This window comes from Citrobacter cronae (assembly GCF_016893685.1).
Lineage (GTDB): Bacteria > Pseudomonadota > Gammaproteobacteria > Enterobacterales > Enterobacteriaceae > Citrobacter > Citrobacter werkmanii.
Genome location: NZ_CP069763.1, coordinates 2258915 through 2301377 on the forward strand (window position 1 = coordinate 2258915; position 42463 = coordinate 2301377).

Below are 42463 nucleotides of genomic sequence, written 5' to 3' on the forward strand. Positions count from 1 at the left end.
CGTTATGCCGCTTCGACTTTACGCACTTTCTCTGGCAGCTTTACCGGCTGCGTCGCCAGCTCCTCGGGTTCGAAGTCATCCACGTTAATGCTGCGCAGACGGCTCGCTTCGGCTTTCACCAGAATCGCGGCTTCGTCTTTATCAATCAACCCTTTGGCCAGCGCGTTATGCGCCAGTTCGTCCAGGCGGGTAAACGGCAGATTTTTACCCAATTCTTTGCAGATCCGCTGGTGGATAGGGTCGGCTGCAATCACGTCCAGCAGAGCCTCTTCCAGCAAACCGACCGGGTTATGCTCGCTTGGCGTCAGGTATTGACCGCGACCAAGGCGAGAACGGGTGGCGCTCGGAACCTGCAAAATCTTCGCGACCTTATGATCCAGCTTGTCGGACGGTGCATGATAGTGGCGACCGGTCGGGAAGATAACCACACTCAGCAACCCGGCAACCAAACGGTTCGGGAAGTTTTTCAGCAGATCGTCCATCGCCTGTTCGGCTTTGTACAACGCATCCTGGACGCCCCAGTGAACCAACGGCAGGTCGGCTTCATTACGGCCTTCATCGTCATAACGCTTCAGCACCGCGGAGGCCAGGTACAGCTGACTTAACACATCCCCCAGTCGCGCCGAGATACGCTCACGACGCTTCAGGCTACCCCCCAGAACGGCCATGGACACATCCGAAAGCAGTGCCAGGTTGGCGCTCAGACGGTTCAGGTGCTGATAGTAACGTTTGGTCGCATCGGCGGTTGGCGTGCTGCTGGTTAAGCCACGCGTCAGGCCCAGCCAGAAACTGCGTACTTTATTGCTGCCAACGTGACCGATATGTTTGAACAGCAACTTATCGAACGCATTCACATCGTTATTCTGCGCTGCAGCCATCTCTTCCAGCACATACGGATGGCAGCGAATCGCACCCTGACCGAAGATCATCATGCTACGGGTCAGAATGTTAGCGCCTTCAACGGTAATGGCGATAGGCGCCCCCTGATAAGCACGGGCGAGGAAGTTGCTTTCGCCAAGCATGATGCCTTTACCGCCAGTAATATCCATGGCATCGATGATTGATTGCTGTCCACGGTGAGTACAGTGATACTTCACGATAGCCGACAGTACCGCCGGTTTTTCACCCAGCATAATGCCGTAGGTAATCAGCGACGCCGCAGCATCCATCACGTAGGCGTTACCGGCAATACGCGCCAACGGCTCTTCAATACCTTCCATCTTGCCGATAGAGATTTTGAACTGGCGACGAATATGCGCATACGCGCCGGTTGCCATTGCGACCGATTTCACGCCGCCCGTGGAGTTAGACGGCAGGGTAATACCGCGCCCCACAGACAAACATTCCACCAGCATACGCCAGCCCTGACCGGCCATTTTTGGGCCACCGATAATGTAATCAATCGGCACGAAGACATCTTTGCCCAGCGTCGGACCGTTCTGGAATGGCACGTTAAGCGGGAAGTGGCGACGGCCAATCTGTACGCCCGGCGTTGAGGTTGGGATCAGCGCACAGGTAATACCAAGATCTTCTTCCCCACCCAGCAGTTTTTCCGGGTCGGAGAGTTTAAATGCCAGACCCAGTACGGTAGCGATAGGCGCCAGCGTGATATAACGTTTGTTCCAGGTCAGGCGCATCCCCAGCACCTGCTGGCCCTGCCAGTCGCCCATACAAACCACGCCGGTATCAGGGATCGCGCCTGCGTCGGAGCCTGCTTCCGGGCTGGTCAGAGCGAAACATGGGATCTCCTGACCGCGTGCCAGACGCGGCAGGTAATGATTCTTTTGCTCTTCGGTGCCGTAATGCTGCAGCAGTTCGCCTGGGCCTAATGAGTTAGGTACGCCGACGGTGATCGCGAGGATCCCGGAGACGCCGGAGAGTTTCTGCAATACGCGAGCCTGAGCATACGCGGAGAATTCCAGCCCGCCGTACTCTTTCTTAATGATCATCGCAAAGAAGCGGTGTTCTTTCAGATACGCCCACAGTTCCGGCGGCAGGTCCGCGAGTTCGTGGGTGATCTGGAAGTCATTCGCCATGCGGCATGCTTCTTCCACCGGACCATCAATAAACGCTTGTTCTTCAGCTGTCAGATGCGGCTGAGGATAGTTATGCAGTTTTTTCCAGTCTGGTTTCCCCTGGAACAGGTCGCCTTCCCACCAGGTTGTACCGGCATCAATCGCCTCTTTCTCTGTACGCGACATGGGCGGCATGACTTTACGGAAACCGCGGAACACCGGCGCAGAGATCATGGATTTGCGCATCGGCGTCAAGTTAAACGGTACGAGAATAATGGCCAGAGGAACCAGCAGCCAGACTGACCACAGACCAGCCACGCCAAGCGCAGCCGTCCAGGCGAGCAAAATTAAGCTGCTGAGGAATAAGCTCACGCGGTGATAGAACAATACGCCGAGCAGAACAACCGTAGCGATAATACTCAAAATCATCATAACGAAAAGCTCCCTTGCTTGTAGGAGGTCTGACCACTTGTGATGATATGGTTGTAGTGGATGTAAATTCTTTTAGCAATGTGTTTACAAAATAATTACAACAAAGCTCACATTGTTGGTGTTTTAACCGGCACAAAAAATCAAAAGCCGCGGCCATTCCTGTGGCTTGTACTTCTCGCTGGTAGCGCTATCCGGTACACTGCATCCTGTCATTTACATTCATGCTGAAGGATATCCTCATGTACCAGGATCTTATTCGTAACGAACTGAGCGAAGCGGCGGAAACGCTGGCTAATTTTCTTAAAGATGACGCCAATATTCACGCCATTCAGCGCGCGGCGGTCCTGTTGGCAGACAGCTTTAAAGCCGGTGGTAAGGTACTTTCTTGCGGTAACGGCGGTTCCCATTGCGATGCGATGCACTTCGCCGAAGAGCTGACCGGGCGCTATCGTGAAAACCGCCCAGGTTATCCGGCTATCGCTATCTCTGACGTTAGCCACATCTCCTGCGTCAGCAACGATTTCGGTTACGATTATGTGTTCTCCCGTTACGTTGAAGCCGTGGGACGCGAGGGCGATGTCCTGTTAGGCATCTCTACTTCGGGTAACTCTGGTAACGTGATTAAAGCGATTGCCGCAGCGCGTGAGAAGGGGATGAAAGTCATCACCCTGACCGGTAAAGATGGCGGCAAGATGGCGGGCAGCGCGGATATCGAAATTCGTGTGCCGCACTTTGGCTACGCTGATCGTATTCAGGAAATTCATATCAAAGTGATCCATATCCTGATTCAACTGATCGAAAAAGAGATGGTTAAATCATAAGAAGGCGATTGCCGGATGGCGGCTGAAGCCTTATCCGGCCTACATGAGCTCCACGTAGGCCTGATAAGCGCAGCGCCATCAGGCAGTTCACGGTTTTAAGGTAGGTGATGTATGTGCGAACTGCTCGGGATGAGCGCCAATGTGCCAACCGATATCTGCTTTAGCTTCACTGGGCTGGTCCAGCGCGGCGGAGGGACCGGGCCGCACAAAGACGGCTGGGGTATTACGTTTTATGAGGGTAAGGGTTGCCGTACGTTTAAAGATCCGCAACCCAGCTTTAATTCGCCTATCGCCAAACTGGTACAAGACTATCCCATCAAATCCTGTTCCGTGATTGCCCACATTCGTCAGGCGAATCGTGGGGAAGTGGCGCTGGAAAATACCCATCCATTTACCCGTGAACTATGGGGACGTAACTGGACGTATGCCCATAACGGGCAGCTCAGCGGTTATAAATCGCTGGAGACCGGTAATTTCCGCCCGGTCGGTGAAACCGACAGCGAAAAAGCCTTCTGCTGGCTGCTGCACAAGCTGACAGAGCGTTATCCACGCACGCCAGGTAATATGACAGCGGTGTTTAAATATATCGCGGTGCTGGCAGGAGAACTGCGGGAGAAGGGCGTCTTCAACATGCTGTTGTCTGACGGTCGTTATGTGATGGCTTTCTGCTCGACCAACCTGTTTTGGATCACCCGTCGAGCGCCATTTGGCGTAGCGACGCTGCTGGATCAGGATGTGGAAATTGATTTTAGCTCAGAGACCACACCCAATGATGTGGTCACCGTGATTGCCACTCAGCCGTTAACCGGCAATGAAACCTGGCAAAAGATTATGCCAGGCGAATGGGCATTATTTTGTCTCGGGGAGCGAGTAGTTTGATGCCAGCTGCGGTTGAACGACTTCGTGACTCAACGGCTTGCTGATAACGTAACGGCCATCGACGACGGAAACGGTCGGTGGCTTACGCGTTTGTTCAAAGTAATCGTATCCTGGCTTTAACTGGGCCCAGAAATCTTTGTAATACGAAAACTTATGGCGCTGCATATTGGCATCGGTCATGCGGAACGGGTAAATGCTAACCTGTACGCTGGATTGCCCGAACACCAGAGCGCCGGTGACAAACTGGAAAATCTCATCAATACCGTTGTCGGTCATCGCATAGCAGCCGACGGAAACGCAGGCGCCGTGGATCATCAGGTATTTACCTTCATAACCGTGTGCACGGTCGTAGGCGTTAGGGAAACCGATGTTAATCGCTTTATAGAAGCGGCTATCCGGTTTGAGCTGTCCGCGTTGTACGCTGTAAAAACCTTCCGGGCTTTTGAAATCACCCTGACGCTGTTTCGGCCCTAAGCCGCCGGAATAATTGCAGATCTTATAACTGTCGAGCAATTGATACTGTTCGCCCATCTTGACGTACAGATCAAGCGTTCGCTCTTCTTTGAAGATCTGGATATAGACAGGGGAGCCCATTAACTGCTGCTTATATTCTTTGCTGACAGGCGTGGTCGGGCTGCTGCTGCTCAACAAACCAGCAAATGAAACGCACGGCAATAAAAGCATCGCAAGAAAAAATGCGATTTTACGCATACTGCTTATTCCTTGATAAAACGATTACACACGCCAGGACGGCAAAAAGAGTCCCCAAATCGGATAAATCTGGATCTGGAGCGCTCACATTAGCACCAAGAGAGTTTTTCGCAAGTCTCTCGTGCGGCGTTTACACTTTAGTTTTTCTTTATACGAAAAATTGCGCTTAAAGGCTGTCAGACGCGGGCCTATTTTGCTGACTATCCCTCTGCATTTCGTCTTATTAATAAAGAATCCCTAATGTATTGAATTTAAAAAATTAATTATTTAATAATCGAATATTAAACAGGAATGACGGGCAATAGCGCTAGACTGCGGCGAACGTGTTTGACCAGGTATTCTTCTTTTCATGCTTTTTGTCTCTGCACCCCGTTGCTTCTTGCCGGGCCTGCTGTCTTTGTGTGTTGTGCTGTCATTACCGTCTGTCGCCAAAGTTCAGCCCCACTTATCTGACGCCCAGTTAAGCTATGCGGCGCAACTGCGTATGCGTAACCGCGCCCGGCTACTGAAACTGTATCACGCACAGGTAAAAAAACAGGCAAGCTACGTCGTGGAAGGCAACGCAGAAAGTAAACGCGCGCTGCGCCAGCAGAACCGGGCGCTGATTAAGCAGCACCCTGAGTGGTTCCCGGGCCCGCTAAAAGCCAGCGACCATCGCTGGCAAGAACTGGCTGAGAATGACCATTTTCTCAGTAGCGATCATCTGCACAATATCACCGAAGTGGCTATCCACCGACTTGAGCAGCAGTTAGGCAAACCTTATTTGTGGGGCGGTACCAGTCCGGATGAAGGGTTTGACTGTAGCGGGCTGATTTTTTATGCCTACAACAAAATCCTGGCGGCAAAATTGCCCCGTACGGCGAATGAAATGTATCACTACCGACGGGCAACGATTGTCTCTAACCGCGATCTTCGCCGTGGTGATTTAGTGTTCTTTCATATTCACAGCCGGGATATTGCCGATCATATGGGCGTCTATTTGGGGCAGGGGCAATTTATTGAATCACCGCGGACGGGAGAAACCATTCGGGTGAGCAATTTATCCGATGACTTCTGGCAGGATCATTATCTTGGCGCCCGTCGTATTCTTACGGAAAATACGATTCTGTAATCAAAAAGGCGGTGCAATCACACCGCCTCGCCAGGCGTTAACTCAACGCCCCCATGATCTTTAATTCCAGCTCATCCGGAACTTCGTTATAAGACAACACCTGTAGGCCCGGGGCAAACAGGCGCGCATAGCGCGCGAGCAGAGGACGTAACTGCGGCGCGACCAACAGCACTGGCTCTTTCCCCGCCGCTTTCATCTGCTCTTTTATCTGCGGCATACTGGTCTGAAACTGATTCAGCATATTGGGATCGACCGGCACGCTATCCAGCACCACTTTTCCACTTTGCTGAGCCTGGTTCACCACATTCGCCAGCAGATTCTCCAGGTCACTATTCAGCGTATATACCGCCAGCTCATCTTTACGCACAAACGGATGGGTAATGCTGCGACGTAGCGCCAGACGCACATCCGCCGTTAACAGAATATGATCTTTGGTCACAGCGCTACTGGCGACCAGTACGGTGGCTATGGTGACGATATCGCGCAATGACACGCCTTCGATAAGCAGCGCCCGGTATACTTTCAACAGTTGGCTGTAATTCAGCGCTGCGCTCAAATCTTCCGCCAGACGCGGCGCCATAGAAGAAAGACGGTTATGCAACTGCGTAATGTCATCGTAATTAAACAGCTCTGGAATATAGTTGCGAATGATCTTATTCACATGCGTCGCAATAACGCTGGCGCTATCGATAACCTGATACCCCATATTTAACGCTTTAGCTTTTTGCGCCGGAACAATCCAGGTGACCGGCATACCGTAGGCCGGATCGTGGCCTAAAACACCGTCGATCTCGCCATAGGTTTCACTGGAGGGCAGCGCCATCAGCTTATCTGCGGGAATGTCGGCCTCATCGGCCTTGATCCCATTGATAAAAATCGCGTACTGGGTCGGTTTGAGGCGGAAGTTTTCGCGAATGCGAATTTCCGGTAACAACACGCCGTTGCTGTCTGAGATCACCTGCCGGACACCGCGAATACGCTGAGTGAGCGGATTCCCTTTGGATTTATCGACCAACGACACCAGCTTGTATCCCAGACTCAGGCTGATAGGTTCAATTAAAGGGATGGTTTCCCAACTGACCTGCTGCTCGGTGGTTTCTGCGATGGTTTTGGTCAGCGTTTCGAGATTTTTCTCTTCGGTCTCTGCAACCTTGGGGCGCTTGCTCATGCGCCAGGCGGTGAATCCCAGCAGGGCGCTGAAAATCAGGAAGGGGAAATGCGGCATCCCCGGTACCACTGCCAGCACAAACATAATGCTGGTGGCGGTATACAGCACCGAGGGGCTGGCCAGTAGTTGGCTACGCACGTCTGTGGCAATATCGCCGCTGTCGCTTACGCGGGTGACGATGATCGCTGCCGCTGTCGACAACAGCAGAGAAGGGATCTGGGCGACCAGACCGTCACCGATGGTCATCAGTACGTATTGCTGGAATGCGGCTTCGGCGCTTAAATCGTATTTAAAGATCCCGATACAGACGCCGCCGATCAGGTTGATAGCCAGGATCATCATCCCGGCGATGGCATCGCCGCGCACAAACTTTGACGCACCATCCATCGCGCCATAGAAATCCGCTTCGCCCGCCACGTCTTTACGTCGCGCTTGCGCCTGCGCCTGATTAATCAGTCCTGCATTCAGATCGGCGTCGATCGCCATCTGCTTACCGGGCATGGCGTCAAGCGTAAAACGAGCAGAAACTTCGGAGATACGCTCCGCGCCTTTGGTAACCACGATAAAGTTAATGATCATCAGAATGATGAACACCACGAAACCAACGACAAAGTTACCGCCGATCACCACCTGACCGAAGGACTCAATCACCTTACCGGCAGCGCCTGCGCCCATGTGACCGTGCAGTAATACCACGCGCGTTGACGCCACGTTCAGCGTCAATCGCATCAGGGTGGTGATCAGCAGAATGGTCGGGAACAAGCTGAATTCGAGCGGGCGTTTTGCAGAAACGGCCACTAACAGCACCATCACCGCCAGCACGATGTTAAAGGTGAACAGAATATCCAGCAGGGCCGGTGGTAACGGCAGGATCACCATGGCCAGGATACACAGTATAACCAGCGGAATGCCGATGTTACCGTTACGCAGCAGCGCCAGGAATTGTTTAGTTGTTTTCGGCATCCAGTTTAAGAACCTCTTTTGGAATGGAAATATGTCTGTTCAGCGAAGGACGTGCTTGTGAACCGTCACGCCAGTGCTTCATTTGCAGTACATAGGTCAGGACGTGTGCAATCGCCCGATACAGTTGAAATGGGATCTGTTGATTCACCTGGGTGGTGTAATAAACGGAGCGTGCCAGCTTAGGAAACTCAACGACTTCAATATTGCTTTCTGCCGCTACCTGCCGGATATACAGCGCGATTTCATCGGTGCCTTTGGCAACCACGAAAGGTGCGGCGGCGCGTGACTGGTCGTATTGTAGCGCCACGGCATAGTGGGTTGGGTTGGTGATTACCACATCGGCTTTTGGCACAACTTTACGAATTTGCCCCATCGCCATTTGCCGTTGCAAGCGACGTATTCTGGCCTTAACCTCGGGTTTACCTTCCTGATTTTTATACTCTTCCTTCACTTCCTGTTTCGTCATTTTCAGCCCTTTGGTGAACATTTTTTTCGCCAGAGGGACGTCGATTAACGCAAAGAAAACAAACAGGATGACAAAGTTGCGCATGATGCTGCTGTACAGCGCCAGACCATCGCTGACGGCCTGTTTGAAATGAAGCTCTTGTAAGCCGAGAAATGCGGCAACGTTATTGCGTACGCTGATCCATAGCATCACCAGCAGCACTATCGCTTTGAGCGTCATCTTGCCGGTATCCACCAGATGGTCGGTGGAAAACAGGCGACCAATCCCTTTGAGCGGGCTTAATTTACTAAAGTCCGGCAATATTTTTTTCGGCAGGAATAGCCAGCCTCCCGGAACCAGTGAGGCAAACAGCGCGGCAACCGGCATGGGTAACAGCGTCAGGATGAATTTCCCCAGAATCAGCAGATGGTGTTCAAGGAACTGACCGATGATGTCCGGGTCATTAATGTTCTGCGCGTACTGATGCACGCTGGTAAAGCTTTCGCGCACGAAATCTTCGTACCAGGGAAAGCTGCTGGAGATCACCATAAATGCGGCAAACAGACTGGCGGCAAGCCCCATATCTTTTGAACGCGGTATTTGTCCCTCTTGTCTGGCCTTGCGAAGTTTTTGCGCCGAGGGTTTTTCTGTTTTTTCTTCGCTACTGCTATCCGCCATAGTGTCCCTTCAACGCGTCAAGCTGCTGTAAGACGAAATTCGCCAGGTGCAAATAGTGGTCGGGCAGGTTGTAAAGCAGGGTTGCAAAGCAGAACAGACCCGCCAGCATGTTGATGGGAAAACCTAATGAGTACAGGTTGAGCGGTGGTGCAATACGGTTTAGCAAACCAAAGCAGCCCTGAACAATCAGCATGATAAAGGTCGTCGGCAGCGCCAGCAGCGTGGCGGCGGCGAATACCCAGCCCAGCGCCAGAGAAATCGTGCGCAGAGATTGCGGATGCAACGCATTGCCAATCGGCCAGTAAGTAAAGCCTTTAAATAAAATACTCACCAGCAGCAGATGCCCGTCCATGGCAAAAAACAGTATCACCGCGTAGATGTTGATCATTTCCGCCAGCACCGTCGTTGACGCGCCGCTGCTGGGGTCGTTCATCACCGCCATGCTCATCCCCATATTAAAAGAGAGGATTTGGCCCGCCAGTTGTAGCGCTAAAAATAAAAACTGCAGCATCAGGCCGAAAAGCATTCCCCACAGAAACTGCTCTGCGGTCAAAATAATGCTGTTGATCGACAGCAGGCTGGTGGGTACCGGGTGGGGGATAAGCGGCGTAATGATAAAGGCCAACGCCAGGGACAAAATAATGCGTATACGTATGGTCAGCGCGGCATTATCCAGTACCGGCGCGTAGTGAATAAACGCCATAATGCGCACGAAGGGAAACCACATGCCCAGTATCAGATTACTTAACTGTGTAATATCTGTTTCGCGCATGTCAGTGCACCAGAATGGCGGCCTGAGAGAACAGATGCACGCAGAGATCGCTCAACTGGACGATCATCCATTTTCCGCAAATACCTAATACCGCGAGGGTGACGATCAGCCTGGGTAAAAAACTTAGCGTTTGTTCGTTAATCTGCGTCACAGCCTGAAAAATGCTGACCAACATACCGACCAGCAGGCTGGGAACGACTAACACGCAGACTAAAATGATCACGACTTTTATACCGCTGGCGACGATGTCTGCGGCTACATCAATGGTTAGCATGTCAGCTCTCCGTTAGCCCAATCCCAGACCGCGAATGCTGGAGGTCAGCGTACCAACGGTCAGCGCCCAGCCATCAATAAGCACAAACAGCATCAGCTTAAAGGGCAGCGAAACGATCAGCGGTGACAGCATCATCATCCCCATCGCCATCAGTACGCTGGCGACGATCAGATCGATCACGAGGAACGGAATGTAAATCATAAAACCTATCTGGAAGGCGGTTTTGAGTTCGCTTAGCACATAGGCGGGAACGATAATAGAAAGATCCTGATCGACTGCATTCCCTTTCGCGTTGGCGATCGTCATTATCTGCGCAATCGCTTTTTTATTGGTTTGCGCCAACATAAAACGTTTCAATGGCGAAGCGGCTGTACTCAGGGCGTCGGGGAGCGTGATTTGATCGTTTTCAAAAGGGACTACGGCATGATCGTAAATGTTGATCCAGATTGGGCGCATCACCAGCATGGTTAACGACAGGGCAATGCCAATCAGTATGCGGTTCGGCGGCGTTTGCTGCAGCCCTAATGCCTGACGCAGCAGGGAAAGAACAATAATAAAACGGGTAAAACAGGTCATCATCAGCACCAGGGTAGGCAGAATGCCCACCAGGGTCATCAGGATCAGGACCTGGATTTTTACGCTGTATTCCTGGCTATTTCCGTGTGAAACCACATTCAGCAACGGGATATCTCCCCCTTGCGCGCAGGCAAAGGGAGAAAGGATGAGTAACGAGATACCCAGTAAGAGCGTGAGTGTTGGCGCGCGTTTCATGGTGCCAGGTCGTTAATTTCATGCGTGTTGAATTCAAGGACGCGCAGGCCATATTTTTCGTTGACCACAACCACTTCAGCCTTACCTAGCAGGATATTATTGACCTTAATATCCAGCGGTTCACCGGCGAGTTTATCCATCTCGATGACGGTGTCATCATCAATGTTTAGCAGATCGGCCAGCATCACCTCCACGGAGGAGACTTCCAGCGTTAGCGTGACTGGAATACGTTTGAGTAATGACATCGACTCGGAAAAACGGTCTTCTAAACGCGCTACCAGCTTTTCAGTGACAGACGGCGCGGGTGGCGTAGTTGCTTCGGGGGCTAACTCGAAGCCTTGCTCTAAAATATCTTCTGGCTTACTCATAGGATTTCTCCGTCTTGCTCGTTAATTCGGACAAAAACAGTTTGTCTTTATCCTCTACGATCAGGGCATTAAATAATTCGGATTTCCCGATATAAACAGGGAAAGTATCAGGCATCGCAATCGGTAAAATATCGCCGGGTTTAATCGTCGTCAGGTCGGCAACATTCAGAGGAATTTCTGCAATCTTCACGTTCATGGTTAGCGGCAGCGTATGAATGATTTCTTTGATCAGCGTTTTTTTACGCGTTTCAGCGCTGGCTTTATCAATCTGCTTTTTTTTCTCTCCATGCTCGCTACGGCGAATCAAATTCAGAATATAATCGGTATGCGAATCGTCCAGTAAGATGCGGAAACTGCAATTCTCATCATCACCTAATACAAATGTAAGCTGATAAGCCCAGTGGGTTTGTATGGTGCTGCTGTCGGGTTTGAGCGTCAGTGGAATACCAGATATATTTTTATTAAAAATGATATTGCAAATATCTAGCGCCAGTCTGCTTCGCAAGCGGATTTCCGTTTTGGTTGGTAAATCATCCTGCGACTTCTCGTCGGCGAGAGATGATGCCAGACCATAAAAGTTACCTAATAACATTAACAATAATGCGCGGTCGATATCAAAGGCCAGATGCCCAACCTGAGAAACTAATAACTCCGCACTTTTATTGATAACATCCATCTCACACTGTATTTTTTTTAGTGTTATATTTGTGCGGTGTTTTTTCAGGAAATAGTTTCCAAGATGTGATTCAATTGTATCAAAACTTCCCGTAAACATAGTCGGCAGACGATGATATGGACGTCCAAGCCGGTTTCCTTCAAGTTTAAAGATTCCGGGCGTTTGACTATATTTCAGCATGGTACGCTTTCTCAGCTGTAATTTCTGGGGCGGATGAGTTGATATCAAATCCCGCGGTTATCAAAGAAAATACAAATCCATTTAATTTATTACTCATCCTTGACGCTATTCTCATAGTGTTGAAGTCCATTAGATATGAAATGCAGTACCTGGGCTCTTCACTGATCCAGGGCTGGATATTAGATATTTTACCCCTCCCTTCTGCAAGTTATTAATGGTGATGAACTATAATTAAAAAATAATTAATTACATATCCGTGATGTTGCCCGCCTACAGTCTGTTGCTGCGTAGGGTTATCTTGTTGTCTGTTTTTCATGCGGATTTTCTTGTAGTTGATTGTTTTTCAAGGAATAATATTTTTATTATCTTTTAATTTAAGATTGTTAATGATACCGGTGATAGTATTTTTTTAGGAAAAACCCTATTTGAAAATAGTCTCCGATAGGGCTGCCCTGTGAAAGGGCGGTAAAACATGAGCAAGGATGGGATTAAGACATGGCACGGGTGATATCTATTATTCGATGATTGTGCTTTGGAATGATTTGTATATTTCTCGTAACGGATGTTAACTTTACTTCTAAGTGTAAATAATCATGTTTGAACTTATTGCCGAAGCAGCCTCCAGCATTAACGTTTTTTCAATGGCAAGACGTATTGCTGCTTTTAATGTTCCAGTACTTATCCATGGCGAAACCGGTACGGGTAAAGAATGTATCGCCAAATTTATCCACTCGATTGCATTTGCGCAGGAGGCGTCGGCGCCTTATATCGGTGTGAATTGCGCTGCTATTCCTGAAAATATGCTGGAAGCCACGCTCTTTGGTTATGATAAAGGGGCGTTTACCGGGGCAGTGGCCACCGTACCGGGAAAGATGGAATTAGCTAATAACGGTACATTGTTATTGGATGAAATCGGTGATATGCCGTTGGCGCTACAGGCCAAGATACTGCGCGTATTACAGGAACAACAGGTTGAGCGTTTAGGCAGTAACCGTCTCATCAAATTAAATTTTCGTTTAATTGCCTGCACCAATAAAAACCTTGAAGAAGAGGTTGCGGCAGGACGCTTCAGAGAAGATCTCTATTATCGCATGTCAGTGATTCCGTTGACGATGCCGCCCTTGCGCGAGCGTATGGAAGATATTATCCCATTGGCGGAATCCTTTATTAAAAAATACTCCACGGTGCTGGTAAAAAATATCAAGCTTTCTGAATCGTCACGCCGGGCATTACTCAGCTATGCGTGGCCGGGTAACGTACGCCAACTGGAGAACGCGATTCAACGAGGAATGATCCTTAATCGTGATGGCGTTATTTATCCAGATACGTTAGGTCTGCCATCTATTGAGTCCGATTCCTGGAGCGAGCCGCAATGGCAACCTAAACCCAGCGCGCAAATCACCACCAGCGCCAATCTGGGCCAGCATGGTCGTAGCGCGCAGTATCAATATATCGCTGACCTGATGCGCAAATATCAGGGTAATAAAACCAAAATCGCTGATTTATTAGGAATCACCCCACGTGCGCTTCGTTATCGTCTGGCATCAATGCGAAAACAGGGAATAGAGATCTTTTCCTGAATCAGTCTGTGGTACCGAGAACGCTTTTCTAATTTTAAGAGTAGGTCATGAGCATAAATACGATAGCCCCAGCCAGTACGATGCAGACGCAAATGATGCAGGACATGCAGCAGATGAAAGCGGTCGCGCAAGCGCCCGTCCTTTCGCCGATGCAGGTTAACGCCCAGCAGGCATCATCTCCGGTTTCGTTCGACCGCGTTATGCAAGGGGCGCTGAATCATGTTGATCGGTTCCAGCAGGTTGCGGAACAAAAACAAACGGCCATTGAGATGGGGAAAAGCGACGACCTGGCGGGGGCGATGATCGCCAGCCAGCAGGCATCGTTATCGTTTTCCGCGCTGGTGCAGGTACGCAATAAAGTCGCTTCCGGATTCAATGACCTGATGAGCATGTCAGTCTAACGCTATGAATGAACTAATAAAAAAAGTTACTCAGTTTTTACCATCGTTCTCTTTCAGGCTGGATGGTAATAAACGTCTGGCGTTACTGGCAGCAGCGGCTGTTGCGGCCACCGCCATTATTGTCAGCGTGCTATGGAATGGCAACCACGGCTATGTTTCGCTGTACGGTAGCCAGGAGAATATCCCGGTTTCGCAGATCGTCACCGTGCTGGATGGTGAAAAGCTGGAATACCGGATCGATCCGCAAAGCGGACAAATTCTGGTTCCGGAAGAGGACTTGTCCAAAACGCGAATGACGCTGGCGGCGAAAGGCGTTCAGGCCATGCTGCCCAGCGGCTATGAACTGATGGATAAAGATGAAGTGCTGGGCGCCAGTCAGTTTGTGCAAAACGTTCGCTACAAGCGGAGTCTGGAAGGCGAACTGGCGCAGAGCATCATGACGCTGGACGCCGTCGAGAGCGCCCGAGTGCATCTGGCGCTGAATGAAGAGAGTTCCTTTGTCGTCAGCGACGAACCGCAAAACAGCGCCTCGGTGGTGGTGCGTCTGCATTATGGCAGCAAGCTGGATCTGGACCAGGTGAATGCTATCGTGCACCTGGTGTCCGGCAGCGTGCCTGATTTGAAAGCTTCGCAGGTCAGCGTTGTCGACCAGGCGGGGAATTTATTGTCCGACGGTATTGGCGCGGGTGAAGCGGTTTCTGCGGCGACGCGTAAGCGCGACCAGATCCTCAAAGATATTCAGGATAAGACCCGCGCCAGCCTCGCAAATGTTCTCGACTCGCTGGTCGGCACTGGCAACTACCGGGTGAGCGTGATGCCGGATCTCGATCTGAGCAATATCGACGAAACCCAGGAGCATTACGGCGACACGCCAAAAGTTAACCGTGAAGAGACGGTACTCGATAGCGATACCAGCCAAATCGCCATGGGGATCCCCGGTTCGCTGAGTAATCGTCCTCCAGTGGCGGCAAATCAAGTGACGAATGGCGCCAATGGAAGCGCGCCAGAGGAATCTAACCAGCCCGCTGCGTTGTCAAAGCATAGCGAGAACAAACGCGACTACTCCTGGGACCGTAGCGTTGAACATATCCAGCATCCCGGTTTCGACATTAAACGTTTAAATGTGGCTGTGGTACTTAACCAGAGCGCGCCTGCGTTGAAGAACTGGAAACCGGAGCAAACCACGCAATTGACGGCGCTGTTGAATAACGCCGCCGGGATTGATGCCAGGCGTGGAGACAATCTGTCTTTATCGCTGCTTAATTTTGTGCCGCAGTCGATCCCCGTCGAGCCGGTGGTTCCCTTTTGGAAGGATGACGACATTCTGGCCTGGGTGCGTCTGATTGGCTGCGGTCTGCTGGCACTGCTGTTACTGGTGTTTGTTGTTCGCCCGGTCATGAAACGGTTGACCGCCGAACGTCGCCGGACGTCGGCGCCAGAGCTGGCGCTGGACGCCGCACCGATCGCGATTCCTGCGGACAAACCCCATTTTGCGGCTGCTGAAGATGAACGTAAAAATATCGAACTGCCTTCTTTCCCTGGTGACGATAGCCTGCCTTCGCAGAGCTCCGGTCTGGAAGTGAAGCTGGAGTTCCTGCAAAAACTGGCGATGAGCGACACCGATCGCGTAGCTGAAGTTCTCAGACAATGGATTACCAGCAATGAGCGAATTGACAATAAATAACGGCAGCAACAATAGCTATCTGGAACAGGCCGCAATTTTATTGCTGTGTCTGGGCGAGGAGGCGGCAGCCACGGTGATGCAAAAACTCAGCCGCGAAGAGGTGGTTCGCCTGAGTGAAAACATGGCGCGTCTGTCTGGGGTAAAAACCAGCATAGCTAAAAAAGTGATCAATAACTTTTTTGATGAATTCCGCGAACAAAGCGGTATCAACGGCGCATCGCGTTCCATGCTGCAAGGGATCCTCAATAAAGCGCTGGGCACAGAAATCGCCAGCAGCGTGATCAACGGTATTTATGGCGATGAGATCCGTTCGCGGATGGCGCGTTTACAGTGGGTGGAGCCGCGCCAGTTGGCGATACTGATCTCAGAAGAGCATTTGCAGCTACAGGCCGTATTTCTTGCCTTCCTGACGCCAGAGATCTCGGCCACGGTACTGTCTTACATGAATGAGTCAGTGCAAAACGAGATCCTCTATCGCGTAGCTAAACTGAACGATGTGAACAGGGACGTGGTGGATGAGCTGGATCGTTTGATCGAGCGTGGGCTGTCGGTGCTTTCTGAACATGGCTCGAAAGTGAAAGGGATCAAGCAGGCTGCGGATATCGTGAACCGCTTCCAGGGAAATCAACAGGTGATTCTCGATCAGCTGCGCGAACGCGATGAAAATGTGCTCGAACAGTTGCAGGATGAAATGTACGACTTCTTTATTCTGAGCCGCCAAACTGACGAAGTGCGTCGTCGTCTGCTGGACGAAGTACCGATGGAAGATTGGGCGGTGGCGCTGAAAGGTACTGAAGCGCTGTTACGCCGTTCGATTTATGCCGTGATGCCTAAGCGTCAGGTACAACAACTGGAGGCGATAACCTCACGTCTTGGTCCGGTTCCGGTGAGCCGTATTGAGCAGATACGCCGTGAAATCATGGGAATTGCCCGCGAACTTGAGGAAGCGGGTGAAATACAGCTACAGCTGTTTGCTGAACAGACGGCGGAGTAACCTATGGCGATTGAAACCATTCGTGGTCGTTACCGGCTGCATCGTTTTCCTCCTCGCCAGCGCCATCTACAGGCTGAACAGCTCACGCCGGGGATTACTCCGGCGGATTATCAGCGCCAACTGATGGACGGCTTCCAGGAAGGGCTGCAAAAAGGTTTTGAGCAGGGGATGACCGAAGGCCAGGAGCAGGGTTTTCAGGAAGGTCATCAGAAGGGGCACGATGAAGGTCGTCGTCAGGGATACACTGAAGGCAGCCTGGCCGGACAGCAGGAAGGGCGCAAGCAGTTTGAACGCGCCGCCCAGCCGCTGGAGGCTATCTCCGGCAAAGTGAATGACTATCTGGCGCACGTCCAGCGTAAACAGCGGGAAGACCTGTTGCAGCTGGTTGAAAAGGTGACCCGCCAGGTGATTCGCTGTGAGCTGGCGCTGCAACCGACGCAGCTATTATCGTTGGTCGAAGAGGCAATTTCGGCCTTTCCGGCGATGCCTGAGTCGCTACAGGTGCTGCTGAGTAACGAAGAATTTAACCGCATCAAAGATGTCGCGCCTGAGAAGGTCACTGCCTGGGGACTGACTCCCTCTCCCGATCTACAGGCGGGCGAGTGTCGGGTGATTACCGATAAATCCGAGCTGGATATTGGCTGCGAGCATCGCCTCGAGCAATGTATGTCGGCACTTAAAGAGTCGCTGCTGCCGGAGCCGACGGGTGAGTGATCTTTCCAGCTTCGACAACGCGCTGCGTTCTATTGAGTCGATTCCTTTAGCCCGGGTTGCCGGGCGACTGGTTCGCGTGAACGGTATTTTGCTGGAGAGCGTGGGCTGCCCGTTGGTAACCGGCCAGTTGTGCCGTGTTGAAAGTGCAAACCATACGCTGATCGACGCGCAGGCGGTGGGATTTAATCGTGATATCACCTACCTGATGCCCTTCAAACACCCCGTCGGACTGATGGCGGGGGCGCGCGTATTCCCCGAAGAAAAAGCCCAGGAGATCCTGATCAGCGAAAGCTGGCTGGGGCGGGTGGTCAATGGCCTGGGCGAACCGCTGGATGCCAAAGGCCGTCTGACCGGCAATGATGTGCTGCCACCTCAGGCGCCGTCTATCAACCCCCTTACGCGTCGGTCGGTGAACCAACCGCTGGATGTTGGTGTAAAAGCAATCAACGGGTTATTAACTATCGGCAAAGGCCAGCGCGTGGGGTTGATGGCTGGCAGCGGCGTGGGAAAAAGTGTGCTGCTGGGGATGATCACCCGCCAGACCAAGGCCGATATCGTGGTGGTGGGGTTAATTGGCGAGCGTGGCCGCGAGGTGAAAGAGTTTATCGATCACTCGCTGGGCGCGGAAGGGTTGGCAAAATCCATTATCGTGGCGGCTCCGGCGGATGAGTCGCCGTTGATGCGTTTGAAAGCCACCGAGCTGTGCCACTCTATCGCCGCCTGGTTTCGCGATCGTGGGCATCACGTTTTATTGCTGGTGGATTCGTTAACCCGTTATGCCATGGCGCAGCGCGAGATCGCGTTGTCATTGGGAGAACCTCCGGCGACGAAAGGCTATCCGCCCTCGGCGTTCGGTATGATCCCTAAGCTTGTGGAAAGCGCCGGCAACAGTGAAAGTGAAGGGTCAATGACCGCCATTTACACGGTGCTGGCGGAAGGGGACGACCAACAGGATCCAATCGTTGACTGCGCGCGCGCGGTGTTGGATGGACATATCGTACTGACCCGTAAGCTGGCGGAAGCCGGGCATTATCCAGCCATTGATATTGGGCAGTCGATCAGTCGATGCATGACCCAGGTTACGCCCTACGAGCATCAGCAATCGGCCCGTCAGTTGAAGCAAAACTATGCCGCCTATATGGAAATTAAGCCGCTGATCCCATTGGGGGGCTATGTTGCCGGAGCCGATCCCAGCGTTGATAAAGCCGTCAAAGTGTTCCCCGCCATCGAGCGTTTCCTGCGTCAGGAGGTAAGTGAACCCGCGTCACTTGAACTGGTGCAAAGTCGTTTACAGGCCCTTTTCCCCCAGGCAAAGAAAACGGAAGGTAAATAATCATGCGGCAAATTATTGATACCCTGGCGCAGTTGCAGCGTCTGCGGGATAAATCAGTCAAAGACATGACGGTCCAGTTGGCTAAACAGCAGCAGGTCTGTACCGGCTTTGACAATAACATCAAAGCGCTGGGTTACCTTATTCAAAAAACCGGCCCAGGCGTTGAGGCGCCTTCGGTTGAATCACTCAAAAACGTGACCGGATACAAAGGCACGCTACGCACGGTGATTGCCTGGCAGGAACAGGAAAAAACGCTGGCTAAAATCAAAGAGCAGCGTATTCAAAAAAATCTGGTCGCCGCGGCTTGTGAAGAGAAAATTGTCGCCATGACGTTGGCAGATAAGCGTTACGCGCTGAGCAATGAGGCGCAGGTAAAAGAGCAAAAAGCCGTAGATGAAATCGCCGCGCAATGTTGGCTAAGACAGAAGACGCTGGGACTGGTATGAAAACGATCATTACTTTCGGCACATTTGATGTTTTTCATATTGGACACCTGCGTATTCTTGAACGCGCCGGGCAGTTGGGTGAGCGGCTGATTGTCGGCGTCTCCTCAGATGCGCTAAATATGCATAAAAAAGGTCGGATGCCGGTTTATAGCCAAAGCGATCGCATGGGAATTGTTGCCGGGTTGAAATGCGTGGACAGCGTGTTTCTCGAAGAGTCGCTGGAGAAAAAAGCAGATTATATTCGCCAGTTTAACGCTGATACGCTGGTGATGGGCGATGACTGGGCCGGACGCTTTGATAGTTTGTCGTACCTGTGCGAAGTGGTCTATTTTCCCAGAACACCATCGATATCCACCACCTCGATTATTGAGGTGGTGAAGGGATACAAATAAAAAATTCGTGGACTGGGTTATTCTTCCGGTTTCATCTTGTTTTTATTTTTTATCCACACATCCAGCTGTAATTTCATATCATCAATATGTTGCACAATCAACGGTACCATGTCGGCTGAGAAAAAATGCTGCATATGCGGATGAATGCCGCCAGTACGTTGCCGATGTGCTTTATCAAGATCAAGGTAAGCTTCTCCTGATTTCTTATATTTAATTAAGGGTAATATATCAAAGTGATTTGCCGGGTCAGCCTTCCATAAAAACATCTTTAGCTGATTATCGACCTTCATTAAGTGAAAGTGTTCGGAAGTGATGGCATACCCTTTCTTGAGTGGACTTCCGCCATGCTGACTTTTCTGTTGTGCAAATAGATTACGACTGTAACAAAAACGGCGTTGTGGCGTTAATGCGAAAGCTTGTTTTTCAATACCTTCAGCAGGCGTTATATCAAGTAAGGTCAGTACTGTATTGTAGATATCGACCATACTGACCATATGGTTTAAATCAACGGCTTTCATGCCTGGACAGAAAATAAATGCTGGGGTATGAACTAATGGCGTGTAGGGTTCAATACCATGCGTATAACCGCCATTAAATCCGTGCCCCCAAAAGTCATCGCCATGATCGCCAAAGGCGATAATCATTGTATTATCAAGCTTTTTGTTTTCCATCAACATTTTAATGGTCTGACCGACCATTAAATCCATACTTTGGTAGCCACGCTGCCAGCGTTCGAGGCTGTTACTGCCCCCTCTTTTGATATCATCGTAATAACACAGATGACTACTGAGGTTCCACAGATAGAGCGCGAAGGGCTCCGGGCGGGAAATGACCTGCTGCATTTCAGCCTGCATTATTTTCGCGCTGTCATACCAATTAAAAGTATCCGTTTCACTCCAGATGGTATCCACATTTGCCCAGTTTTTGGGATACCCCATACCAGCAGCGGTGTATCCGTGCTGCTTTAAAACGTCGAAAAGCGCGGGGCCGTGACGATGGATGGAGATGTTTTCTTCGAGATGGGTGTTATGTTCTAACGTATTGTCATCACCATGCAAGAGATCGCTAAATGCCATCAGTGAGGAGGTGGCAGTAGAAATGAAATTATTAAGTCGTAGCGACTGGTTATAAATTTTATTCGTAAAAGGAAACCACTGGCGATTGTTAAAGATCGTGTGATTGAGACTTTCGAGATGCAAAAATATAATATTTTTCTTCATGTTATTCACATATTAATAGTTCGAGCATGCTGATGTCGAAGACAGGAAGTCCGGTGACCGAATTAACTTCCTGTCGTTCAGAGAAACTGTCGTCGATAAATATGGCGTCGGCCTCGTCAATATAATCACTTTTCTTATCGTTTTTACCTAAGTGGGTAATGGTGTCAAAGAAATTGTTAATCCGCCGATTCGCCAGTTCAGCATAAATGTCACCGGCATGACGCGTAATGAGATGAATTTTTATCCCGCGATTCAGACATTGGCAGAGAAAAGTGAAGACAGGCACGCAGAGTTTATCTTTGATGACGACGGTATCATCGTAGTCGATGTAGACATGTCGAAACGTGAAATTATGCGTATAGTGATTCGTTAAGCTACGTGTAATTTGCAGGTTTTTACTGAGCGGGTGCAATTTGACGTTTACCCGCATACTTTCGTACAACGTCAGCATGGCGAAATTAACGCCATTAGCACGATTAAGCGCCATTGTGCCTGCAATACGCGGTGCGACTTCCAGTAATGTCAAAGTACCTGAGGCAGAACGCTTCAACTGAAAAAACCATGCGCCGTAGAGCTGCAATTGCTGCGAAATAGCGCGAGCGTAAGCGTCCACTTCCGGCAGACTCACTAAGGTTGAGGTCATTGCAATACCGGCACGTATACGTGAGCGTATGCGAGGTTGGCAAAACAGTAATCCCTGAGCGCGATCGGAAAAACAATCAACCGTAAACTCTTCCCCACTTAAATATTCACAAACAATCAGATCATCTCTTTCTGCCTGTAATGATGCCAGCATGGCTGGGGTATCAACACGCGCTGCTCCCTGCGCGCCCTGACCGCGATCTGGTTTAACAAAAACGGGCCATTGCTTTATCTCAGTAACGTCGTTAAAGATCTGCGGGGTGGGAATTGAATGTGTGAGAGCCTGATATGTTTTACTTTTAAAACGCGTAATCTGGCAGGTTTCTTGCGATGGGCAGAGTACCGTGGCGGAAAGCGCGCCCCGGTTTTCAGATAAGGCAAGAAGGGCTTCATCATGTGCCGGGAAAATGTAATCAATTTTTTCTTGCAGCACTAATGCCTGCAATGTGGGTAACCAATTGCAATGCGTAACGTCAGGTACGATATGGTACTCGCTGGTGTAATGACGGGCATGGCTATCGTAATCCGCCCCGGCTAAAACCAGATTTACGTTTTTTTCGTATCGAAGAGACAGGTAAATTTCTCTGCCAATTTCGGTCCCTGCAGGGAAGATAAGTACATTGATCATGCTGTTATGAGCTCAATAATAGTGCTGAGTTCTTCGGGGGTCATATCAGGATAAATCGGCAGACACAGCACCTGTTCGGCGATTTGGTTCGCCACGGGCAGCGTCTCTTTATTGGCGCCAGACATGTTTTTGTACATGTTAAGATTCGACTGCAACGGGTAGAAATAACGCCGCGTTAAAATGTTATGTTTTTTGAGATGATCGTATAACGCATCTCGCGACATTTTATAGTCGGGGCGCACCAGGATCGGGAAATAACTGTAGTTACTCTTAAGATTGGCATTGCTGTCAGGAATAACGATCCCTTGCGTATTGGCGAGTTGCTCTCGATAACAGCGATCGATTTTTTGGCGCCTGGCTATCGCCTCATCAATATAATTTAATTGCAAGAGACCAAAAGCCGACTGGATTTCATTCATTTTGCCATTGATGCCTGGCGCGACAACGGTTAACTCGTCAGCAATACCAAAGTTTTTCAGGTAATCGATCCGTTGTTTTGTTTTTTTATCGTAACTGACGATGGCGCCACCCTCAAAAGTATTGAACACTTTTGTTGCATGGAAGCTGAGGACCGAAAGATCGCCATGACGTAGAATGCTTCCGCCGCAATCTTCTACAGCAAAAGCATGTGCCGCATCATAAATGACGGGAATACCATAATTATTGGAAATTTTTTCTATTTCAGTGGTGTTACAGCTTTGGCCGTAGACATGCACCGGCATAATTAACCCTGTTTTCGGGGTAATGGCCGACTCAATCAAGTGCGGGTTGATATTAAAGCTGTGTGGTTCAATATCAACAAATACTGGCGTTAATTGGTTCCAGAGAATGCTATGAGTCGTGGCAACAAAAGAATAAGGGGTGGTAATGACCTCGCCTTTAATTCTCAGCGTTTGCATTGCGGCAATTAACGCGATAGTCGCATTACAAAACAGTGAGATATAAGGGACGTTCAAGTAAGACGCTAACCTTTCCTCTAACAGTTGATGCATGACGCCATTATTGGTTAACTGCTTACTTGACCAAATCTCTTGCAGATACGGCATAAACTCCTCGAGTGGAGGCAAGAAAGGTTTGGTGACCGTAATAAGGTTATGATCTGCTTGTTTCATTGCTGAGGGTCCTGAGGGAATTTTTCACTAATCTGTTGATAGTGTTCTGGCAGTCTGGTTTTCAGACTGGTAAGGAGCGTGTTTCTGATCTTCTTATCAGTAATACTTTTTAACGCGGCAAAATATAATTGAGGTAATATTTCCAGGCGACTATCACAATAGATGATGGCCTGAACAATATGATATTGTGCTTTGCTGACGTCTTTATGGTGAATGGCCACGATAAAACCCTGGAAATGTAGCAAGGGGTCGGTTGGCTGTTTAAGCAACAGTTCGTCAATATCTTCTTTGATCAGCGTATGGTCGGGATGAGCATACTGCTTCCAGCGGCTGTTCATCGCGTCTACCCAGGCGTCTTCATGTTTCCACTGATTAAGGATCATCATCCGGTTTTGGTACATTAATTTGCTGTTATCTTTTCTGTACCAGGTGTTGTTGTCATGGCGACGGTAGTAAGCCACTAAACGTCGGGATGAAATAAAATGCCCCTGGCGGGAAAGTTTCAGAAACATATCCCAGTCTTCCTGTACCAGTTCAGGATCGGAGCGTTCTATCTTCAGATACGCCTCGCGGCGGATTAACGATCCGATATAAAGACTGAGATTGCCAGATACCAGAAGATGATGAAAAACATCGCCATCAAGAAATATATCGCTGTAGGGAAAACGCGAGCCATCAGGCATGATGACCTCAATGGCGCTATAGCACATGACGCAATGTGGATTTTTCTCGAGAATATTAACCTGATGGGAGATTTTGGTGCGGACGATAAGATCATCAGAGTCGACGACAGCAATATATTTACCCGAGGCCATATTCATTGCCTCGATGATCGGTTTATCGCCAATTTTATTTTTCTGCGAATAATAGTTAGTTTCGCGTAGGATCGTTTTGCAATTATATTTCCGTTGATATTTTTTAATGATATCAACAGACCGATCGGTAGACGCATCATCGACGATGATCACTTCGATATTTTTCCACGTCTGGTTAAAGACGCTATCCAGCGCCTCTTCAAGGAAAGCATCGTGGTTATAACTGGTGACGATAATACTCACTAAAGGCGTTGGCATAGATTCATCTCTGGCGACAATTACTGTGTTATCAACTAAATAACTTCTGTTGCAGGCTTATCAGCAACGTATTGCTGTGTTGTTGGGGCGACGCCTCGATGAGGCTTACGATTTCCTGAGCTGCCCGTTTCCCCGCCTGTCCATCCATAAATGCATCACAATAGTGGCGGCGAATCTCAGCTAACGGCGTTTCCAGCGCAGCCCAATCAAACGCGTCGGAGAGCGCGTTGCGTAACGCCTGTATGTCCTGAGCCACCGGGAGAATGTCACGGATACGTTGTTCGGCACTGTCAGGGGTAGAGAAACTTTGTTGTCCATCCAATAGCGAAGCCATACCTGGCCAGCTCAGTAAAATGACGCGTTTATTCATATGAATAGCGTCAAAAATAAAGCCGCTGCTGTCCGTCAGGATGTAATCTGCTTGTGCAATAAGCGCCAGCAGATGCTGTGGGTCGTCGAGTCTGTTCTTTAAATAGCGCTGCGCCAGCGCCAGAGAGGCGGTTTCCTCCGGTCTGTGAAGGGTGCCATGATGCAATTTAGTGACGATATTATATTCATGGCTTAAGCGACCGAGCTGTTCCGCCCAATGGGGCAGCGAGCTTAGCGCGCCATAGGTAGGGGCATACAGAATGGTCTGTTTTTTCGCATTGAGCTTCAGACTGTTTGGCAACGTGTTATCAAAAGTGTGGTTGTGCCACTCATCGAAGCGGGGATTGCCGACCACTTTTGCACTACCGCCAATATCAAGCGCGTGCTGGCTATAGTGGCTGTAGCACAGGATGCGATGATAAAAAGCGTTCCACCAGGCATGGTTCCACTCTTCTTTCGCCAGGCCATACATGGCACGCACATGGGTATCCGCCAGCCCGTTTAGCAACGGTGTGTAGTAGGGGCTTACCAGGCATTTGAAACGCTGGCGTTGCTCAATGACCGTAGAAAGGCGTGTTCCGCCCAGCGCGGAGTCGTTAATGGTTTTAATCGTCGCTGTCATTTCATCCAGAAACGACTTGTGTATTTTGTCACTCACCAACAACGAGCAAGAATGGCCCATCGCCTGAAGCGCGCTAATAATGGGGCGGTACACCGTGTAATGCAGCGATGTTTCCATATAGAAGCCAATGGCATCGATATGAGTGGAAGTCGACGGTTGCGAGTTGCTTACCAGCGCGTTGACGGTCTCGGGTTTTTTATTAATTTTATTGAAGTAGTAGCCGATGTTATCGGTTTCTTTCTTTTCGATATCGCTATATCCCGCACGCTGATAACAAATGCTCGGATAACACGAGAGCCATTTTCCTTCACGTAGCAGCGGTTGCCATTGCCCTTCGAGGGTGTCGGAGAGGTCATGCTCCATTTGCTGAGCCAGCGTCGGGTAATAACGGCTGTTTACCAGATAGGCGCAAACTTTATTGCAGTCGCGGGCATGGATCATGCCCTGCAGGCTTTTCAGTTCGCTGCCTTGCTTAATTTCTCCGCCGAGGATGACCACTTCCCACGGAAAATTAGGTAACGCGCTCAGGAGCGAATTGAGTACCCGAATATGCTTTTCCTGCTTGAGGATCACGCTGTCATCTTCAAGTAACAGGTAGTTTTTCCAGCCCTGACGCTGCGCCAGTTGCAGCGCCTGCATATGGGACTGACGGCGACCAATCTGGCCATTGGTTGCTACTGATGCGGCCAGTCGGGTAACTTTTTCCGCGGGAAAATTAAGAAACGACAGCTCTTGCTGGATGTGCGCTAAACGATCCGGGCGCGAATCCAGATTCACGATCACCACCTGATCAATGTAATCCCAGCGGATCGGTTGATGATGCGTGGCGTTATGCAGGCTTTGATACCAGTTTTTTAGCATTGGGTCGGTAACCGCCTGTGCCAGCGTGGTTTCCTGCGGCTCGCTGCTTCCCAATACAAAGTCTTTATCGAACGTATTTTGGCTATGCGAGATACAAATGATGGTACGCTCGCCCGGCAATTGCAGTGGATTCACGGTGAATTGATTGGTGAATCCTTCTTCTTCGCCTAAGTTACATTCATCATCGTAACGGTGCTTTTTCAAATAATTGCGATGGTAGCAAAAGGTGCCGTTGAGAATGTTTTGCGGGCCAAAGCTGCGGCTTTTAAACAAGCGGTTGATATGGCTATACCAGATGGGGATTTGATCGGAACCCGAAATCAACGCCCGATGACGTTGCATCATGTCGATGGTGTAAGAGATCTTATCCGCCGGATAATAGTCATCGTCATCCATACACAGAATATATTCACCTAACGCCAGCGCATTGAGCATATTCCGCTTTCTGCCCAGCGTCAGTTTTTCCGGATGATAGATATAACGAATATTAAATTTCTCCGGGTGATTCTGTGTCAGCCTGTCAATGACCGACTGATGGCTTTGCGGGGAATCATCGAGGATCACTAGCTCCCGGCGGTCGGCAGGGTAATCCTGGTAGCGGAACATATACAGTAAATAGGGTAAGAAAGCGGCGCGGTTCCACGTTGGGGTAATGACGCTGACAAACGGTTTTTCACGGCCAGTTTCCAGCGTTTTGACAATGCCGGTCAGGGCGGAACGAGCTTTAGAGGTTTCAGGCATGGTGATGTGTATTCGCGGTTCGAAAAAGGACCGGGCATTCACCCGGTCAACAGGTGCTAACGTGTAATCAGGGAAAACGCCGAGAGCAGAGGGTCTCCCGGCAATATGTTCACAATATGCTGGCGCAGCGAGATGGCATGCTCGCTATTGCGCCACGCTTCAAACAGCGCGAAAAGGGCATAAATTTCGTCGTGGCTTAATGCGGAACCGTCCAGTGTCCACAGGCAAAACAGTGTACGAATCATAAAGACGTCAGCGACCAGCCAGAAGAAACGCTGGAGCGCGCTTTCATCGTCATGTTGCGGGAAGGTATCGTGATAAAGGCGATAAATCAGATAGTTACTGAAAATCCAGGCATCCTGCGCGAAATAGCGCTCCCAGGTCATTAACCACTGATCATGCAATTGCTGTTGGAGCAAGGCTTCACTGTTAGCATCTTTCAGCATCAGCAGACTTACCTGCAGGGGCAAGGTCAGCTTACGCGCGCTTTCCGGCAACCGTTCCCAATTGAAATCGCAGTTGCCCATTTGGGTGATCATTTCCCGCTGCAACTGGGGCAGACTGGGCAGTTGTGCGAATTGCTCCTGCAGTTTTCCACTTTGCGCATGGTCAGCCAGCACCTGCGGTAGCGAAGCCAGCTTTTCCAGCGTCGCATCGCTACTGTCTGGGCATTTCTCACAAAAAGAGAGCATGATGCCCAGCGCATAGAGGCGCAGCTCCGGTGACAAGCCTGGCAGGGTAATGGTATTCAGAGCAGATTGATTCAATACCTGATCGCGTGGGGATAACGTCGGGCTGTCAGGGGCGGCCGCACATTTTGAATGATGCAAGACAAAGGCATTGGGATCGCCTAATGCAGCCTGGCAGCTGGCCGGATCGGTTAAGACCAGACTCTGACGAACTTCCGTTTTCCAGCGCACATTGACCAGTAAAGCGGAATCCGGATGGTGGGATAAAAACAACCGGACAAAGTCAGGCTCGTAACAATCAATCATACTCATAATGTGTTCTCAGTAATCCCAATATTCAAAATCTGGCTATGACAGTGCAATATCCATGCCTGAATTTTAATTGCATTTATATCAATTGGTTAGATGAGGCGCGGAAAGCCGGTTTCCGCGTCAGGGAAGGAAGTTTTAGCGCTGGTAAATAAAATCGGGCTCAGTGCCTAAAAAAGCCTGAATAAATTCATACTGACGGATCAGCAGATCGCCGTTTTTTTCGTTGTACATCTTGCAGCGTTTCGCTTTTTGCTCAAGGCTTTGCCACCAGCCCTCTGCGGCAGTTTTCTGCACGCCCGGCAGCCAGCTAAAGACCTGTTCTATCCCTGCACGATTGACGCTTACGCCCAGCAGTTGCAGGAGCAACCGGCGCTGTTGGCTGCTGTTTTGCAACTGCTCATAATGCTGTTGAATAAGTTCATTGACGGCCAGTAGTTCGTCGCTGTCGCGACGGATCATACACAGACGTTGTTGTTCCAACTGGTGTCTGAGCGCGTCATACCGCGTCCCGTCCTCGCGGATGCCCTGAAGCAGAGTTTTCACCTGCTGTAGCCTGGTACTCACTGTTGTAGCCTCTTATTTCTGGAAAAAGCTGAGCATGTCCCCAGCCAGTTGATCGGTATCAACCTGCAAATCGCCTGAGGCCAGCATGGCCTGCATTTGCGCCACTTTGTCGTAATCAACGTCACTTTGCGTATCACTGTTCAGCGTTTGCTGCGCCGTTTGTAATCCCGCCTGAGTAATATCGTCGGCGGAAAGCGATGCGGAACTGGACGCGCTCGTCTGCACGCAGCTCTTGTCTGCACGCGCCTGTTCGGTTGTCGATGCAGGGCGATTGCCTGGCAGAGTTGGGGTAATTTTCATAGCAACCTCGTACATATTCCGTTGGGTTGGTTATCTGTTATTGGCTAAAAGCGACGGCAATAGAGGAAAACTTTAATCCCATCACAAAAAATCCCCGCACTATTCCGCCGTCAGAGTGGTGACCACGCCGGTATCGTCCACCATCCCGCTAATGATCCGCTGGCTGCTGCTGTTGCGAATTTTTATCACATCCCCTTTACGACCATTCTTCAACGCCACGCCCGGCATTGAGGCGGTGATCCCGGCCATGTGGGAGACGATCATCACCGGCTGGTCGCGTTTGACCAGTACGGGCAGTACCAGCTCGCTACGGGTAATCGGTTTGCCCGGTTGCAGGGCGCGCTTGCTGGTGAGACCAATCGCCTCATCGATATTCGTCATCAACCCTTCGCGCTGGTTGCTGATATTGAATTTTTTAAGCTGCAGGTCGTCGGCGGTGATTACCGTATCTCGCGCAATCAACGACTTTGGCATGACCACCGGAATCGACACATCGGGGCGTACCGCCACGTTAAATTGCCAGCCATTGCTGCCCGGACAACTGACCACAAAGTTCATTCGTGACAGGACCATCTCCGGTGATGTGCTTGAGGTAACCTGCGGCGCCGACGTGCATAGCGCGCTGGTGCTGACGGCGGAGGGAATATAAATATTGAACGTGTAGCGATAGTCCTGCCACTGCTGTTTGCGCGCCAGCGCGTCAATTTCATGACTGGCGGCATTGAGAACCCGCGCGTTGATCTGTTCCCGGGCGCTGTGCTGAATGGGATGGACGGCGGCATATACGGGTAAGCCACAGCATATAGCCAGCATCATTTCCACGGCAAAGAGGAAAGAGGGCTTCCTTCTGTGAGGGTGTCTTTTCATAAAGTCATTTCTCATCAATCACTTAAAAGTTGGCATACATATTGCTAATAACAGCGATATCTACGCAGGAGTGATGCAAGAAATGGGAATCAGTTTTCAGCAGGCATTGGGTGTACATCCGCTGGCAGTGAAGTTACGTCTTGAGAGGACCGAGCTACTGACTGCGAATCTGGCAAACGTCGATACACCAAATTTCAAAGCCAAAGATATTGATTTTGCCGCTGAGATGCAACGGGCAAGTCGTACAAATGTTCCGCCCGAGGTTGACGTGAAATACCGCGTGCCGATGCAGCCTTCAGAGGATGGCAATACCGTAGAGCTGAATACCGAGCAGGCCCGGTTTTCACAAAATAGTATGGATTATCAAAGCAGTCTGACTTTTTTGAATCTGCAACTTAGCGGCATCAAAGAGGCCATTGAAGGGAAATAACCATGTCGTTTACTGATATTTACCAGATTTCCGGTTCGGCGATGACGGCGCAAACCATCCGTCTGAATACCGTCGCCAGCAACATGGCGAATGCGGAATCTCCTGCCAGCAGCGAGGCGCAGGCCTATAAGGCGCGCAGCCCGGTTTTTGCCGCGGTTTACAACAATAGCCTGATAGGGGGACATAACCGTCACGCCATTGATGGCGCCAGCGTACAAGTGCAGGACGTCATGCAAAGCGGCGGGGCGGTAAAGCGTTATGAGCCGCATCACCCAATGGCGGATCAGAACGGTTTTGTCTGGTACCCGGACGTCAACGTGGTCGAGCAAATGGCTGACATGATGTCCGCATCACGTGATTTTGAAACCGACGTTGATGTGCTGAATAACGTCAAAAGTATGCAGCAAAGCTTACTCAAACTGGGAGAAGTGTAATGAATACCCTAGCTCTGTATGCCCAATCTCAGGCGCTGGCTTCTTCTCAGGAGAAGACAACGGCGGTTGCTGAAAATAACGTCGGCGCCACGGCGCAAAGCACTAATGTGGGAGACAGCAGTTCTTCGACGACGTCGTCATCGACGGATACCAGCRRYACCAGCAGCACCACAACAACCACCACGTCCACCGAAACCTCGGCGGTCGACACGTTTCTGACGCTGTTTGTGGCTGAAATTGAAAACCAGGACCCGACCGATCCCACCGATCCTACGGCCTATATCGATCAGCTCTCCTCAATGGCGCAGGTGGCGATGATGGAAGAGATGAGCGTCCAGGCCAACACCAATGCCGTGCTGATGAGCAACATCCAGGTGATGGCGCTGGGAAATATGGTCGGCGACGACATCATGGTGCAAACCACCTCGCTGGATATCGAAGACAACAGCAAGGCGATCCAGGGGCGCGTCACGTTGGATGACAGCTGTACCGATGTGGATCTGCACTTTACCGATGAAGCGGGTGATGACTACACCGTGTCGCTGATCCCGGAAGGTGAAACCTCCGTCGGACCCGGCCAGGTGGACTTCGACATCAATCCTGCGGATTACGGCATCCCCCCGGGCGATTACAGCGTTTCCGTGGTGACCAATACCGGGGAAGAGGAAGTGCCGATCGAGGTGACGGGCCAGGTGGAAGATGTGCGTATTCCGCTTGATGGCAGCACGCCGGTGCTCAACGTTGACGGCGTTGGCGAAGTGCCATTCACCATGATCACCCAGTTTGGCGTACCGGACAGCACCGACGGAACCAGCGGTTCCGATGACACCACGCCGCCAGATACTGACGACGGAAGCGATAACGCCAACAGCAATATGGTGCTCTGATTTAGTTAATCTTACAGGAAGAAACAATGAGTTATGAAATTGCAGCGACGGGGCTAAACGCCGTCAACGAACAACTGGACGGCATCAGTAACAACATCGCTAACTCCGGTACGGTGGGTTATAAATCAATGACCACCCAGTTCTCCGCCATGTACGCCGGGACGCAGGCGATGGGCGTGAGCGTGGCCGGTTCCGCACAAAGTATCTCCACCGGCGGCTCGATGGTTTCAACCGGCAACGCGCTGGATTTAGCCATTAACGATGATGGTTTTTTCGTCATGTGCGATAGCGCAGGGAATATTTCCTATACGCGTGCCGGCTCTTTTGTGACCGATAAAAACGGCTATATCGTCAATGCGTCCGGTGATTACCTGCAAGGTTATCCGGTTGATGACAGCGGCACGCTGCAAACCGGTACCGTCACTGATATCCAGATTAAAACCGGCAACATCCCGGCGCAGGCCACCGATAGCATGACCTTCACGGCAAACTTTGACGCCAGTGATGAAACGATCGATCGCACCAGCGTACCGTTTGACGCGAACAACAGCGATACCTATACCGACAGCTACACCACCACTGTGTATGACTCGCTGGGTAACGAACACTCGGTTAGCCAGTATTTTACCAAAACCGCCGATAACACCTGGGAAGTACAGTACACCTTTGATGGTGAGGCGCAGAGCGGCGTCCCACCGACCACGCTGACCTTCGACTCAAATACCGGCAAGCTGACATCGCCAACAACACCGCAAACCATCACGTTCACTACTGATGACGCTGCGCCGATTTCGATGACCATTGATTACTCAGACTGTACTCAGTACGGCTCTGATTTCTCGGTGACAACCAACTCCGCAACCGGTTATGCCTCGGCAACGCAGAACGGCGTGCAGGTGGATGATGACGGTAAAGTTTACGCCACCTACAGCAACGGCGAACGTATGCTGCAGGGGCAGGTCGTGCTCGCTACCTTCCCGAATGAGAACGGACTGGAAGCGGTAAGCGGCACAGCCTGGGTACAGACGGGCGAATCCGGCACGCCGCTAATTGGCACGCCTGGCTCCGGCTCTTGCGGCACGCTCTCCTCCGGCATGCTCGAAAGCTCCAATGTGGATATTACCAACGAACTGGTCAATCTCATGACCGCCCAGCGTAATTACCAGGCGAACACCAAGGTGATTTCGACCAGTACGCAGTTGGATCAGGCTCTCTTCCAGGCGATGTAAGGCTAAGAAATGGATCGGTTGATTTATACCGCACTCAGCGGAGCCACCCAGACGCTGCTCGAGCAGCAAATTAGCGCCAATAACCTCGCCAACGTTAACACCAATGGTTTTCGCGCGGATATGGCGATGGCGAGTAACGACAAAGTAAAAGGCGGTGGTTTTGATACGCGTTTTATGGCGAAGGAGAGTCCCAGCGGCGTCAATGACAGCACTGGCGTGGCGGAAAAAACCGAACGCCCGCTAGATGTTGCTATTCAGGGACCCGGCTATATCGCCGTGCAGGATAAAGCGGGAAACGAGGTGTACACCCGTAACGGCAATATTCAGCAGGACGATCAGGGGCAACTGACCATCGACGGTAACGTGGTGCTCGGGGATAACGGCCCGATTATTTTACCGCCAAACGCGATTGCCTCTTTCGGCAGCGACGGCACGCTCTCCGTCACGCCTGACGATGGCGATGTTACAGCAACGATGGATATCGATCGCCTGAAGCTGGTGGATGTTCCGGTCGCCAATCTGGCGAAAAATAGCGAGGGGATGCTGGTCACGGCGGACGGCGTACCGGCGCAGCGCGATGAGAACATCAAAGTGAGCGGCGGCTTTCTGGAAGGCAGTAACGTGTCTGCGGTGAGCGAAATGATGTCATCTATCGCGATGAACCGTCAGTTTGAAGCGCAAATCAAGATGATGAAAACGGCTGAAGATCTCAGCGACTCAGGCAACAGGCTGCTACGCGGCTCCTGAGTCGTAGCCTTTAATCAGGGATAAAGTTTTATGAATGCAGCGTTATGGATCAGTAAAACCGGCCTGTCGGCGCAGGATGCTGAGATGAGTGCGATTGCCAACAACATCGCCAACGTCAATACCACGGGCTTTAAGCGCGACCGCGTGATGTTCCAGGATCTGTTTTATCAGACTCAGGAAGCGCCGGGCGCCATGCTCGATCAAAATAACATCATGCCGACCGGAATGCAGTTCGGTAGCGGTGTTCGTATTGTGGGAACGCAAAAAACCTTCACCGAAGGGAATGTAGAAACCACCGACAATACGATGAATGTGGCCATCATGGGACAGGGGTTCTGGCAGGTGCAAAAAGCCAATGGGGATATCGCTTATACCCGTGACGGCAATATGCAGGTTAACGCTGATGGCGTGCTGACCAACTCCCAGGGGTTGCCGTTACAGCCGGAAATTGATGTGCCAGCGGGTTCAACCAGCGTGTCATTTGCTTCCGATGGCACGGTGAGCGCGATTTTACCCGGCGACAGCGATCCCACTGAGCTGGGACAGCTAACGCTGGTGAATTTCGCCAACCCGGCCGGGCTTTCAGCCGAAGGCGACAACCTGTATCTGGAAACGGCGGCCAGCGGTCAACCGACGGAAGGTATTCCGGGGGAAGATGGTCTGGGAACGTTACAGGATAAAGCACTGGAAGGCTCGAACGTGGACATCGTCAACGAAATGGTGGCGATGATCACCGTACAGCGCGCCTATGAGATGAACGCCAAAATGGTCTCTGCGGCAGACGATATGCTGCAGTTTATTAGTCAGACACTGTAACTCAAGAATGTGAAATGCCGGATGGTACAGCGCCATCCGGCAGAAATAGGCAGAACGTGAAAAATTATCTCTGGCTGATGGTACTGCTTCCCCTGTTAAGCGGGTGCGAATCGCAGGCCCTCCTGGTCAAAAAAAATGACGAATTCTTTGCTCCTCCCAAAACGGAAGCGCCGCCAACGGCGGATGGTCGCGCGGGGGGCGTGTTTGAAACGGGGTATAACTGGTCGCTGACGGCGGACCGCCGCGCCTATCGCGTGGGTGATATCCTGACCGTGATGCTGGAAGAATCCACCCAGTCGAGCAAACAGGCGAAAACCAATTTCGGTAAGAACAATACCGTCGACATCGGCGCGCCGACGCTGTTCGGACATACCAAAGATAACCTTTCCGCTTCCGTAGACGCCAATCGTGACTTCAACGGGACGGCGACCTCGCAGCAGCAAAACAGTTTGCGCGGTGAAATTACGGTGTCGGTACACTCGGTACAGTCGAACGGTATCCTGGAAATTCGCGGTGAAAAATGGCTCACCCTTAACCAGGGCGATGAGTACATTCGCCTGAGTGGCCTGGTGCGCGCCGATGACATTCAGAACGACAACTCCGTCTCATCGCAGCGTATTGCGGATGCACGCATCTCCTACGCGGGCCGTGGCGCATTGAGCGATGCCAATGCGGCGGGCTGGCTGACGCGTCTGTTTAACCATCCTCTCTTCCCGATCTAAGCAGGATTTTGATATGCAACACTTAAGCGGGCGCTGGATGAACGCGTTAAACGGCATCGTTATCGCCCTGAGCCTGGCGCTGCCAGGCGCGGCGCAGTCGCAATCTCTGGAATCGCTGGTTAACGTCCAGGGGGTCAGGGAAAACCAACTCGTCGGCTACAGTCTGGTGGTCGGTCTGGACGGAACCGGGGATAAAAACCAGGTCAAATTCACCAACCAGACAATTACCAACATGCTGCGCCAGTTTGGTGTACAACTGCCGAGCAAAATCGATCCGAAGGTGAAGAACGTTGCGGCGGTGGCGGTCAGCGCGACGCTACCGCCCATGTACTCGCGTGGGCAGACCATTGACGTCACGGTCTCGTCGATCGGCGATGCCAAAAGCCTGCGCGGCGGCACACTATTGCTCACCCAATTACACGGCGCGGATGGCGAGGTTTATGCCCTTGCGCAAGGGAGCGTGGTGGTCGGCGGGATGAACGCGACCGGAGCCAGCGGCTCCAGCGTCACCGTGAATACCCCCACCGCCGGGCTGATACCGAACGGCGCGTCGGTAGAACGTGAAATTCCCAGCGACTTCCAGATGGGGGACACCATTACGCTCAATCTGAAACGCCCCTCCTTTAAAGATGCCAATAACATTGCCGCGGCGATCAACGCGTCGTTTGGCGGCATTGCGACGGCACAAAGCTCGACCAACGTTATCGTCCGCGCGCCAACCAGCCCCGGCGCGCGCGTGGCCTTTATGTCTCAGTTAGATGACGTCCAGGTGCAGGCGGAAAAAGTCCGGGCTCGGGTGGTGTTTAACTCGCGTACCGGTACGGTCGTTATGGGCGATGGTATCGCCCTGCATGCGGCGGCGGTATCGCATGGCAGTCTGACGGTTTCCATCAATGAAAGCAGCAACGTCAGCCAGCCGAACGCTTTTGCCGGTGGCCGTACGGCGGTGACGCCGCAAAGCAATATTTCGGTGAATCATGCCCGTCCGGGGATGATCAGTCTGCCAGAGTCCAGCAGTCTGAAAACGTTGGTCAACGCGCTCAATAGCCTGGGGGCAACGCCGGACGACATTATGTCTATTTTACAGGCCCTGCATGAAGCTGGTGCGCTGGATGCCGATCTGGAGGTGATTTAATGGCCGACATCAAGGTGAATCATAGCGGGGGCATTGACGGTAGCGATGCGTTAATGGGCCCCAAAATCAAAGATAACGATTTGCAGAAAGCTGCCCAGCAATTCGAAGCCATCTTCTTACGCAACATGCTGAAAGAGATGCGTAAAACCAATGAGATCTTCGACTCAAAAGATAACCCGTTTAACAGCGACTCGGTACGCATGATGCAGGGATTTTATGACGATCAGCTGTGCAACAGTCTGGCCCAACAGCACGGCATTGGCATTGCGGAGATGATCGTCAAACAACTCTCCCCTCATCACCAAGGATAAAGGTTGCGCGGCGGCTTAAGAACTGCGGTTTTTTCGCCGCTCTTAATCGGCAAGGTTGTTAATGACAGACCGGGTAACTGACCGGCGAGGACGCTTTGATGGATATGATTAACATTGGCTACAGCGGCGCATCGACTGCGCAGGTGGAGCTTAACGTAACGGCGCAGAACACCGCCAACGCGATGACTGACGGTTATACCCGGCAGGTTGCCATCACCAGTACCATTGGCGCGAGTTCCGGTTCAGCGAACAGCGCGGGTAACGGTGTGCAGGTTGACAGTATTCGCCGGGTCTCAAACCAGTATCAGGTTAACCAGGTCTGGTATGCCGCCAGCGATTATGGCTATTACAACACCCAGCAAGAGTATTTAACGCAGTTGGAAACCGTCCTCAGCGATGATAACAGCAGCCTGAGCGGGGGATTTGATAACTTTTTTGCCGCGCTAAACGAAGCCACCACCAGCCCGGATGATTCCGCCCTGCGTGAGCAGGTGATCAGCGAGTCCGGCGCGCTGGCGCTGCGCGTGGATAACACCCTCGATTACATCGACTCGCAAAGCAGTGAGATCGTCAGCCAGGAGCAGGCGATGGTGGCGCAGGTGAACACCCTGACTACCGGTATTGCCAGTTATAACCAGCAAATTGCTGAAGCTGAAGCCAACGGCGATAACGCTTCGGCGCTGTATGACGCCCGCGATCAGATGGTGGAAGAGTTGAGCGGCATTATGGACGTTCAGGTCAATATCGATGATGAAGGCAACTATAACGTCACGCTGCAAAACGGTCAGCCATTGGTCAGCGGGCAGGAGAGTTCCACCATCGAACTGGATACCAACGCCGATGGCACGCAGAGTATGTCGTTAACGTTTGCCGGAACCACCTCATCCATGAACACCGATACCGGCGGCTCGCTGGGCGCGCTGTTTGATTATCAGAATGAGGTGCTGACGCCGCTGACGGGAACGATTAACAGCATGGCGGAGCAATTTGCCGATGCGGTTAACACCCAACTGGCGCAGGGCTACGATTTGAACGGAAATCCCGGTGAACCGCTGTTTATTTATGATGAAAACTCATCGGATGGCCCGCTGGAGGTAAACCCTGATATCACCGCCGATGAACTGGCGTTTTCCAGCTCGCCGGACGAAAGCGGCAACAGCGATAACCTGCAGGCGCTGATCAACATCTCAACCGAACCGCTGGAAATTGAAGGACTCGGTAGCGTAACCGTGGGCGAAGCCTGTTCATCGATCATCAGCAATATTGGTATCTACAGCCAGCAAAACCAGACGGAAGCCGAAGCCGCAGCGAACGTGTACTCCGAGGCACAGAACCAGCAGAGCAGCGTGAGCGGCGTCAGCATGGACGAAGAAGCGGTCAACCTTATTACCTACCAACAGATTTACGAGGCTAACCTGAAAGTCATCTCAACAGGTGCTGATATTTTCGATTCTGTGCTGGAAATGTGTAGCTAACCGGAAGGGGAATGAAAAATGCGAGTCACTGCCCAGCAGTCTTATGTGTCTATGACGCAGAGTTTTAACGACCTTTCCAGCGATCTTTCTCATGTCGTCACGCAGATGGCGACGGGGAAAAGCATTCTGTTGCCGTCTGACGATCCGATTGCGGCGACCCGTATCACCCAGCTTAACCGCCAGCAATCGGCCCTCGACCAATATCAAACGAATATTAATTCCGCGTCGGCAGGGATGAGCCAGCAGGAATCTATTCTCGACGGCGTCAATAACGATCTGTTGGCGATTCGCGACGATCTGCTGGAAGCCGCGAACGGCACCAATACCGCTGAGTCATTATCCAGTCTGGGGCAGGATATCCAGTCGATGACTGAAGCGATGGTGTCGGCGTTAAATTACCAGGATGAAGACGGTCACTATGTGTTTGGCGGGACGGTGAACGATCGGCCGCCGATTGTCGCGGTGGATGAGGACGGCGACGGCGTGACCGACAGCTATACCTACCAGGGGAATGGCGATCATCGCCAAACTACCGTCTCCAATGGCGTAGAGGTTGACACCAATGTGGCCGTCAGCGATTTCTTCGGCGATAGCCTGGATGTGCTGAACACCTTAACGTCATTATCGAAAGAGCTGCAGGACCCATCGGTTGATCCTGCCGATCCGCAGGTGCAAAGCGACATTCAGAATGCCATCGATACGGTAGACGTGGCCTCTGATGAGCTCAACGCCTCCATCGCCACCATTGGTGAAACGCAGAATACAATGACCATGCTCAGCGATGCTCAGACAGATATCTCAACATCCAACGATCAGCTGATCAGTCAGTTGAGCGATCTGGATTACGGCCCAGCTTCCATTACCTTTACCGGACTGGAAATGGCGATGGAAGCTACCTTAAAAACCTACTCTAAAGTGAGTGAGTTGAACCTTTTCAGTGTGATTTAACAGCGAGCAGTAGCTCAGGAATAGTATGCAGGTCGGTTTAAATACAACGTCACTCTCCGGTAGCGGAGCGCTTAATCCTTCTGTGCAGCAGCATACCGTTGCGCAGAATGCCCCTGTCCGTCAAAAGTTACCCGCAACGGCGAGTGATTACCCGGCCTCACCGCTTATTACCACCCGGCCTCAGCGTTATAGCGTGCAGCTTAACGATCAGCTCACCACGCTACAGCAGGCCGATCACTATCTGGGACAACTGGAACAGCATTTGCTGGATTATCGCCATGCCTCGCGCCGTGGCGGGCAGGCGCAGCAGCAAAAGGGAGCCGAACTTACCCAGTGGCTGGATAAAAGAACGGCGTTATCCGGCGGCGCGGTGGACAGGCAACTGCGTCCGGTTTTGCAGGGCGAGGCGCGAGTGACCTTTCACGCGCCTGAACTGGCGCAGATGCTGCAAAAAGATGCCATAAGCTCGCGCATGTTTAGTGTTTCCGATGGGCGGCAAACGCAGCACTCGGCGGTGGTGGTGGGTGAGGATATGGAGCCAGGCCAGTACAAGATAATGATGAGCAACGCGCTGCGTCGCGTCGGCGTACAGGTGCACGATCGGCAGGGCACGTTAACGTTCTCCACCACGGAAAAGCAGTGGTCGCAGATCCAGCAAACCCTGAGCGTACGCGATGTCGGTGCGAAGTCATCAGCGTTTACCCCGCTGAAAACATTTGCCGATCCCTCACGTTCAGAGGAGCTTCAACAGTATGTAGCACAGGGCGGAGCCCGAACTCAGGACGGATTACAGCAGGCGTTGGATATTATTGGCGATCAACGTGCGCAAATGGCTGCCCAGCAGGAGAAGGCCCGGCAACTCATTGACGGTATGGCGCGTTTTCCACAGGCAGAAAGTGCGGTAAAAGCCTCTGAATCATTGGGTGGGGTTTTGGATCATGCTAATCACAATTATCAGGTATTAGCGCAGGCGGTGAATGGACAAGCCCGACTTTCCAGCCAGACTGTCCGTAGTTTATTAAGTTAATTCTGCTGGCATGCTTTGGTTGAAAAGTTAAATACAGAGGGGTCTGTGATTAACAGACCTCCGACATCCCGAGTAAAAATCAAATTTTGCTGCGGAGTTATATGGAGCCACCATGTATGCAGGTTGTGCTCAGTGACAAATGCCCCGAAATTAGCCATACGATAATCGTTTTGATCGGTTTTGGTGGTACTAAAGTGAAACTCACCCTGTTTATATGAGCCGGTATAATGATTAATACACGATGCTACTTTAAACGTAGAGGGCATTTTATTATTTTGCTCCAAAGGGACGAGAGTGATCGTGGTGCTTTTATCCAGAGAATTTGCGATAAGTTCATAATGTACGCTTTTGCCAGTAGTAAGGTCGTAATTGGCAATGACCGTATTTTCAATGCGGGCATGAGCCGTAAATGTGAAAAATAGCGTGAAAGCAGACAGGGCAGGGAAAAAGAAATTATTTGCATTTTGGCATTTCATTTAACATTTTCTCCACTTCTTTAATTAAAATACCATTCATTTCATTATCTTTATTTAGCCAGTTGTCAAAGCTTAGCGCTAACTGCCACTTATCATTGCATTGATTGCTAAGTACAATATCAAGGGCGAGTTTGTTCAGTGAGACCCGATAATACAAGGTCATCGAGGCGTTATGGCTTACCAACAGTGGGTTGAGCTGCTCGATACCGGGAAGAATATGCGTTGAAACAAGCGATGATGATTTCTTATTCTCACCTGGGTCGTAAAGTTGATATACCGTAACATGGTTGGCATTTTCAAGCGTCTCTTTAACCAATTGCGGAGCTTCTTCCATTTTGGTGATAGACGGTGCTTTAAAATAAGAGATTAAAATAAACAACGACAGCGCGATAACGATAACGGGTAAGGTAATCAGAACGGCTCGATAAGGATGCCGTCTGATGGCCGTTTTTCTCTGGTTTCTTGACGATAGTTGACTGTTAAGTAAGGGTATTTCCCCATTATTTGTTGATGGAAGCATTTCATCAGGCGCAGGGGACTCAACAATCTCGGTACGTTTCTCGACCTCATCAATGGTGCTGTCATCAACCACAGTTTCATTAAGGTCAATAGTTTCAGTGAGGTAGTTCTTATTAAATAAATACCCTTTTTTAGGTATGGTTTTTATAATTTCTTGCTGTTTACCGTCATCATCGATCGCAACGCGCAGCGCATGAACGGCTGTCGGCAGGCTATTTCCACCGACGATGCGATTCTTCCAAACTGCGCTCATTAAATATGACCGAGATAAAACGACATCGGCATTTTTAGCTAATGTCTCTAACAGAATAAAATGGTATTCGCCCAGGCGACGTATCTCGCCTGTTTCACAATGGATTAACGCATTAAGCGAGGAATCCATCCGCCAGTTGTTGACTACGATACTCATCGATTTGTATACCCGTGCAAGATTTTATATCCCTGGTGTCACACCGTTAAAAATCAGTGCATTAAAATTCTGGAGAAATTGAAATTTCTTTGTGCTGTGAAGCTGCAGCTGAATCGCTATTGAGTGTTTTTTATGCTGTCCAAAAAAGGATTTGAAATGTAGCGAAAGTGCCCGAGACTCACAATATAAAAGTACAGGGTATTTGCAACTAAATGTAAAACATGGCTATAACCAGGCTTTTTAAAGTGATTTCATCTAGGGATAATCTTATTCTTATCAAAAAGTTAACCCGTATGGCGCGTAAGCAACCAAGCCGTTATTAGATATTTCTAATAATCTTTTAATTAAATCTTGATTGAGATCTTCCTTAGAAGGTGGTTTTTGTGGGAGGTAGCACGCAAAGCTAAAATAGAGGTGGAAGCGTTTTTTATCTCGCTAATGATGTTGTGTAACGCGTCAAAAAAATTTTCTGCAGCGCTTTAAGTTTTCCAAACGGGTGGTCGTTTTTACAGAGTATCGAAACGAAAACGATTATTCCCAAGGAGCAGTACCATGTTATCGATTAATACTAATACCGCATCAATGTCTGCTGTAAATGCTATCAACAAAAGCAGCGCATCACTGTCTACTTCTATGGAACGTCTGGCGACAGGTAACCGTATTAACTCCTCTGCAGATGACGCTGCGGGCAAACAGATTGCCAACCGTCTGACCGCGCAGTCCAGCGGCATGGGCGTTGCATTGAGCAACATCAACGATGCCACTGCCATGCTGCAGACAGCCGACAGCATGTTTGACGAAATGACCGACGTACTGGGCCGTATGAAAGACCTGTCTACTCAGGCGGCGAACGGAACGTACAGCGACGAAGATTTGCAGGCGATGCAGGACGAATACGACGAGCTGGGCCAGCAGATGTCCGATATGCTGCAGAACACCACTTACGGCGGTACCAACCTGTTCGGTGTTTCCGGTACCAGCAACACCGGTAAAGACGGTCTGTTCCAGAGCGGCGTAACCTTCCAGGTTGGCGCTGAATCTTCTGACACCATGACCGTTGATATTTCCAGCCAACTGGACACTCTGGTTG

44 protein-coding genes are annotated in these 42463 nt (G+C 50.9%); 24 read left to right on the forward strand and 20 right to left on the reverse strand.

All coding sequences use genetic code 11. The features are described 5' to 3' along the window. Positions 1 to 2: 2 nt before the first annotated feature. Positions 3 to 2447 carry an acyl-CoA dehydrogenase FadE gene (gene fadE, locus JSN25_RS09700; protein WP_038637538.1) on the reverse strand — a complete coding sequence of 815 codons (2445 nt, stop codon included), beginning with the start codon at positions 2445 to 2447 and terminating at the stop codon, positions 3 to 5. Between the two features lie 239 nt (positions 2448 to 2686). Between fadE and lpcA the strand changes: the two genes are divergently transcribed. Further along, the gene (gene lpcA, locus JSN25_RS09705) at positions 2687 to 3268 is read left to right on the forward strand and encodes a D-sedoheptulose 7-phosphate isomerase (protein WP_016149592.1); all 582 of its coding nucleotides are present in this window, start codon (positions 2687 to 2689) and stop codon (positions 3266 to 3268) included. Positions 3269 to 3379: 111 nt separating this feature from the next. Beyond that, positions 3380 to 4147, forward strand: coding sequence for a class II glutamine amidotransferase (locus JSN25_RS09710; RefSeq protein ID WP_038637544.1), 768 nt, complete (start codon positions 3380 to 3382; stop codon positions 4145 to 4147). On the opposite strand, the gene dpaA is transcribed toward JSN25_RS09710, so the two are convergent. Beyond that, a complete protein-coding gene (dpaA, locus tag JSN25_RS09715) occupies positions 4118 to 4858 on the reverse strand; it encodes a peptidoglycan meso-diaminopimelic acid protein amidase (RefSeq protein WP_038637546.1) in 741 nt (246 codons plus the stop codon). The genes JSN25_RS09710 and dpaA overlap by 30 nt on opposite strands. A gap of 349 nt (positions 4859 to 5207) precedes the next feature. Between dpaA and JSN25_RS09720 the strand changes: the two genes are divergently transcribed. Continuing rightward, complete coding sequence (locus JSN25_RS09720) at positions 5208 to 5969, forward strand: C40 family peptidase (protein WP_121528619.1); 762 nt, start codon at positions 5208 to 5210, stop codon at positions 5967 to 5969. A 37-nt stretch (positions 5970 to 6006) separates the two neighbouring features. On the opposite strand, the gene flhA is transcribed toward JSN25_RS09720, so the two are convergent. Genes flhA through JSN25_RS09755 form a run of 7 tightly spaced genes read right to left on the reverse strand, consistent with a single transcriptional unit; the run spans position 6007 to position 12264 of the window. Next, complete coding sequence (gene flhA, locus JSN25_RS09725) at positions 6007 to 8100, reverse strand: flagellar biosynthesis protein FlhA (protein WP_199965955.1); 2094 nt, start codon at positions 8098 to 8100, stop codon at positions 6007 to 6009. Then, positions 8084 to 9223 (reverse strand): flagellar biosynthesis protein FlhB, encoded by a 1140-nt coding sequence (gene flhB / locus JSN25_RS09730; RefSeq protein WP_069323849.1) that lies wholly within the window; start codon positions 9221 to 9223, stop codon positions 8084 to 8086. The genes flhA and flhB overlap by 17 nt, the downstream gene beginning before the upstream one ends. Then, positions 9213 to 9995, reverse strand: a complete 783-nt coding sequence (locus JSN25_RS09735; RefSeq protein ID WP_038637559.1) for a flagellar biosynthetic protein FliR — start codon at positions 9993 to 9995, stop codon at positions 9213 to 9215. The genes flhB and JSN25_RS09735 overlap by 11 nt, the downstream gene beginning before the upstream one ends. 1 nt (position 9996) lies before the next feature. Further along, the gene (locus tag JSN25_RS09740) at positions 9997 to 10269 is read right to left on the reverse strand and encodes a flagellar biosynthetic protein FliQ (RefSeq protein ID WP_038637561.1); all 273 of its coding nucleotides are present in this window, start codon (positions 10267 to 10269) and stop codon (positions 9997 to 9999) included. A 12-nt stretch (positions 10270 to 10281) separates the two neighbouring features. Further along, on the reverse strand, positions 10282 to 11040 hold the full coding sequence (gene fliP, locus JSN25_RS09745; RefSeq protein ID WP_038637565.1) for a flagellar type III secretion system pore protein FliP: 759 nt from the start codon (positions 11038 to 11040) through the stop codon (positions 10282 to 10284). Continuing rightward, positions 11037 to 11408, reverse strand: coding sequence for a FliM/FliN family flagellar motor switch protein (locus JSN25_RS09750; RefSeq protein WP_003838856.1), 372 nt, complete (start codon positions 11406 to 11408; stop codon positions 11037 to 11039). The genes fliP and JSN25_RS09750 overlap by 4 nt, the downstream gene beginning before the upstream one ends. Next, positions 11401 to 12264 carry a FliM/FliN family flagellar motor switch protein gene (locus JSN25_RS09755; protein WP_038637570.1) on the reverse strand — a complete coding sequence of 288 codons (864 nt, stop codon included), beginning with the start codon at positions 12262 to 12264 and terminating at the stop codon, positions 11401 to 11403. Before JSN25_RS09755 ends, JSN25_RS09750 begins: the two co-directional genes overlap by 8 nt. A gap of 593 nt (positions 12265 to 12857) precedes the next feature. Between JSN25_RS09755 and JSN25_RS09760 the strand changes: the two genes are divergently transcribed. The 8 genes from JSN25_RS09760 to JSN25_RS09795 are packed head-to-tail and all read left to right on the forward strand — an operon-like array spanning position 12858 to position 19808. After that, complete coding sequence (locus JSN25_RS09760) at positions 12858 to 13844, forward strand: sigma-54 interaction domain-containing protein (RefSeq protein ID WP_038637572.1); 987 nt, start codon at positions 12858 to 12860, stop codon at positions 13842 to 13844. 47 nt (positions 13845 to 13891) lie between these two features. Continuing rightward, positions 13892 to 14245 (forward strand): flagellar hook-basal body complex protein FliE, encoded by a 354-nt coding sequence (fliE, locus tag JSN25_RS09765; protein WP_038637576.1) that lies wholly within the window; start codon positions 13892 to 13894, stop codon positions 14243 to 14245. A 4-nt stretch (positions 14246 to 14249) separates the two neighbouring features. Next, the gene (fliF, locus tag JSN25_RS09770; protein ID WP_199965959.1) at positions 14250 to 15929 is read left to right on the forward strand and encodes a flagellar basal-body MS-ring/collar protein FliF; all 1680 of its coding nucleotides are present in this window, start codon (positions 14250 to 14252) and stop codon (positions 15927 to 15929) included. After that, complete coding sequence (locus JSN25_RS09775) at positions 15907 to 16923, forward strand: flagellar motor switch protein FliG (protein ID WP_038637583.1); 1017 nt, start codon at positions 15907 to 15909, stop codon at positions 16921 to 16923. Before fliF ends, JSN25_RS09775 begins: the two co-directional genes overlap by 23 nt. Positions 16924 to 16926: 3 nt before the next feature. Further along, the gene (gene fliH / locus JSN25_RS09780) at positions 16927 to 17637 is read left to right on the forward strand and encodes a flagellar assembly protein FliH (RefSeq protein ID WP_038637585.1); all 711 of its coding nucleotides are present in this window, start codon (positions 16927 to 16929) and stop codon (positions 17635 to 17637) included. Next, a complete protein-coding gene (gene fliI, locus JSN25_RS09785; protein ID WP_199952373.1) occupies positions 17630 to 18970 on the forward strand; it encodes a flagellar protein export ATPase FliI in 1341 nt (446 codons plus the stop codon). Before fliH ends, fliI begins: the two co-directional genes overlap by 8 nt. A 2-nt stretch (positions 18971 to 18972) precedes the next feature. Continuing rightward, positions 18973 to 19416 (forward strand): flagellar export protein FliJ, encoded by a 444-nt coding sequence (fliJ, locus tag JSN25_RS09790; protein WP_150344684.1) that lies wholly within the window; start codon positions 18973 to 18975, stop codon positions 19414 to 19416. Then, on the forward strand, positions 19413 to 19808 hold the full coding sequence (locus JSN25_RS09795; RefSeq protein ID WP_038637597.1) for an FAD synthase family protein: 396 nt from the start codon (positions 19413 to 19415) through the stop codon (positions 19806 to 19808). Before fliJ ends, JSN25_RS09795 begins: the two co-directional genes overlap by 4 nt. A gap of 17 nt (positions 19809 to 19825) precedes the next feature. On the opposite strand, the gene JSN25_RS09800 is transcribed toward JSN25_RS09795, so the two are convergent. The 9 genes from JSN25_RS09800 to flgA all read right to left on the reverse strand — a co-directional run bounded on the left by JSN25_RS09800 (position 19826) and on the right by flgA (position 29808). Beyond that, positions 19826 to 21028 (reverse strand): sulfatase-like hydrolase/transferase, encoded by a 1203-nt coding sequence (locus JSN25_RS09800; RefSeq protein ID WP_087856493.1) that lies wholly within the window; start codon positions 21026 to 21028, stop codon positions 19826 to 19828. Between the two features lies 1 nt (position 21029). Then, entirely contained in the window at positions 21030 to 22298 is a 1269-nt protein-coding gene (locus JSN25_RS09805; RefSeq protein WP_204525670.1) for an ATP-grasp domain-containing protein, read from the reverse strand. After that, entirely contained in the window at positions 22295 to 23410 is a 1116-nt protein-coding gene (locus JSN25_RS09810) for a DegT/DnrJ/EryC1/StrS family aminotransferase (protein WP_204525671.1), read from the reverse strand. The genes JSN25_RS09805 and JSN25_RS09810 overlap by 4 nt, the downstream gene beginning before the upstream one ends. Next, the gene (locus JSN25_RS09815) at positions 23407 to 24483 is read right to left on the reverse strand and encodes a glycosyltransferase family 2 protein (protein WP_204525672.1); all 1077 of its coding nucleotides are present in this window, start codon (positions 24481 to 24483) and stop codon (positions 23407 to 23409) included. Before JSN25_RS09815 ends, JSN25_RS09810 begins: the two co-directional genes overlap by 4 nt. 31 nt (positions 24484 to 24514) lie before the next feature. Beyond that, positions 24515 to 27076 (reverse strand): glycosyltransferase, encoded by a 2562-nt coding sequence (locus JSN25_RS09820; protein ID WP_204525673.1) that lies wholly within the window; start codon positions 27074 to 27076, stop codon positions 24515 to 24517. 56 nt (positions 27077 to 27132) lie between these two features. Further along, positions 27133 to 28077, reverse strand: coding sequence for a lysine-N-methylase (locus tag JSN25_RS09825; RefSeq protein WP_204525674.1), 945 nt, complete (start codon positions 28075 to 28077; stop codon positions 27133 to 27135). Between the two features lie 135 nt (positions 28078 to 28212). Continuing rightward, complete coding sequence (locus JSN25_RS09830; protein WP_204525675.1) at positions 28213 to 28641, reverse strand: flagellar protein FlgN; 429 nt, start codon at positions 28639 to 28641, stop codon at positions 28213 to 28215. Between the two features lie 12 nt (positions 28642 to 28653). Then, a complete protein-coding gene (gene flgM, locus JSN25_RS09835) occupies positions 28654 to 28941 on the reverse strand; it encodes a flagellar biosynthesis anti-sigma factor FlgM (protein ID WP_204525676.1) in 288 nt (95 codons plus the stop codon). Positions 28942 to 29040: 99 nt separating this feature from the next. Beyond that, positions 29041 to 29808, reverse strand: a complete 768-nt coding sequence (flgA, locus tag JSN25_RS09840; protein WP_204525677.1) for a flagellar basal body P-ring formation chaperone FlgA — start codon at positions 29806 to 29808, stop codon at positions 29041 to 29043. 82 nt (positions 29809 to 29890) lie between these two features. On the opposite strand from flgA, the gene flgB reads away from it, so the two are divergent. The 12 genes from flgB to JSN25_RS09900 all read left to right on the forward strand — a co-directional run bounded on the left by flgB (position 29891) and on the right by JSN25_RS09900 (position 39969). After that, the gene (gene flgB / locus JSN25_RS09845; RefSeq protein WP_042310529.1) at positions 29891 to 30238 is read left to right on the forward strand and encodes a flagellar biosynthesis protein FlgB; all 348 of its coding nucleotides are present in this window, start codon (positions 29891 to 29893) and stop codon (positions 30236 to 30238) included. A 2-nt stretch (positions 30239 to 30240) separates the two neighbouring features. Then, a complete protein-coding gene (flgC, locus tag JSN25_RS09850) occupies positions 30241 to 30672 on the forward strand; it encodes a flagellar basal body rod protein FlgC (protein WP_006685942.1) in 432 nt (143 codons plus the stop codon). Continuing rightward, the gene (locus JSN25_RS09855; protein WP_204525678.1) at positions 30672 to 31559 is read left to right on the forward strand and encodes a flagellar hook capping FlgD N-terminal domain-containing protein; all 888 of its coding nucleotides are present in this window, start codon (positions 30672 to 30674) and stop codon (positions 31557 to 31559) included. The genes flgC and JSN25_RS09855 overlap by 1 nt, the downstream gene beginning before the upstream one ends. 26 nt (positions 31560 to 31585) lie before the next feature. After that, entirely contained in the window at positions 31586 to 32788 is a 1203-nt protein-coding gene (gene flgE, locus JSN25_RS09860) for a flagellar hook protein FlgE (RefSeq protein WP_085047733.1), read from the forward strand. 9 nt (positions 32789 to 32797) lie between these two features. Then, a complete protein-coding gene (locus JSN25_RS09865) occupies positions 32798 to 33535 on the forward strand; it encodes a flagellar basal body rod protein FlgF (protein ID WP_204525679.1) in 738 nt (245 codons plus the stop codon). A 30-nt stretch (positions 33536 to 33565) separates the two neighbouring features. Continuing rightward, positions 33566 to 34351: a flagellar basal-body rod protein FlgG gene (gene flgG / locus JSN25_RS09870; RefSeq protein WP_038637632.1), complete on the forward strand. Its 786-nt coding sequence runs from the start codon at positions 33566 to 33568 to the stop codon at positions 34349 to 34351. A 56-nt stretch (positions 34352 to 34407) separates the two neighbouring features. Then, the gene (gene flgH / locus JSN25_RS09875) at positions 34408 to 35073 is read left to right on the forward strand and encodes a flagellar basal body L-ring protein FlgH (RefSeq protein WP_038643004.1); all 666 of its coding nucleotides are present in this window, start codon (positions 34408 to 34410) and stop codon (positions 35071 to 35073) included. 13 nt (positions 35074 to 35086) lie between these two features. Next, positions 35087 to 36208 carry a flagellar basal body P-ring protein FlgI gene (locus tag JSN25_RS09880; protein ID WP_087856483.1) on the forward strand — a complete coding sequence of 374 codons (1122 nt, stop codon included), beginning with the start codon at positions 35087 to 35089 and terminating at the stop codon, positions 36206 to 36208. 8 nt (positions 36209 to 36216) lie between these two features. Beyond that, positions 36217 to 36519: a rod-binding protein gene (locus JSN25_RS09885; protein WP_110498852.1), complete on the forward strand. Its 303-nt coding sequence runs from the start codon at positions 36217 to 36219 to the stop codon at positions 36517 to 36519. A gap of 98 nt (positions 36520 to 36617) precedes the next feature. Continuing rightward, positions 36618 to 37994, forward strand: a complete 1377-nt coding sequence (gene flgK / locus JSN25_RS09890) for a flagellar hook-associated protein FlgK (RefSeq protein WP_087856482.1) — start codon at positions 36618 to 36620, stop codon at positions 37992 to 37994. 18 nt (positions 37995 to 38012) lie between these two features. Continuing rightward, positions 38013 to 38942, forward strand: coding sequence for a flagellar hook-associated protein FlgL (flgL, locus tag JSN25_RS09895; protein WP_069323862.1), 930 nt, complete (start codon positions 38013 to 38015; stop codon positions 38940 to 38942). A 25-nt stretch (positions 38943 to 38967) separates the two neighbouring features. Beyond that, positions 38968 to 39969 (forward strand): flagellar hook-associated protein, encoded by a 1002-nt coding sequence (locus JSN25_RS09900; RefSeq protein ID WP_150344690.1) that lies wholly within the window; start codon positions 38968 to 38970, stop codon positions 39967 to 39969. Here the strand turns inward: JSN25_RS09900 and JSN25_RS09905 are convergent. Together JSN25_RS09905 and JSN25_RS09910 are read right to left on the reverse strand one after the other, a co-directional pair. Then, the gene (locus tag JSN25_RS09905) at positions 39966 to 40445 is read right to left on the reverse strand and encodes a hypothetical protein (protein WP_199952377.1); all 480 of its coding nucleotides are present in this window, start codon (positions 40443 to 40445) and stop codon (positions 39966 to 39968) included. The two genes, JSN25_RS09900 and JSN25_RS09905, sit on opposite strands and share 4 nt — an antisense overlap. After that, on the reverse strand, positions 40423 to 41373 hold the full coding sequence (locus JSN25_RS09910; RefSeq protein ID WP_199952378.1) for a transcriptional regulator: 951 nt from the start codon (positions 41371 to 41373) through the stop codon (positions 40423 to 40425). The genes JSN25_RS09905 and JSN25_RS09910 overlap by 23 nt, the downstream gene beginning before the upstream one ends. A gap of 552 nt (positions 41374 to 41925) precedes the next feature. On the opposite strand from JSN25_RS09910, the gene JSN25_RS22045 reads away from it, so the two are divergent. After that, a partial coding sequence (locus JSN25_RS22045) for a flagellin N-terminal helical domain-containing protein (protein WP_479690793.1) occupies positions 41926 to 42463 on the forward strand: 538 nt, incomplete at its 3' end.

Excerpts from the sequence above, each read along its gene's own strand:
- JSN25_RS09775 (WP_038637583.1), top strand. The coding sequence starts at position 15,907 with ATGAGCGAATTGACAATAAATAACGGCAGCAACAATAGCTATCTGGAA.
- fliP (WP_038637565.1), bottom strand. The coding sequence starts at position 11,040 with ATGAAACGCGCGCCAACACTCACGCTCTTACTGGGTATCTCGTTACTC.
- dpaA (WP_038637546.1), bottom strand. The coding sequence starts at position 4,858 with ATGCGTAAAATCGCATTTTTTCTTGCGATGCTTTTATTGCCGTGCGTT.
- JSN25_RS09880 (WP_087856483.1), top strand. The coding sequence starts at position 35,087 with ATGCAACACTTAAGCGGGCGCTGGATGAACGCGTTAAACGGCATCGTT.
- flgC (WP_006685942.1), top strand. The coding sequence starts at position 30,241 with ATGTCGTTTACTGATATTTACCAGATTTCCGGTTCGGCGATGACGGCG.
- JSN25_RS09755 (WP_038637570.1), bottom strand. The coding sequence starts at position 12,264 with ATGCTGAAATATAGTCAAACGCCCGGAATCTTTAAACTTGAAGGAAAC.
- flgL (WP_069323862.1), top strand. The coding sequence starts at position 38,013 with ATGCGAGTCACTGCCCAGCAGTCTTATGTGTCTATGACGCAGAGTTTT.
- fliE (WP_038637576.1), top strand. The coding sequence starts at position 13,892 with ATGAGCATAAATACGATAGCCCCAGCCAGTACGATGCAGACGCAAATG.
- JSN25_RS09735 (WP_038637559.1), bottom strand. The coding sequence starts at position 9,995 with ATGCGCGAAACAGATATTACACAGTTAAGTAATCTGATACTGGGCATG.
- flgB (WP_042310529.1), top strand. The coding sequence starts at position 29,891 with ATGGGAATCAGTTTTCAGCAGGCATTGGGTGTACATCCGCTGGCAGTG.
- JSN25_RS09760 (WP_038637572.1), top strand. The coding sequence starts at position 12,858 with ATGTTTGAACTTATTGCCGAAGCAGCCTCCAGCATTAACGTTTTTTCA.
- flhB (WP_069323849.1), bottom strand. The coding sequence starts at position 9,223 with ATGGCGGATAGCAGTAGCGAAGAAAAAACAGAAAAACCCTCGGCGCAA.
- JSN25_RS09865 (WP_204525679.1), top strand. The coding sequence starts at position 32,798 with ATGGATCGGTTGATTTATACCGCACTCAGCGGAGCCACCCAGACGCTG.
- JSN25_RS09910 (WP_199952378.1), bottom strand. The coding sequence starts at position 41,373 with ATGAGTATCGTAGTCAACAACTGGCGGATGGATTCCTCGCTTAATGCG.
- fadE (WP_038637538.1), bottom strand. The coding sequence starts at position 2,447 with ATGATGATTTTGAGTATTATCGCTACGGTTGTTCTGCTCGGCGTATTG.
- flhA (WP_199965955.1), bottom strand. The coding sequence starts at position 8,100 with ATGCCGAAAACAACTAAACAATTCCTGGCGCTGCTGCGTAACGGTAAC.
- flgE (WP_085047733.1), top strand. The coding sequence starts at position 31,586 with ATGAGTTATGAAATTGCAGCGACGGGGCTAAACGCCGTCAACGAACAA.
- JSN25_RS09820 (WP_204525673.1), bottom strand. The coding sequence starts at position 27,076 with ATGCCTGAAACCTCTAAAGCTCGTTCCGCCCTGACCGGCATTGTCAAA.
- JSN25_RS09805 (WP_204525670.1), bottom strand. The coding sequence starts at position 22,298 with ATGATCAATGTACTTATCTTCCCTGCAGGGACCGAAATTGGCAGAGAA.
- lpcA (WP_016149592.1), top strand. The coding sequence starts at position 2,687 with ATGTACCAGGATCTTATTCGTAACGAACTGAGCGAAGCGGCGGAAACG.
- JSN25_RS09710 (WP_038637544.1), top strand. The coding sequence starts at position 3,380 with ATGTGCGAACTGCTCGGGATGAGCGCCAATGTGCCAACCGATATCTGC.
- JSN25_RS09720 (WP_121528619.1), top strand. The coding sequence starts at position 5,208 with ATGCTTTTTGTCTCTGCACCCCGTTGCTTCTTGCCGGGCCTGCTGTCT.
- fliF (WP_199965959.1), top strand. The coding sequence starts at position 14,250 with ATGAATGAACTAATAAAAAAAGTTACTCAGTTTTTACCATCGTTCTCT.
- JSN25_RS09815 (WP_204525672.1), bottom strand. The coding sequence starts at position 24,483 with ATGCCAACGCCTTTAGTGAGTATTATCGTCACCAGTTATAACCACGAT.
- flgA (WP_204525677.1), bottom strand. The coding sequence starts at position 29,808 with ATGAAAAGACACCCTCACAGAAGGAAGCCCTCTTTCCTCTTTGCCGTG.
- flgG (WP_038637632.1), top strand. The coding sequence starts at position 33,566 with ATGAATGCAGCGTTATGGATCAGTAAAACCGGCCTGTCGGCGCAGGAT.
- JSN25_RS09740 (WP_038637561.1), bottom strand. The coding sequence starts at position 10,269 with ATGCTAACCATTGATGTAGCCGCAGACATCGTCGCCAGCGGTATAAAA.
- JSN25_RS09795 (WP_038637597.1), top strand. The coding sequence starts at position 19,413 with ATGAAAACGATCATTACTTTCGGCACATTTGATGTTTTTCATATTGGA.
- fliJ (WP_150344684.1), top strand. The coding sequence starts at position 18,973 with ATGCGGCAAATTATTGATACCCTGGCGCAGTTGCAGCGTCTGCGGGAT.
- JSN25_RS09825 (WP_204525674.1), bottom strand. The coding sequence starts at position 28,077 with ATGAGTATGATTGATTGTTACGAGCCTGACTTTGTCCGGTTGTTTTTA.
- JSN25_RS09905 (WP_199952377.1), bottom strand. The coding sequence starts at position 40,445 with ATGAAATGCCAAAATGCAAATAATTTCTTTTTCCCTGCCCTGTCTGCT.
- JSN25_RS09810 (WP_204525671.1), bottom strand. The coding sequence starts at position 23,410 with ATGAAACAAGCAGATCATAACCTTATTACGGTCACCAAACCTTTCTTG.
- JSN25_RS09800 (WP_087856493.1), bottom strand. The coding sequence starts at position 21,028 with ATGAAGAAAAATATTATATTTTTGCATCTCGAAAGTCTCAATCACACG.
- flgK (WP_087856482.1), top strand. The coding sequence starts at position 36,618 with ATGGATATGATTAACATTGGCTACAGCGGCGCATCGACTGCGCAGGTG.
- flgM (WP_204525676.1), bottom strand. The coding sequence starts at position 28,941 with ATGAAAATTACCCCAACTCTGCCAGGCAATCGCCCTGCATCGACAACC.
- JSN25_RS09900 (WP_150344690.1), top strand. The coding sequence starts at position 38,968 with ATGCAGGTCGGTTTAAATACAACGTCACTCTCCGGTAGCGGAGCGCTT.
- fliH (WP_038637585.1), top strand. The coding sequence starts at position 16,927 with ATGGCGATTGAAACCATTCGTGGTCGTTACCGGCTGCATCGTTTTCCT.
- JSN25_RS09750 (WP_003838856.1), bottom strand. The coding sequence starts at position 11,408 with ATGAGTAAGCCAGAAGATATTTTAGAGCAAGGCTTCGAGTTAGCCCCC.